18 protein-coding genes and 1 pseudogene are annotated in these 44,647 nt (G+C 42.9%); 13 read left to right on the top strand and 6 right to left on the bottom strand.

Translation table 11 applies throughout. The features are described 5' to 3' along the window. Positions 1–161 precede the first annotated feature (161 nt). Positions 162–3,467 (top strand): plasmid replication protein, CyRepA1 family, encoded by a 3,306-nt coding sequence (locus tag LC608_RS30940; protein ID WP_229557217.1) that lies wholly within the window; start codon positions 162–164, stop codon positions 3,465–3,467. A 125-nt stretch (positions 3,468–3,592) separates the two neighbouring features. Here LC608_RS30940 and LC608_RS30935 read toward each other — a convergent pair whose 3' ends face one another. After that, a complete protein-coding gene (locus tag LC608_RS30935) occupies positions 3,593–4,768 on the bottom strand; it encodes a DUF1822 family protein (RefSeq protein ID WP_229557216.1) in 1,176 nt (391 codons plus the stop codon). A 102-nt stretch (positions 4,769–4,870) separates the two neighbouring features. Next, positions 4,871–6,037 carry a sigma-70 family RNA polymerase sigma factor gene (locus LC608_RS30930; protein ID WP_229557215.1) on the bottom strand — a complete coding sequence of 389 codons (1,167 nt, stop codon included), beginning with the start codon at positions 6,035–6,037 and terminating at the stop codon, positions 4,871–4,873. Positions 6,038–6,432: 395 nt separating this feature from the next. On the opposite strand from LC608_RS30930, the gene LC608_RS30925 reads away from it, so the two are divergent. The 4 genes from LC608_RS30925 (at position 6,433) to LC608_RS30910 (ending at position 12,938) form a co-directional block, all read left to right on the top strand. Next, positions 6,433–6,660 carry a hypothetical protein gene (locus tag LC608_RS30925; RefSeq protein WP_229557214.1) on the top strand — a complete coding sequence of 76 codons (228 nt, stop codon included), beginning with the start codon at positions 6,433–6,435 and terminating at the stop codon, positions 6,658–6,660. 66 nt (positions 6,661–6,726) lie between these two features. After that, positions 6,727–7,128: a hypothetical protein gene (locus tag LC608_RS30920; RefSeq protein WP_229557213.1), complete on the top strand. Its 402-nt coding sequence runs from the start codon at positions 6,727–6,729 to the stop codon at positions 7,126–7,128. 122 nt (positions 7,129–7,250) lie between these two features. Next, positions 7,251–7,598 carry an SPASM domain-containing protein gene (locus LC608_RS30915; protein WP_308189954.1) on the top strand — a complete coding sequence of 116 codons (348 nt, stop codon included), beginning with the start codon at positions 7,251–7,253 and terminating at the stop codon, positions 7,596–7,598. 171 nt (positions 7,599–7,769) lie between these two features. Beyond that, on the top strand, positions 7,770–12,938 hold the full coding sequence (locus LC608_RS30910; RefSeq protein ID WP_229557211.1) for a caspase family protein: 5,169 nt from the start codon (positions 7,770–7,772) through the stop codon (positions 12,936–12,938). On the opposite strand, the gene LC608_RS30905 is transcribed toward LC608_RS30910, so the two are convergent. Continuing rightward, positions 12,895–13,230 carry a hypothetical protein gene (locus LC608_RS30905; RefSeq protein WP_229557210.1) on the bottom strand — a complete coding sequence of 112 codons (336 nt, stop codon included), beginning with the start codon at positions 13,228–13,230 and terminating at the stop codon, positions 12,895–12,897. The genes LC608_RS30910 and LC608_RS30905 overlap by 44 nt on opposite strands. Before the next feature lie 265 nt (positions 13,231–13,495). On the opposite strand from LC608_RS30905, the gene LC608_RS30900 reads away from it, so the two are divergent. After that, positions 13,496–13,843: a transposase family protein gene (locus LC608_RS30900; protein ID WP_229557209.1), complete on the top strand. Its 348-nt coding sequence runs from the start codon at positions 13,496–13,498 to the stop codon at positions 13,841–13,843. Positions 13,844–13,917: 74 nt separating this feature from the next. Here LC608_RS30900 and LC608_RS30895 read toward each other — a convergent pair whose 3' ends face one another. After that, positions 13,918–14,814 carry a transposase gene (locus LC608_RS30895; RefSeq protein ID WP_229557208.1) on the bottom strand — a complete coding sequence of 299 codons (897 nt, stop codon included), beginning with the start codon at positions 14,812–14,814 and terminating at the stop codon, positions 13,918–13,920. Positions 14,815–15,922: 1,108 nt separating this feature from the next. On the opposite strand from LC608_RS30895, the gene LC608_RS30890 reads away from it, so the two are divergent. The 7 genes from LC608_RS30890 to LC608_RS30860 all read left to right on the top strand — a co-directional run bounded on the left by LC608_RS30890 (position 15,923) and on the right by LC608_RS30860 (position 43,397). Beyond that, complete coding sequence (locus LC608_RS30890; RefSeq protein ID WP_229557207.1) at positions 15,923–21,295, top strand: non-ribosomal peptide synthetase; 5,373 nt, start codon at positions 15,923–15,925, stop codon at positions 21,293–21,295. Between the two features lie 196 nt (positions 21,296–21,491). Then, on the top strand, positions 21,492–31,163 hold the full coding sequence (locus tag LC608_RS30885; protein WP_229557205.1) for a non-ribosomal peptide synthetase: 9,672 nt from the start codon (positions 21,492–21,494) through the stop codon (positions 31,161–31,163). Between the two features lie 288 nt (positions 31,164–31,451). Then, positions 31,452–37,139, top strand: a complete 5,688-nt coding sequence (locus LC608_RS30880) for a non-ribosomal peptide synthetase (RefSeq protein ID WP_229557204.1) — start codon at positions 31,452–31,454, stop codon at positions 37,137–37,139. A 103-nt stretch (positions 37,140–37,242) separates the two neighbouring features. Next, entirely contained in the window at positions 37,243–38,559 is a 1,317-nt protein-coding gene (locus LC608_RS30875) for an MFS transporter (protein WP_229557203.1), read from the top strand. 200 nt (positions 38,560–38,759) lie between these two features. Beyond that, positions 38,760–39,440: a hypothetical protein gene (locus LC608_RS30870; RefSeq protein WP_229557202.1), complete on the top strand. Its 681-nt coding sequence runs from the start codon at positions 38,760–38,762 to the stop codon at positions 39,438–39,440. 723 nt (positions 39,441–40,163) lie between these two features. Continuing rightward, the gene (locus tag LC608_RS30865) at positions 40,164–42,503 is read left to right on the top strand and encodes a M20/M25/M40 family metallo-hydrolase (protein WP_229557201.1); all 2,340 of its coding nucleotides are present in this window, start codon (positions 40,164–40,166) and stop codon (positions 42,501–42,503) included. A 117-nt stretch (positions 42,504–42,620) separates the two neighbouring features. Continuing rightward, positions 42,621–43,397, top strand: a complete 777-nt coding sequence (locus LC608_RS30860) for a thioesterase II family protein (RefSeq protein ID WP_229557200.1) — start codon at positions 42,621–42,623, stop codon at positions 43,395–43,397. On the opposite strand, the gene LC608_RS30855 is transcribed toward LC608_RS30860, so the two are convergent. Both LC608_RS30855 and LC608_RS30850 read right to left on the bottom strand, forming a co-directional pair. After that, positions 43,351–43,632, bottom strand: coding sequence for a hypothetical protein (locus LC608_RS30855; RefSeq protein ID WP_229557199.1), 282 nt, complete (start codon positions 43,630–43,632; stop codon positions 43,351–43,353). The genes LC608_RS30860 and LC608_RS30855 overlap by 47 nt on opposite strands. A gap of 525 nt (positions 43,633–44,157) precedes the next feature. Further along, positions 44,158–44,526: pseudogene (locus tag LC608_RS30850) on the bottom strand (transposase); the annotation flags it as partial. Positions 44,527–44,647: the final 121 nt, after the last annotated feature.

The following is a 44,647-nucleotide window of genomic DNA, read 5'->3' as shown; positions in this document are numbered from 1 at the left end:
TGGATGATGACAAGCTCTTAGTTTTGGTTTGAGAAATTGTGAAGGTAGGTCTGGCAAGGGTTGTAGAGCTATTGTTTACAAAACTTTACAACGTGTCCCATTTTGCACGTATCCCGGCTGTACCCCTTAAAGGCGGTATGACCATATACCGCAAAATTTTCATGCGTCAAAATATTGGAGGGGATATGACAGTTTTACCGACCGATTCTCAAACCAAGCACCGACAAGAGTGGCTCAGTAGCGGGGTTGACGAAGAAATCATTGCTCTGAATGTGCGTTTGCTCTCCGGGACGTTACCCTACGAATATCTGCTCTACAGTCCCAAAATCTCCCGTCGCAATGATGGACGATTACGCGATCACGATTTGAAAAAATACCAGCACATCGAACTAGGTGGCTGGTGGTGCAATAGCGTTGACCCCCTCAACAACTACGTCCTGATGATGTGGGGCTGTTTCAAACCCGACTACCCCCGACGTGACCGCCAAAAGATTCACAAATTCATCAAATACGAACACCCATTTAGAGAAGAGACACGCGCTTTCTTTCTCCTAGTGCCGAATCGCATCTGGGTGAAAGTGTCCCTACGTTGTGGCATCCCGATCACAGAAGAGGATTTACAACAGAATGGCGGTTTCTGGCACTGGGTTTGGCAACATAATGTACCAGTCACAATTGTAGAAGGTGTTAAGAAAGCGGGAGCATTACTGACTGCTGGTTATGCAGCGATCGCAATTCCGGGAGTAAACGCTGGATACCGCACCCCCCAAGATGAGTACGGTACTGCCATCGGTAAGCCATCCCTCATCCCCGACTTGAAACATTTCACAACACAGGGCAGACAGGTTAATATTTGCTTTGACCAGGACAACAAGCCTGAGACAGTCCAGCGAGTCAGAACCGCTATCAGTCGCATGGGACGGCTGCTGGTAAATAAGGGTTGTTCACTGCGGGTGATTGATTTACCAATTGGGGCAGAGAAAGGGGTTGATGATTTTATCTATGCCTTGGGTCAGCCAGCATTTGACGCGCTCTACAACACAGCCGTTGCACTGGAGTTGTGGGAGATTAAGCTGTTTACTTTGCTGACTTACCCGCCAGCGATCGCACTCAACCAAAGATTCTTGGGTCAGCTTCTCGTACCCGAAGGGGAAAAGCTCATCATTCTCAAAGCCCCCAAAGGCACTGGTAAAACTGAATGGCTGGCAACGGAGGTGGCGAAAGCACACGACCAAGAGAAACGGGTATTAATCATCACCCATCGCATCCAATTGGGTGAGGCACTGTGTAATCGCTTCGGCGTTAACTATGTTACCGAAGTCCGCACGAATGAAACAGGCACATTATTGGGATACGGGGTGTGTGTGGATTCACTGCATCAGGAAAGTCAGGCGCGATTCAATCCCAATGACTGGTCAAATGATGTGATTATTATTGATGAATGTGACCAAGTTTTCTGGCATTTGCTCAACTCTGGTACTGAAGTGCACAAACGTCGGGTATCTGTTCTCAAAAACCTCAAACAACTGGTACAGAATGTTTTAGGCAGCAGTCAGGGAAAGATTTACCTGTCTAGTGCCGATGTTTCTGACACAGATGTGAAATATGTTTTATCACTAGCTGGAGAATATAGAGTTAATCCGTTCGTCATCGTCAACAATTATCGGGATAGTGCCGGAAACTGTTACAACTACTCTGGCAGTAATCCGAAAAATCTCATCGCTGCACTGGACAAGGCGATTTCTAAAGGGGGGCATCATTTACTCTGCTGCTCTGCTCAGAAATCAAAATCCAAATGGGGAACGCAAGCCTTAGAAGAACGATTCCGCCGCAAATTCCCTCACCTGCGGATTCTGCGAATTGATAGCGAATCTGTTGCTGACCCGTCTCATGCGGCTTTCGGTTGTATCGCTCATCTCAACGAAATTCTCACCCAGTATGATTTAGTTATCGCCTCACCCAGTCTTGAAACTGGGGTATCCATTGACATTCGAGGACATTTTGATGGTGTTTGGGGGATTTTTCAGGGAGTGCAGCCGGTTAACTCCGTGCGTCAGATGTTGGCACGGGTTAGAGAAACTGTTGACCGCCACATCTGGGTCAGAGAGTGGGGGATGTCGGTTGTGGGCAATGGTTCCACAACGATAGGAGGATTGCTCAGAAGTCAACACGTCGCCACGCAAGCGAACATTGCGCTGTTGTCGGCGGCGGATAATGCGGATTTGAGCTATATTGACCAGAACTTTCAGCCGGAGTCATTGCAGACTTGGGGTAAGCGTGGTTCTGTGATTAACGTTGAGATGCGGCGCTATCGAGAATCTGTTCTTGCAGGTTTGGTCGAGGATGGGTACACCGTTATTGATGCTGAGGATGCATCGGATGATGAAAGTGGGGCAGTAATCGAGTCGGTTAAAGCGGCAAGTGAGCAATTGTATGCTGCGGAGTGTCAGGCGATCGCTAACTCTGTTGAACTTTCTGAGGCTGAATTCAAGAAGCTCCTTGACACAAGAGCGAAAACCAAAACCCAACGACACCAGCAGCGCAAGGCTGAATTATCCCGTCGCTACGAAATTGACGTAACCCCTGATTTGGTCGAGAAAGATGGTGATGGGTGGTATCCTCAACTGAGAATGCACTACTATTTGACGCTGGGGCGAGAGTTTCTGACAAACCGTGATGCGAAACGGGCTAAGGCGCAGTTAGAGGCTGGGGAGAATTCGGTTTGGAAACCGGATTTTAACAAGGGGCAGCTATTGCCTGCTGTACTGTTACTCGAAAATCTGAATCTGTTGCAGTTTCTTACACCAGACGTTCAGTTACGTGGCAGCGACGAAAAGATGGTGGAGTTTAAAGCACTGGCATTAAAGTATCGGTATGTTATTAAGAATTACTTGAATGTAACGATTTCAGAAAAACACACACCGATAGCGATCGCACAGAAACTACTTGCCAAGATTGATTTGAAGTTGGACTACATTGGTCGGTTGGGTAAGCGTGAAAATCGGGAGTGTGTCTATCGGTTTGTTGCCCCTGATGATCAGCGTGATTCTATTTTTGGGCAGTGGTTAAATCGGGATGAAGTGTTTCTTAGTGAGTCGGTGTCAGTCAGTAATAATATAAGTACAACTACACCAGTAACTGACACAACATCACTATCCATATCTCACAATACTGAAGTGGTGTCAGGCACTAATAATATAGTCTTTGCAACACCACTCAGTGACACAGCACCACATACCCCAGAAAATATCGCGATTCTTGGATGGAAGGGGCTAAAGCTGAAATTGCAGCAAGGTTTGGACAGCGCTGGTCAGTTCTACCAACAGCTAGTCTCCACAATCGGCAAAGCTATCGGTGTTGCTGATGGGGAGCCTTACTGGAATGGGTATTTGGGGCAGTGGCAGGTTTGGGTTAACTTTGGGAGCGGGTGTAGGTCTGTGGTGTGCGATTGGTTAGTAGCGGTTTAGGTCATTCCTCACAAAGCTCACACCTATTAATCACAGAGATTGGAGAGAAGCATAAAGGACGCTCATGTTGCCCATCTCACAAAACCAACAAAATAATCCCGCAAATATGCAACGCCTAAATTCTTTTAAAACTTGAGTATTTCCCAATCATAGTTGTCGGGAAAAGGTTGTATTTCCCAAACTATGCTTTCTCCTGCTTCTAAGGCAACTTCTACATAAAGTTGTTCTACATCTGTTATAGCTACATCTTCGTTATCGGGAAAAGGCTGTAAATCTTCGGTGAGTAATCGGAGTTTAAAACCGCCAGGGATAGCTGCACCAACGGCGGCGTTACGTAATTCAAAACGCCAAACAGTTCCATCTTGCTCTACTTGTGGTATAATAATGAGATCATAAATTTGACCTGCAATCACCAAACGCCGAGAAAGAATAGTACTTAGTTGTCTATTTTCTTCACCCCGTGCCCCAGCTGCACTCAGTTGTAAATCAAAGCTTTCCCAGCCGACAGCCTCAGCAACTTGAGAAACACCGCTTTGCAACCATTGAATAACTGACCACTGTTCTGGTAAACCTAAGCGTCGTTGATATAAGTTTTGTCGCCAACCGCCATGTTGCATTAATCCCCCCCACAGTTGAAAAGGAATTTCTTGGCGGGGTGTGAGTATTTCCGGGTTTCCCAGACGGGCAATTAAATTTTGTGCTTGTTGTGGCGATAAGCTGGGAATCTCTTCAATGGCGCTACGGGTGGGTTCTTCTGGACACAATTGACGCGCTACAGCTAAAACGCTGATGTCGTTGATCATATCAGCAGCGTCTAGACAATAAGTGCGATCACTGGCATCATAACTGCCTTGAGTTTTAAGTTTTTCATGGTTACAATAACCCCAAACCCTGACATAGCCTTCGTCTGGTTCAACTTGCACAGCTAAATAATAATCCCCTACCCAACTAGCAATATCCACCCATTCTTGGGGTACTCGCAATTCACTCAAATCAATTGCCTCACTAGGTATCAAGATTAATCTTGTTGTCTCAAGGCTGAGTGCAATTCCATTAACCAGTTCCCAGAAACTGGGTAAAGCAGTGGTAGTTGCCCAAACCTTTGTCTGTGGTGTCCAGTCTTCTTGCAACCATAGCAAGATAGCACCCAGGCAAAGTTGATTAATATAAGCTTGATAGCGAGAATTGGCATTAGAAAAAACTTGACTGTCCAAATCCGCTTGTTTTTGGGTAGTTGTAGGGATTTCCAAAACCATATCTGTTGGGTTAGTGAAAGTAAATACAGTGGTATCAGTAGTCATAGGGATTGGGGATTGGGGTTGGGCAGGAGGCAGAAGGCATTGGGCAGGAGGCAGAAGTTTTTTAATTTTTAATTTTTAATTGATTTCTCCCCCACTCCCCAGTCATACACCATAGTAATTTTTCAACCATTCCTCCATTAGTATGTTTATACTCTTGAGTAGGTCTGAAGTAACGGAAATATGCAAGCTATCTTTACTCCAGTTAGCTAAAAAGCGTAATAGGGTTTCTTGGGCTTTTTTTAGCCGCCGTGAGACAGTATATTGCTGTATTTGTAATTGTTTGGCAATTTTGTCTTGAGTTAGTTCTTGAGCATAATAAAGTTGTAAAATTTTTTGTACTTGCGGTTCAAGTTGAGCGATCGCAGTTACTAAAACTTTGTTAATCTCAGTTTGTTGAAAGTTTCTTGTTTGTTCTTCTTCTTGAGCAAGAATTTCATTAATTAAAGATTCTTGTTGTGTTCCAGGAATATTATCAAGCCATTCCCACGAATTATCACCACCTTTAGGGATATTGAGAGAGTCAACGGCAAAATAACGATAGCGGCGTGCAGCTTTAGCAGCAGTTAACAGCCGCTTTTCTAGAGTTTGGGAATTGACTTTTTGACTACTTTGTGTATTATAAGCTTTAGCGATCGCCTCCCAAATCTCATTGTCTGGTTGAGCAATTTGGCGAGAAGTACCTTTTTTTGTTGGTATATATAGAGTTTTGAAGCAGTTCCAAGCAAGGACGTAAGCATTAATATCCTCTGGCAATAAACCTGCATTTTGTAAAGACTCTACCAAAAACTTTTTAGTAATCTTTCGTAATAGTCCCCAATCTGTACAAATATCAATTTCACGATTTTGGCGTAAATTTTCCCGAATAGCACTGCTAAAGATGACACTAGCGTAGTTTTTTAAAATAAAGCCTTGATCTGCATTAAATCCTTTGAGGACTTTATCAACTTGAGCGATCGCAATTTGAAAACAGTCTGATAACTTATATTGAGTACTAGCAAAACTATTAACTGTTTTTTGGGATGCCCAATAACAGGATTCTTGCAAGTAAGCTGTTAGATGCTGTTTAGCTAGTAAATTTGTCTCAGGAATAAGCCAAAATTTATACCAATATAAAGCCCAAAAATATTCCGAACTTTCTTGAGGTGTGCGGTTGAGACAACTTTGGATACTGCGACGCAACCTTGATTCTATCGCCCAACGACTGAAGCGATCAGCCTCAAATTGCACAAAAGTTGAAAAGATTTCAATGATACTTTGCCGAGGATGCATAAAAAATTGGAACCCAACCTATAGGAAGAATGAAAGCGTTAAACAACGTCTACACAAACTTTACTACAAGGGGTGAAGATTATATTTCGACTTCAACGAAATTTTGAGAATTTGGTACATTTCCTGTTATCTGTATCTTTGAGGCTTGTTCTGATTGAAGAATATTTAAGTCTCGTTAACCGAAAAGTTAAGTATTAAACCTCACCTCTGCGGGGTTTTTCTGTTTACACTCAAATTAAATTTTTATCGAAAAATAATTTTGACAAAATCCTCAAAAATTTTCCCCAAGACTGCATAAAAAAATCAAAGCAAACCTATTGACTAAGTGAAAGGTGAAAATTGGAAACTAAGTTTTTTCCACCGTTGTCACACTATCACAATCTCAATTAAAGTCTTTGGCCGAAAGTTTTGGTTGTAGCTACGATGCCCGAATTGTCACAAATGGTTTAGCACTGACAGAGAAGGTGGCAACTGAACTAATTAAGGAATTCGGTGTAACTTTTATCGAAGTTACTCTGGATGACGTAGCAGAATTTCACAATGCTCGGCGAATGCAGAAAAATGGCTTGCCAACTTTCGATACGATCTTCGCTAATGTGAATGCTTTAGAGCTTCTCATGTAACAACCTTGCCTCTTTTGAGCTAGAAATGCTTTCTAAGTAAGCTTTCTAGATAATGAATTGTAAAAGTTGTTTCTTGACAAGCTCTTAGCACATCGAAATGACCTTGATGTACAGTTGAGTATCCGTTGTAATGTTGACCATGAAAATTATGAATCTGTTTCTTTACTACTGCAAAAACTAGCTGACGAAGGCTTACAAAATAAGCTTCGTTTCTATGTAGCACCAATTTATTCATGGGGAAATGATGCTCACACTCGTTCACTCACCAAAGAGGAGTTTGCTGAGTGGGAAATTAATTGGTTCGATGAAATGATTAATCTTGGTTTCCCGATTGGATTTATCCCAGAGGTCAAACCTATTGTCTGTATGGCTGTACACCAAACGCTGAATTGGTGGATGCTGAATGGCACTAAGATATCAGCAAATCCAGTATTCATAAAACTTTTGGGTGTCGGGTGTCGGGTGTAGTGACGAAAAAGTTTATTAATGTTCGCACTTGTTGTTCATTTCCTTGATTTGTTCCCTACACCCGACACCCTACCCCCTACACCCTGCCCTGACTAGGTTTCACGTTTTCTTAGTGCCATTCGGTGGATGCTTATGGGAATATTTTCAATTGTACCGAGGTGTCTTATGTAGCTACTTATGGTACACCTAATGAATATGCCATTGACCACCTATCCGGCAAACAGATGCCTGGTAAACGCGATCGCTTAGGCAATTTTAATGACCGAATTCGTCAAGGAGAGTACCCATGTTCTACCTGTCCCATGCTCCCAGTTTGTGGCGGTGCTTGTCCTAAAAGTTGGTTGGAAGGAATAGCACCTTGTCCTAGCGCAAAACATAACATTGAGCAGCGTTTACTTCTAACTTATGCTTTATCGCGTATTGAGCAAGAGGAATTGAGTTTACAGGAGGTTAGTTTAGTTAATGCTTAATGTTTCTAGTCAACTCTTACAGTAAATAATGCTAAAACAGCATAAAAATCAGTTCAAATATGATAATCATAAATGAGTTGTGAAAAATGTTTTTTAATCGAACCACAGAGACACAGAGAACACAGAGAGACAAGAAAGAGAGATTTCTACAAATGATTTAGGACTGCTATAATGTCACCAATTGGGATTATTAATCGCTCAACTTCAGTAAAACAAACTGCAACTCCTAAGCTGTGGCTAATGTTAGTGGGAGTCAATCAATATCAAGATGACGGATTACCCAGCCTTAGTTATTCAACAGTAGATTGTCAAGGTTTAGCAGAGGCATTAGTAAATGCAGCCGCACAATTTAGTCAAACAGAGGTCAAAATTTACCATGATTTTGCACTCCAACCACCATCTTTAGAAAACATCCGTACTAGCCTTCAGCAAATTACCACTGCGGCTCAACCTATTGATAGTGTTTTATTTTATTTTTCTGGACATGGGATTGTAGAACCAAGCACGCAACAAGCATTTTTGTGTTTGGCAGATACTCAAAAATGCGATCTCCAAAACACAGCTTTAGCTTTACAAGAACTTTTACAATTGTTGGGTAATAGTAAGGCGCAAAATCAGCTTGTTTGGCTAGATGCTTGTCATAGCGGTGGGATGACACTCAGAGGGACGACAAAAGAAACATTTCTGAATGCTACACCAAAAATGGTTGAGATATTACAACAGTGTGCTACTAAAAGTAAAGGTTTTTATGCTTTGCTTTCTTGTGATACTAACCAGCAATCTTGGGAGTTTCCCGAATTGGGACACGGGGTATTTACTTATTATTTAATGAAAGGGTTGCAAGGTGAGGCAGCAGATAGCCAAGGTCTAATTTATGTGGATAATTTGTATCGCTATGTATATCATCAAACTCTCCAATATATAGACAAAAGCAATCAACAATTGCGGCTGATGAATCAGCAGAAAAAAAACAAAGGAGAAACTCAAATTTTTCGAGAATATCCTTTGCAAACTCCGAAGCGAATTGTTGAGGGAGTTGGAGAACTAATTATTGGCAAAGGATTAACCAAGGCAACCCTTGGGGTACGTCGGATAGGAATAGTAGTAGAAGGATTGTCAGTTAGTAAAACAACATTAGATATTAGCAAATTTCTCGGAAGTGCTGGGGGTTTTGCAGTAGAGTATTTGCCAGCAACAAAAGTCTCTGCCGAGCAGATTAAAGAAGCGATCGCTCGTCAGTTACAACAACCAGCCTCAGAAGTGATTCTGCTTTATCTGCGGGGACGAATTGAAGAAACCGAAGCAGGTGAATGGTTATTGCTGGGAGAAAATATTCGGCTCAAACGTTCCTGGTTGAAACAACAGGTACGTCAATGCACTGCTCAACAAATTATCATCCTCGATTGCCCTCTAGCTAATACATCCTTGCAAAATTGGGTAGAAGATTTGCAAATTGATTCCCACCAAGGACAATGTTTAATAGGCTACACCTCGCCTGCTGAGGCACCAGAACGCTTCGCCCAAAAATTTCTCGATACTTTAATGGCAGCAACGCATACAGATGGACTCTCAGCCGCCGGAGCGATCGCTCAACTACAATTATTCTTGGCAGGTAGCGGTGTTCCTCTTTACATCTGGCTATCAGGCAAACAAGGCATTATAGAAATTCTCCGCGCAAAAACTTACAAAGACACCCAAGAATCAACCACAGGATTGGATTTGAGAGTATGCCCTTACATGGGATTAAGTGCTTTTTCAGAAGAAGATAGCCAGTATTTTTACGGTAGAGAAGCTTTAACTCAGCAATTAATTCACCAACTACGCGATCACTCTTTTCTAGCCGTCATCGGTGCTTCAGGAAGCGGCAAATCTTCAATTGTGCAAGCTGGTGTTATTCCTCAACTGCGATCGGGTAAACAAATACCCAGTAGCGAACAATGGTGGATTAAAAGCATTCGTCCCGGAGCAAATCCGTTAGAAGCTTTAGCGCGGCAGCTTGGGGGAGTAGGGGCAGGGGAGCAGGGGGAAAATTATTCTTCATCTCCCCATCTCTTGTTAGAGGGAATATTTCACCAAGGGGTAGAGGGATTTGTTTACTGGATACGCAACCAGCCCTACCCAGTTGTGGCTTTAGTGGTAGATCAGTTTGAGGAACTCTTTACCCTTGCTCCAACTCCAGACAGAGAGCTATTTTTAGAATTATTGCTGGGAGCGGTGCAATATGCTGGCGATCGCTTCAAATTAATTATTACTTTACGCGCAGACTTTATTTCTTCCTGTTTAGAAGTACCAGCACTAGCTAAAGCTTTGCAGGATTTTAGCGTGTTAGTTCCACCGAAGCTCAGTTTGGATGATTATCGGCGGGTGATTCTTAACCCGGCTCAACAAGTCGGGTTAAAAGTAGAACCAGAATTGGTGGAAGTATTGTTGCGGGAGCTAAATCACTCACCAGGAGATTTGCCGTTACTGGAATTTGTTTTAGAGCAATTATGGCAACATCGAGTTGCTGGTGAGTTGACTTTACAGGTTTATCAAGAGCAATTAGGCGGAATTAAAGGAGCATTAGAGCGATCGTCTCAAGCTGTTTACGAAAGTTTAGATCCTCAAATGCAAGAGTGTGCTAAATGGATTTTTTTATCTTTAACACAACTAGGTGAGGGTACAGAAGATACTCGCAGACGGATACATAAATCAGAGTTGATAGTCAAAAAATATCCAGCTGCATTGGTAGAAAAAACCCTCAACGCTTTAACCTCTGCCAAGTTAGTGGTGATGAATCTAGAAGAAGAAGAAGTAACACAAGGGCAAGGTAGACAAGGCGAACCAGAAAACATTTCTCCCCGTGCTCCCCTAATCCTCAGTTCCTCTTCTCCCATAACAGTAGAAGTTGCCCATGAAATCCTCATCCGTCATTGGTCAACTTTGCGTTGGTGGTTAGAAGAAAACCGCGATCGCTTGCGAAAACAAAGGCAAATTGAGCAGGCTTCCCAATTGTGGCTGCAACGTACTCAGCAAACTGATTTTTTGTTGCAAGGAGTGCGACTAGCTGAGGCAGAAGATATCTATATCAAATATACCTACGAACTTTCTGCTGATGTGCAACGGTTTATTGAAGCTTGTTTAGCACAAAGAAAACAACAGCAGCTACAAGAGAAAACAAGACTCAAGCAAGCTCAAAGGGCTGTAGTTGCACTCAGTGTTTTGGGGTTAGCGGCTATCTGTTTCGGCTCTTTAGCCTATTGGAAATCCCAAGCAGCCCAATTGCGAGAAATTGAAGCATTAAATGCCTCATCTCAAGCTAATCTTTTATCACATCAGCAGTTAGAAGCGCTGATTGCCAGTGTCAAAGCAGGTAAACAGCTAAAAAACACTCTCGGCGCACCAACTGAGGTACAAACTCAGACTTTGGGTGTTTTACAACAAGTAATTTCTGGAACTCAAGAACGCAACCGTTTGGAAGCCCATAGCGCTGAAGTTGTGAGCGTCAGTTTTAGTCCTGACGGGCAAACAATTGTATCGGCTAGTAACGACAAAACAGCCATACTTTGGGGACATGATGGCACAAAGTTACGAACATTAACAGGGCATACTGCTAAAGTGCGGAGTGTCAGTTTCAGCCCAGATGGTCAAACGATTGCAACTGCTAGTTTTGATCGTACCGTCAAGCTGTGGAGAACTAAAGACGGTAGCTTAATTAGAACACTAAACGTAAACGGTCATACTGCGGAAGTTCTGAGTGTATCTTGGTCTGGCAACGGTGAGCTACTCGCCACTGGTAGCGCCGATCGCACTGCTAAAATTTGGAAAGTTAGCGATGGTCATTTGCTCATAACTTTGAATGGATGTAAGGATTTTGTTAATAGTGTAAGTTTTAGCCCTGACGGTAAAATTTTGGCGATCGCTAGTGCAGATAAAACTGTTAAACTTTGGAGCGTTAGCGATGGAATATTGCGGCAAACCCTGCAAGGGCATAGTGCTGGGGTTTCTAGTGTCGCTTTTAGCCCCGATGGTCAAACTTTAGCTTCAGCCAGTGAAGATAAAACCGTGAGACTCTGGCAAAAAGACGGCAGTTTACAGAGAATTATTGCAGCCCACAATGCAGAGGTTCTCAGCGTCAACTTCAGTCATGATGGTCAAACTGTAGCTTCCACCAGCGCTGATAGCACAATCAAACTTTGGAATTCTAAGGACGGCTCTTTAGTTCAAACTTTATTAGGACATAGTATTGCAGTCTACAACGTCAGTTTTAGCCCAGATGACCAAACCTTAGTTTCGGCTGGCGCTGATAAAACTGTGAGACTGTGGCAGCGAGATAATCTTCTATTCAAAACTCTCACAGCACATCAAGGTAAACTTTATAATGTCAGTTTTAGCCCCGATGGGCAAACTTTAGCCACCGCCGGACAAGATACTACTATCAAACTTTGGCGGCGTGATGGAACTTTGCGCCAAACCTTGGAAGGTTATAGTACTTCAATTTATGGACACAGTTCTGATATCTACGGTTTAGCCTTCAGTCCTGACGGCGAGACATTAGCCTCAGCGAGTCTTGACCATTACATTAAACTTTGGCGGACTCGTGACGGCTATATGATTAAAACCCTCCAAGGTCATCGCCGCGAAGTTAATAGTGTAAGTTTTAGCCCTGATAATAAAATTTTGGCAAGCGCTAGTGCTGATACGACCATTAAACTTTGGAATATTCAGGCAAAAACTTTAATTAAAACTCTCCAAGGACATAAGGCTGAAGTTTTGAGCGTTCGTTTCAGCCCTGATGGTCAAGTACTAGCTTCAGCTGCTAGAGATAATACAGTTAGGCTTTGGAGAGTTAAAGATGGCAACTTACTGTACACTCTCCCAGAACATACTAATGCTGTCAACGCCATTAGTTTTAGTCCTGATGGTCAAGTACTCGCCTCGGCTAGTGATGATAAAACTATCAAACTCTGGCAAGTCAGCAATGGAGTTTTACTACAAACTCTTACAGGACATAGGAATGGTGTCTATAGCATCAGTTTTAGTCCTGATGGCAAGATGATAGCCTCAGCTAGCGGTGATGGAAGCATCAAACTTTGGAACCGTGATGGTAGAGAACTCAAAACTCTTCCAGGTCATATTGATACAGTATTAAGCCTAAGTTTTAGCCCAGATGGTAAATTTTTGGCTTCTGCCAGTTTTGATGGTACAGCTAAACTTTGGCATCTTCTTAGCACAGAACTGCAAACCCAAGATTTAGACAATCTCCTGATTCGCAGTTGTAACTTGCTAAACGATTACCTCAAAACTAACCCTAAGATTAGCGAGCAACGGGGTTCGCTATGTTCAGATTTACGGAGCTAGAATTGAGCGTATTTTGTAAACCTATATCCCGGTTGTGGAACGATGATTCTTCCTCTTTGCGACTAGGTTTGGGCCCCGGGGTGTTTGATGGCGCGGTACTACCTGTTTGCCCTGGTGATTCGCTATAACTCCCTGGGTTCCTGAGTTGATTATTAATTCCGGTTTGTAGCAAACCTGGTTGTAAATTATCAACTTTGGGTGTGATGGATTGTATGGGATTTGCCAAAGTAGGTAAGGCAGTGAATAATATCGTTGGTAACGCGATCGCTAAACTCAAAATTTGCTTTTGCATATCAAGCCTCTTTCCTTTTAAATTCTACTTAAAGCTGAACTACTAGAGAGCCTATCCCTTTGTAGATAATTAGCTACAAACGCAAGCAACAGTATTCCAGATTTAGTTAGGGTTTAAAGCCCTTCAGTGACTCAATAGATCCAGTTTAGTTTTTTTATGCAGTTTTCTGAGTAGTGTTTCCAGACTTATGTCTATTTTCTCAAAAATCTATTTTAATATTTTAGCCTTGCCACGCCAGTAGTTATCGCTGTTGGAGCACCACACTTTGAGATTACAAATTGCCGTTGATTTAAATACAGGTGCAGTTATTTGCACCGCACATAGTCAGGGTAAACGCCATGATTTTCGTTTATTTAAACACAGTAAAGTGCGCTTTCATCCTCAAACTTTAGGGTTAGCTGACCTTGGCTATCAAGGAATTACCAAACTTCATCCCAAAAGCAAAATCCCGAAAAAGAAACCTCTTGGTGGGCAGTTGAGCCTTGATGACAAGGATTTCAATCGTCAGTTAGCTCAAGAACGAGTCATCAGTGAGGTAATCGACCACCGGGCGATCGCAAATAACAAGAAAGTAAAACCCATTGACATCAAAGAGTTAGAGCTTGTCATGTAACAACCTTGCCTCTTTTAAGCTAGAAATGCTTTCTCAGTAAGCTTTCTATATGTCTGTCTGCAATTTGGTTTTTCTTAAGCAACCATCAAGTAGAAGTTCCATAATCCTGCTGCGGTCAGCATTAAGCGGTCATCAAAGTTTTTAATCCGATTGCGATAAATCACACTGACGGCATTGTAGCGCTTCACACCAGCAAAGGCATTTTCGCAAACTACACGGGATTGACTCAATTGGCGATTCTCTGCTTTTTGAATATCAGTTAACTCGCCCCCTTTGGGCTTTTTGTGAGGAAGATAGAGATTATCATATTGCTTTTGTACTCCTTGAAAGCCAGAGTCTACTTCAATCGGAATTTCATCAGGTACACTGCCTGCAATATCATCTTCGTCATGAAAACGTTTGTCATGTAGTTTGCCTTCTCGTGCCTTGCTTAACACTAAAACCCGTTTGCTTTCATCAACCGCCACCAAGTGTTTACGTGTATGACGTTTCTTTTTACCGGAGTAGTTCTGTTTTTGTTGTTCAGGATCTTGAGGACGGGCAATTGGGCGCTCTGTGCCATCAATCATTACCCTTTGGACTCCGGGAAACCGTGACAAAAATACTTCAATGCTTTGAAGATGGCGTTCCGGTAGTGCCATTTTCTGTCCCAAAGCCGCTTCTAATATTGGTTGCAATCGATGCATCCACTCATGTGCCTGGGAGCGATGCATATCAAATAGCAGTCCCGCCACATCGAAGGTCGGGTAACACTTAAAGTAGAACAGGATGAAAAACAATTTGTCTTGAGTTGTCAGCAAGCGGGCTTTGCGTCCTCCACCCAAGGCACGTTGACGAGGCTTGGTCTGTTGATTCTCAAAATATGTGCTGCTAAAGGTGGGCAATAGGGCATCAAACGCTTTCCGGTTCAATCCAGTTAATGCACGCAACAGTCGATCTTGCTTCAGCGCACCTTCAATATTCAGCATCATCCTTTCCTACCACTGCTGTCTATTCTCTCTTATTTACCGACAAGTCTCCTTATAAATTTTTCTGCCGACTTACTTAAGCTAATGAAATCAAAATGAAATTGCTGAATAAAACTGTTTTTGATTTTAAAATGAACTTTTGTAAAAACTTATAGCTGCTTGCATAAATTCTTGGAATGAGCCGTATAAATAACTAGAAGTTAACAATCTCAGTAACTCACAAAGTTTTTTGTAACCCTTGCTACATGGACATTTCAAGAAAATATTTAGACACTAAACAGTGACTGATTAATCAGCGTTTCAGGCAATACCGTTAGTTAACACATAGCGGTAAGCGCTAGCCATGCTTCAGGCTTATCACCTTTAAACAAACGCTGCTTCCCCCATTTTACGATGCCTGAAACCCTTATTATCGCGTCAGTTTCTGAAAGTTTGTGAGCTAGTTTATCTATTTTCTAGAAAATTAAACAAGGAGGTGAGCGAAAACTCTCTGTATTTGTCCGAAATCCCACTGATAAGTACTGTAGAGAATTAACAAAGAATCTAAAAGGATAAGTGCAAGTGAAACAAGGTGAAATAAAAAATGTCTGAAATAATTTTTGGAGTAACCAAGAGCAAAAAATCTTCCTCGTATTCTTGTTATTTCACATTTGTGGAGCCAAAAAAATTTTATATCCATTGGAGCAACAATTAAAGTTTTGCTAGCTTGAGACTGAAGTAAATTTTATGTTGCAGCAAATGCAGTATATCAACAAAAATCTATCATTATCAAAGAATAATCTTGCTTTACCAGTGAATTTAGACCGAGAAAAACAAGTAGTCAAATACTTGTCTAAATAGCTAATATTTAGTGTTTTAAACCATGATACGAGCAAAAGTTAACTGCGTATTCACTTATATCTAAGGGGTAAAATAGTGGACATAAATCATTTTTTTTACAAGGAAACAATCCTTCTTACTGGTGCATCAGAAGTAGTTGATCAAGCTTTATTAGCTGCTGATTCAACCTTGAAAATGATTGATTTATATAAGCTTCCTTAAGAGTGAGGCAATAACCCTCATATTGTATTGGTTAAGAAAACTTATAACCTATTTTTAATACTTAAATAACATGACTAAATACTTAAATAGTTTTCCATTCTCAACCTTTGTAGAATTACTAAACTATAGAGCATTATACCAGCCCAATAAAATTGGATTTCAATTTTTGCACGACGGCAAAACAGTAACAGCTACCCTAACTTATCAAGAACTACATAAACAAGCAAAAGCGATCGCTTCACAATTAAAGTCTACTGGAGTTGTTGAAGGAGAATGTGCCTTACTCTTATATCCGCCTGGTTTAGAATTTATTTCGGCATTTTTTGCTTGCTTATATGCGGGGGTTGTTGCAGTTCCAGCCTATCCGCCACATTTAAATAGACCTACCCCTCGACTGCAAGCCATAATAGCAAATACCCAAACACGAATAGCCCTTACTACCGAGCAAATACTAGCAAATGGCCCTCGCCTGTTTGAACACACCCCACAATTGCAAGCTCTACAATATATTGCCACCGACTGTCTGACAGATTCTCTGGCAGACAACTGGGAAGAAATAGGAATAGCTAGCAATGCCATAGCTTTTCTGCAATATACTTCAGGCTCTACTTCTACACCCAAAGGTGTCATGGTTAGCCATGAAAATCTCCTACATAACCAAAGACTGATCCAATTAGGTTTCGGACATACAGAAGAAACTACTGTTGTTGGCTGGCTGCCTTTATTCCATGACATGGGTTTAATCGGCAATATGCTTCAGCCTTTATACTTAGGTAGACCATGTATCCTGATGCCGCCAGTAGCTTTTCTGCAAAATCCCTTTCATTGGCTGCAAGCAATTTCTCAATACAAAGCAACTACTAGTGGGGGGCCAAATTTTGCTTATGATTTATGCGTTCGCAGAATTACTCCCGAACAAAAAGCAACTCTTGACTTAAGCAGTTGGGAAGTAGCCTTTAACGGAGCCGAACCTATTAGAGCCGAAACAATTGAGAGATTTACAGAAACATTTGCCTCTTGCGGCTTTAAACGAGAAGTTTTTTACCCTTGTTACGGGATGGCCGAAACAACATTGATTGTTTCTGGTGGAAATAAGAAAGCGCCACCAATCTTGCAAGCTGTCGAGAAAGCAGCCCTAGAGCAGAATCAAGTTATCCCCACTAATTTAACCGATGCTACAGCCCAAAAGTTAGTTAGTTGTGGACAGCCTTTAGGAGATTTGCACGTTGTCATTGCTAATCCTAAAACATTAACTAAATGTTCACCTTCAGAAGTGGGTGAGATTTGGGTTGCTGGTTCTAGCGTTACTCAAGGTTACTGGAGAAAAAGCCAACAGACACAAAGTACTTTCCAAGCTTATTTGCAACATACTCATGAAGGGCCTTTTTTACGTACCGGCGACTTAGGATTTTTCCATGCTGGGGAACTGTTTATTACTGGTCGCCTCAAAGACTTAATTATCATTCGAGGTCGCAATCATTACCCTCAAGATATTGAATTGACCGTCGAAAAAAGCCATCCGGCGCTTCAACCCACCTGTAGTGCGGCATTTTCAGTCGATGTCGCAGATGAAGAAAAGCTGGCGGTGGTTGTGGAACTTAAGCGGAGTCACCTGCGAAGTTTTGATGTTGAAGAAGTAGCAAGAGCAATTCGTCAGGCAGTAGCAGAAAATAGCGAACTGCAAGTGTATGGTATATTGCTGCTCAAACCGGGAAGCATTTTAAAGACTTCCAGTGGCAAGATTCAACGCCAAGCTTGTCGTACTAGTTTTCTCAATGGCAGCTTGGATGTTGTTGGTAGCAGCATTTTGGAAAAATCGGATGTTGTAACTGAAAAAGATAGTCTGACTTGCGAAGCACTTCAAGCCATTGCACCCGAAGAACAAAAACCGCTTTTAGAAGCTTATTTGCTTGTAAAGGTAGCAAAGATGCTTTGTATTAATCATTCACAGTTACACCCACAGCAACCCTTGACTACCTTGGGTCTGGATTCGTTAAATGCAGTCGAACTAAAGAATAATATTGAAGGCAACTTCGGGGTAGAATTGTCCGCGACAAGCTTGCTTGAAGGTTGTAGTATCGCTCAATTAGTGGACGAAATCCAAACGCAACTGACATTACCTAGTGCTACCTTAAAAATTACTCCCACCCCAGCAAAAACAAGGAGTAAAGAACATCCTCTTTCTTACGGTCAGCGATCGCTGTGGTTTATGCACAAGCTGGCACCAGAAAGTACAGCATACAATATTGTCAATGCCGTGCGGTTGCGAGGAGAACTCAATATTTCCGCTTTGCAGAGTTCAATTCAAAAATTGGTCGAACGCCATCCGGCTTTACGGACTAACTTTATTACTGTTGAAGGGGAACCAGTTGGGCAAATTAATGATGAATCAAAAGTATTCATTGTTACAGAGGAAATTTCTACTTGGAGCGAAGCCTCGCTGAACGCCCATCTCATTGCCGAAGCACGTCCCTTCAATCTCGAACAAGACCCCCTGATGCGGGTAAAGCTATTTGCGCGATCGCCACAAGAACATATTCTGCTATTGACTGTACACCACATCATTGCCGACTTTTGGTCGTTAGCCGTATTTGTACAAGAATTGGGAATACTGTATCAAGCCGAAATTGCAGGTACTCCTGCCATCCTCACACCGCTGACTTTAGAATACAGCGATTATTCCATGTGGCAAGCAGAAGTACTTGCCAGCCCGGAAGGTGAGAGGCTTTGGAAATATTGGCAGCAGCAACTGGCGGACTTACCAGTATTAAATTTACCCACCGACCGTCCGCGACCATCGGTTCAAACTTATCGCGGTGCGTTGGTTTCTTTAGACTTGAACGAGCAACTGACTGAAAAACTTAAGCTTCTAAGCCGTAGTCAGGGAGCCACACTTTACATGACTTTGCTGGCGGCGTATCAAATCCTGCTTTACCGGTTGTCAGGTCAAGAAGATATTTTGGTAGGTTCTCCAACGGCAGGTAGAAATGAAGCCGAGTTAGCAGGTTTGTTTGGCTACTTTGCTAACCCTGTAGTTTTACGGGCAAATCTTTCTGGGAATCCAACTTTTGAAACGTTTTTAAGTCAAGTGCGTCGGACAGCGCTCAATGCCTTTGCACATCAAGATTATCCTTTGACACTGTTAGTCGAGCGGTTGCAACCAACACGGGATGCCAGTCGAACGCCACTGTTCCAAACAATGTTTGTTCTGCAAAAAGCTTATATGCTGCACGAGCAAGGTTTAACAGTATTTGCCTTAGGGGACGGCGCCAAGATGAACCTGGGTGGACTGTCTATGGAATCTTTAGCGTTAGAACAACGGTCAGCACAGTTTGATTTGACACTGGCGATGGCGGAAGTTGGTGACAAGTTGGCAGCATCATTTGAGTACAACACCAATTTATTTGATACCGCAACAATTAACCGCATGGCGGGTCATTTCCTTTGCTTACTCGAAAGTATTGTTAGCAATCCCCAACAGTCGATCTCAGCTTTGCCGTTGTTAACAAGCGCCGAACGGAATCAACTGTTGGTCTGGAACGCGACTAAGACTAATTACCCCAATGTTTGTCTGCACCAACTATTTACACAACAAGTTGAAGCGACCCCCGATGCGATCGCAGTGGTTTGTCAAAACCAACAGTTAACTTACCGCGAACTCAACCACCGCGCCAATCAGCTAGCACATTACTTGCAAGTTTTGGGAGTCAAACCCGAAGTTCGAGTCGGTATTTATATTGAACGGTCTCTAGAAATGGTAATTGGAGTGTTGGGCATTCTGAAAGCGGGTGGTGCTTACGTACCGTTTGACCCGATGTATCCTCAAGAACGCATTGCTTGGATTTTGGAAGATGCAGGAATTAATATATTGCTGACTCAGCATTCCCTAGTTGCTAACTTAGCCAAATCCCCTGATTATGTGGTTTGCCTTGATACCGATTCTCAAATTGACCAATACAGCACGGAGAATCCACTAGCCTCAGTTAGCTCTGCTAATCTGGCATATATCATCTATACTTCTGGCTCAACCGGAAAACCCAAAGGAGTAATGATTCCCCACCTAGGTATTATCAATCGCCTGGTTTGGGGTATTACTAACTACCAAATCACCCCAACCGACAAAATATTGCAAAAAACCTCCTTTAGTTTTGACGTTGCAGTGTGGGAATTATTTACACCGTTGCTGGCTGGAGGTTGTTTGGTAATGGCAAAACCGGGCGGACATCAAGACCCCAGTTACCTGGTGCGGACGATCGCACAGCAGCAAATTACAATTGTGGATTTTGTACCAGCAATGCTGCAATTAATTCTCGAAGAACCGGGCTTAGAGGCTTGCAAGGCACTGCGGCACGTCACTTGCGGTGGCGAAGCATTAACGAAGGCTGTTTGCGATCGCTTCTTTACCCGTCTCAATCAAGTGGAACTTCACAACTGTTACGGTCCCACCGAAGTCTCGATTGATGCCACATCTTGGGTATGCCAACCGGGCTCGTCAGTTATATCCATCGGTCGGGCAATCGACAACGTTGAAGTTTACATTCTAGATGCTGATTTACAACCTGTGCCTATTGGTGTTGCGGGTGAGTTGTGTATTGGTGGTGCAGGTTTGGCACGCGGCTACCTTAACTGTCCGGAATTGACAGATACTAAGTTTATTTCTCATCCATTTAGCGAAGCTGAAGCACGTCTATACAAAACAGGAGACTTAGCCCGTTATCTGTGTGATGGTAATATTGAATTCCTTGGTCGCCTGGACAACCAAGTTAAGCTGCGGGGCTTCCGTCTGGAGCTAGGTGAAATTGAAGCAGTTTTGCGCTGTCACCCAGACGTGAAAGATGTAGTTGTATTGTTACAAGGCGCTACAGATAGCGATGCTGCTCGCAAGCAGTTGGTTGCGTACCTTGTGCCCAAAAGTGAAACGAATCTCGACGAACAACTACATATCTATTTATCTCGCCATTTACCCGAATACATGATTCCTAGTGCTTTCGTCACGATTCCAGAAATGCCAAGGATGCCAAATGGCAAGTTAGACTACCGCGCTTTAAGCAAGTTGGAAATTTCTCGTTGGGAATCAACTGCAACTTATATTTCTCCCAGTAACGCTGTGGAAGAAGTCTTAGTTGGAATCTGGAGTGAAGTTTTGCAAATGCCAGTTGAGGGCGTTGGCATTCACGATAATTTCTTTAAGTTGGGCGGACATTCTTTACTGGCGATTCAAGTTATCTCTAGAATCCAAGATATTTTCCGAATCGAGTTGCCTCTACACAGTCTGTTTGAAGCGACTACAGTTGCACATCTGTCAAATATCTTGATTGCTCGCGAAACTAAACCAGGACAAGTGGAAAAGATTGCTCAGGTGATGAAGCATATTACATCTATGTCAGATGAGGTTATGAAAGAAACGCTTAAGTACAAGAAAAATAAAACTTACGCGGAGTAAGAAAAACAAAGAACATTGTTAAGTAGGTCGGCGTTAAAAATCGTAGTGATGACAAGGAAGTAGGCAGATTGGGTAAGGCTTTGAACTTAGTTCAGATTCTGTTAGATAGTTCTCTTTATTCCTCGACCTACTTAATGGATTTGCATAAAACGAATGAATCGTACTTAGTAGATTTTAATGGATTTGCATCAAACAAATGAATCGTAATAACAATAACATCAGACTTAACGCACAACAGCAAGAACTTCTTGCCTACTTGCTAGCGGAAGCGGGAATTGAATCAGAACAAGCAGCAAAAATTTCTCCAAGACAAAATCAAGATCCAGTACCACTATCGTTTTCACAGGCGCGGATGTGGTTTCTCGACCAACTACAGCCAGGAAGCGCCTACAACATCCCAGCAGTGGTAAGGATTGAAGGGCAGGTAAATGTGACGGCGCTGCATCAAAGTCTGAATGAAATTGTGCGACGTCATGAAATCTTGCGAACCACATTTACTACAATTAACGAGCAACCAGTGCAGGTGGTTCATACGGACCTGATTTTAACTTTGCCTTTGATAGATTTGGATTCACATGAACAGGCTTTACAATTTGTGTGTGCCGAATCTCAACAGCTTTTTGATTTAGCTCAAGGTCCGCTACTAAGTGCTAAACTTCTGCGACTAACGACTCAAGAGCATATACTGGTGCTGACAATGCACCATATTGTCTCAGATGGTTGGTCGCTGGGTGTCCTGGTGCAGGAATTGGCGTTACTATATGAGGGTTTTTCAACGGGTACTGCATCGCTGCCTCAACTTCCCATCCAATACGCAGACTACGCGCTTTGGCAACGGCAGAGGTTGCAAGGCGAAATGCTGGAAACTCAACTCAGTTACTGGAAACAGCAGCTTGCAGGTAGCTTGCCGGTGTTGCAGTTACCTACCGACAGACCTCGACCGCCAGTTCAAACTTTTGCTGGAGCAAAGCAAGCGTTAGAATTGCCGAAATTATTATCAGATGCGATCGCTAATTTTAGCCAACAAGCAGGTATAACTCCATTTATCACCCTGCTAGCAGCTTTTAAAAGCTTACTCTATCGTTATACGGGGCAAGAGGACATTATTGTTGGTTCGCCTGTCGCTAACCGCAACCGCACGGAAACTGAAAATTTAATTGGCTTCTTTATCAATACCCTGGTATTGCGAACAGACCTTGGAAATAATCCTACCTTTATGGAACTGCTGGCAAGGGAACGTGATGTAGTTCTGGGTGGCTACGACCACCAAGAGATGCCGTTTGAAAAGTTGGTAGAAATGCTACCGAATCGGGATATGAGCCACACGCCGCTTTTTCAGGTGATGTTTATACTCCAAAATGCTCCTATGCCGACGCTGGAATTTTCTGGTTTAAAGTTGAGTCCATTAAAAATTGATAATCAGACAGCGAAGTTTGATCTAACACTTGATTTAGAGGAAACACCAAACGGGATTTGTGGTTGCTTTGAATATAATACTGATTTGTTTGATGCCAGTACCATTGAGCAGATGGCGAGACATTTTCAGGTTTTGTTAGAAGGTATTATTGCCAACCCAAAACAACGGTTGTCAGACTTGCCGTTATTAACACCAGCCGAAGAAAATCAAATACTAGTGCAGTGGAATCGCACGACTAACAAGTATCCTCAGGATAAATGCCTGCATCAATTATTTGAAACGCAAGTGGAGCGCACACCCGACGAGGTGGCTGTGGTGTTTGGCGACGCACAACTTACTTATCGCGAGTTAAATCAACGCGCCAACCAGCTAGCGCATCATTTGCGACAATTAGGGGTGCAACCAGAAGTGAGGGTGGGTATTTGCGTTGAGCGCAGCCTCGATTTGGTGGTGGGAATTTTTGGCATTCTTAAAGCTGGTGGTGCGTATATTCCCCTCGATCCAAAGTATCCTCAAGAACGTTTAGCGTTGATGCTGTCAGATGCTCAAGCGCATGTGTTGCTCACCCACAGTCAAATCAACCAATTGCCGGGAAATTCGACGCCAGTCTATTTAGATACTGACTGCGAAGCAATTGACAAACAAAGCAGCGAAAACCCTAACCACACAGTTTTACCCGAACATAACGCTTACGTTCTTTACACCTCCGGTTCCACAGGTAGACCAAAAGCGGTTGTGATTGAACATCGCAGTACAGTAGCCTTTTTAAGTTGGGCAACAAATTTGTTTACCTTCTCGGATTTAGCGGGAGTTCTGGCTGCAACTTCGATTTGCTTTGATTTGTCAGTTTTTGAGTTATTTGCACCTTTAAGTTGTGGTGGTAAGGTAATTTTAGTGGAAAATGCGCTTTCCTTACCTAGTTTATCTGCAACCCAACAAGTCACTTTGGTTAATACAGTGCCTTCAGCGATCGCTGAATTGCTCCGAGTTAACGGTATACCCGTTTCGGTACGCACCATCAACTTGGCAGGAGAACCGCTTGCGAAAAAACTCGTACAGCAACTGTATCAAAACACTAGTATTCAACAGGTATTTAACCTTTACGGGCCTTCAGAAGACACGACTTACTCGACTTTCAGTTTGGTTCAACCCGAAGATAATATCGTGTCTATTGGTCGTCCGATTGCCAATACGCAAGTTTATGTTTTAGATCGTTACCTCAAACCGTTACCAATTGGCGTGCCTGGTGAATTGTATCTCGCTGGAGACGGTTTAGCTCGTGGCTATCTCAACCGCCCGGAATTAACCGCCGAGAAATTTATTCCCAACCCATTTAACAATCGATCGCATTCACGCCTTTATAAAACAGGCGACTTAGTACGCTATTTGCCCAACGGGAACCTTGAGTATTTGGGAAGACTCGACAATCAAGTAAAAATACGGGGATTTCGTATTGAATTAGGTGAAATTGAGGCTGTTTTGCGCCAATACCCAGGCGTGCAGGATGTTGTCGTTGTTGCCCGCGAAGACCAACCGGGTCAAAAACGTTTGGTTGCCTATTTGGTAGCATCATTAACTGTGAATGCGCTGCGGTCTTTCTTGACAGAGAAACTGCCAGAATTTATGATCCCCGCAGCCTTTGTAATGTTAGATACTTTACCACTAACCCCCAATGGCAAAGTAGACAGGCGATCGCTACCCGCACCATTGGGGTTGAGACAGGAAGCAGAAGTCGAATATATAGCTCCTGGAACGGTGGTTGAAGCACAACTGGCAAGTATCTGGTCAGATATTTTGGGATTAGAGCAAGTAGGTATAAACGATAACTTTTTTGCCTTGGGAGGACACTCGTTGCTGGCAACACAAGTGGTTTCGCGAGTTCGGGACATCTTTAAGGTTGAATTACCCTTGCGTAACTTGTTTACAGCGCCAACAGTTGCTAGCCTTGCCGCACAAATTGAGACAATTAGCTCCTCAGCATCTAGCATACAGCCGATAGAGTTAGCATCCCGCAATCAAATCCCCCTTTCTTTTGCCCAAACAAGGCTGTGGTTCTTAGATCAATTCGATACTAAAAGCGCTGCGTACAACATTACCGAAGCCCTGCGAATGACTGGTGCGCTGAAGGTAGAGGTATTGCATCAAAGTTTAAACGAAGTGGTGCGGCGGCATGAAGTGCTGCGAACCACTTTTGTCACGGTGGAGGGACAGCCAACTCAGGTAATTTACCCCAGTTTGATACTACCTTTACCAATTAGGGATTTAAGTCAATTACCTGAAACTGAACGACAGGAAGAAATTCAGCAGTTAATAATTACAGATGCCAAGCAACCCTTCGACTTGACGCAAGCACCACCGATTCGAGCGCAACTCTTGCGTTTAGCGGACACTGAACATCTATTGCTGTTAAATCTCCATCATATTATCGCTGATGGGTGGTCAATGGGTGTACTCGTTCGAGAAGTGGGGGCGCTTTACCAAGCCTTATCTACAGGTACTTCGCCTTTACCGGAGTTGTCGGTACAGTATGCAGATTTTGCAGTCTGGCAGCGTCAATGGCTGCAAGGAGAAGTACTGGAGGAACAGTTAAGCTATTGGAAACAGCAACTGGCTGGTAGTTCGGTTTTAAATTTGCCAACTGACTATCCGCGTCCGGTAGTACAGACATTTAACGGCAAAAAGGAGGCGCTAGAACTTCCCAAAATTTTGCTTGACGAACTGAAGGTGTTGGCGCAGCGCGAAAATGTGACGCTGTTTATGACGCTGCTGGCAGCTTTTCAAGTACTGTTACATCGCTACAGCCAACAAGATGATATTACTGTCGGTTCTCCCATTGCCAACCGCAACCGTCGGGAATTGGAACCCTTGATTGGGATGTTTGTCAATACCCTCGTGCTGCGTACAGATTTGGGTGGCAATCCCAGTTTTAGCGAACTGCTGCAACGAGTGCGCGAAGTGGCAATGTCCGCTTACGCCCATCAAGATTTGCCTTTTGAGAAACTGGTCGAGGTGCTATCGGAACGCGATACTAGCCGTAACCCACTGTTTCAAGTAATGTTCGTTTTGCAAAATGCCTCAACTGCGGCGCTGGAACTGCCAGGGTTAAAGTTGGAATTAATGCCAGTAGAAAACGAAACGGCAATGTTTGATTTAACGCTGAATTTGGAAGAAACAGCAAGCGGCATTACTGGTTACTTTGAGTACAACACTGATTTATTTGATGCAGCAACAATTCAGCGGATGGTGGGGCACTTCCAAACTTTGCTCTTTGGGATCGCCGCCAATCCGATGCAGCAAATTGGGAATTTGCCGCTGTTAACTGCCATTGAATTAGAGCAATTATTGGTAGGGCAAATAGAACCCGACGAAGAAGCGGTTTTAGCAACTGTTCACGAAATGTTTGAGCAACAGGTAGCCCGAACTCCAAATGCTCTAGCACTCACTTTAGAAAATCAATCCCTCAGTTACGCGGAGTTAAACCGCCGCGCCAATCAAGTAGCGCACTACCTCCAAAAACAAGGTGTTGCCCCAGAAACCTTGGTGGGGATTTGTATGAAACGTTCCCTCGATTTGTTGGTGGGATTACTAGGCATTTTAAAGGCGGGTGGGGCTTATGTACCCTTAGACCCTGCCTACCCAAGCGATCGCCTGGCGTTGATGTTAGAGGATGGAGTCTCAGTGTTGCTGACCCAGGAACGGTTGTTGTTGGCTTTGCCCGATACCTCTGCCAAAGTTGTTTGTTTAGATGCAGATTGGCAAACCATTGCTGAATGCAGCACCTTGAACCCAAATCATCAGGTGACAGCAGACAATCTTGCTTATATTATCTATACTTCCGGTTCTACTGGGCGTCCCAAAGGTGTAGCGATTGAGCATAGGTCTTTAGCACGATATACTCGAACCGCCGCTCAAGCGTATCAAATTGAAGCAAGCGATCGCATTTTGCAATTTGCTTCTATCAGCTTTGACGCTAGCGCCGAAGAAATTTATCCTTGTTTGACACGGGGGGCAACTCTAGTTTTACGAACCGATGCCATGTTGGGTTCGGTGCCAGAATTTTTACAAACTTGCCACAGGTGGGGTATCACTGTTCTCAACCTACCCACAGCCTACTGGCACGAAATCACAGCTAATTTAGAACCACCAACTATCAACTTACTGGCAACAGTTAGATTGGTAATTATTGGTGGCGAACAAGCACTGCCAGAGCGGTTGACAAAATGGCAAAATAGCTTGTCTAAAAGCATTTCGCTGATTAATACTTATGGTCCGACAGAATCGACTATCGTCGCCACAATGGCTGACATTAGTAATTCTACCATTACTATTGGACGGGCAATTCCCCATGTCCAAACATACATCCTGGATAAGTGGTTGCAACCCGTTCCGATTGGTGTCCAAGGAGAACTTTATATCGGTGGTGCCGGTTTAGCACGGGAATACCTCAACCAACCGGAGTTAACAGCCCAAAAATTTATCCTAAATCCCTTCAGCGATTTTTGTAACAATCCAAAATCGAGCCGCCTCTACAAAACTGGCGACTTAGCCCGCTACAATCGCGATGGCAATATTGAATTTCTCGGTCGCATCGACAGGCAAGTCAAAATCCGTGGTTTCCGCATCGAGATTGACGAAATTGAAACCATCTTCACTAGGCATCCTGCTGTACTCGAAGCGGCAATCATTGTTGTAGAAGATACGGGCGATAAACGCTTGGTAGCTTATGTTGCACTAAAACAACCGGCAGAACAACGCGAACTGCGCGACTTCCTCAAACAACATTTGCCAACCTACATGCTGCCTGCTGCGTTTGTATTACTTGCAGCTTTACCACATACGCCCAATGGCAAAATTGACCGCCGCGCCCTACCCGCCATAGATACTCTCCAAATCGAGAGAGAAGCAATTACAGCACCTCGAACTATTACCGAGCAAATTTTGGCAGGAATTTGGGCAGATGTTTTACAAACCGAGGTCGGTATCCACGACAATTTCTTTGAATTAGGGGGACATTCGCTGCTAGCCACCCAAGTTATATCGCGCTTACGCAAAGCATTTGAAATTGAGTTACCTCTACGCAACCTGTTTGAAGCGCCTACCATTGCAAGCTTGGCAGAAAGTATCGAACAAATGCGGCGCTCGGAGCAAGGTTTCCACGATTTGCCTTTGGTGCCAGTTTCGCGCCACCAAGATTTACCTCTATCTTTTGCACAAAAGCGATTGTGGCTTTTAGAACAGTTGCAACCCGGTAATGCTGCTTATCACATCCCTGCTGCCATTCAGATCCAAGGACAGCTAAATATCCCAGCCCTGGCAGCAAGCTTTAACGAAATTATCCGCCGTCACGAAGCATTGCGAACCGTTTTTATAGCCGAGGCTGGAAATCCAGTTCAGGTAGTTATTCCCAGCTTAAACCTCGAACTACCAATAATCGATCTTAGCAGTCTGCCAGAACAACGGGAAGCCGAGGTACTGCAACTGGCAAACGAAGCCGCCCAACAACCCTTTAATTTAGAACAAGCCCCACTATTACGAATCAGTTTGTTACAACTGGGCGAAGCCGAATATATCCTGCTGCTGACAATGCACCATATTATCTCCGATGGTTGGTCGATTGGTGTCTTCATCCGGGAAATGGCGGAACTATATGTAGCTTTTGCTGCTGGTAAGCCTTTAACTCTTGCCTCACCACCGATTCAGTATGCTGACTTTGCTAGTTGGCAACAACAATGGCTGCAAGGAGAAGTACTAGAAGCGCACGCTAGCTACTGGAAGCAGAAACTTGGCGGTAATCTTCCTATCTTAGAGTTACAAAGCGATCGCCCCCGACCGAAGGTGCAAAATTTCCAAGGTGCAAGGGAATCGCTAATATTACCTAAAGACTTGCACTTATCACTCAAAACTTTAAGTCAAAAGCAAGAAGTCTCTTTGTTTATTACGCTGCTAGCAGTATTCAAAATCTTGCTTTACCGTTTATCTGGGCAAGAGGATATTATTGTCGGTTCTCCTGTCGCCAACCGCAACCGAGCAGAAATTGAAGGACTAATCGGCTGTTTTGTCAATACCCTTGTGCTTCGCAGCGACTTGGCTGGAAATCCCAGTTTTAGCGAGTTCTTAACGCGGGTGCGTTCGGTTGTTTTGGAAGCTCAAGACCACCAAGATATGCCGTTTGAGAAGTTGGTGGAAGAACTGCAATTAGTGCGGGATTTGAGCCGCAATCCTTTGTTTGATGTGATGCTCAACTTTGTTAATACCCCGGAAACTGCCTTGGAACTTCCCGGTTTGAGCCTTAATTTACTCGACCAAATTGAACTTGAGTCAAAATTTTTGATGACGCTGTATGTGGAAGAAGAAAACGGCTTCCTCAAACTGCAATTAGTTTACCAAAGTGCGGTATTTTCTAGCGATCGCATGGCGTGTTTCTTGAAGCAATACCAGTATTTGCTAGAACAGGTTGTTGCCGATGTCAACCAACCGATCGATTCCTATTCATTAGTGACACCAGACTTGCAAATACTGCCAGACCCTAGTGCAGTTTTAGCCGAACCGCAACCGAAGTTAGTGACAAATATGTTTGCAGATTGGGCAAAACGCACACCCCAACAAGTTGCGATTTGTCAAGGCGAACATTTCTGGACTTATAGCCAACTTGCCGAAACTGCCCTTACTATCGCCAAGTTTCTCCATAGGACGCAACCAGGAGAGGCGATCGCAGTTTGCGGTTCACGCAGCTTTGGGCTAATCGCCAGCATAATAGGTATTCTTCAAAGTGGGGGAGTGCTGCTAACTCTTGACAGCAACCTTTCTAGCTACCGCCAGCAAATCATGCTGCAAGCAGCTAATGTCAAGCACGTATTGTATGTGGGTGCACGACGTCAAGAAGATGATTGGATGCGGGAATCGATAGCAATTACTGATGTGGCTGCGGATACAGGATTGCTGCTGGTTGATAGTTATCCCAATTTAGAAGCGGTAGAACTTCCCGAAATCGCTCCCGATGCTCCTGCTTATATTTTCTTTACTTCCGGGACAACAGGTATCCCCAAAGGAGTGCTGGGATCTCACAAAGGGCTAGGACATTTTCTCCAATGGCAGCAGCAAACGTTTGCGATCGCTCCCCAAGACCGAAGTGCCCAATTAACAGGTTTATCTTTTGATGTTGTCCTCCGAGATATCTTCTTACCCTTAACTAGTGGCGCTACCCTTTGCTTGCTCGAAGATAGCTTCGATATCCAACCAGATAAAATTATCGCCTGGTTGTTAAGCGAAAGAATTTCGCTGTTGCATACAGTCCCCGCCCTGGCACAATCTTGGTTGGTGAATATACCCTTCGGAAATTTACATTCGCTGCGTTGGGTATTCTTTGCCGGAGAACCACTTACGGAAACCCTAGTAAATCGCTGGCGCAAAGCTTTCTCCGGCTCTGGTATTGTTAACCTCTACGGACCCACCGAAACAACCTTAGCTAAGTGTTATTACATAGTACCCGAAGCGATCGCACCTGGCGTGCAACCCGTTGGCTGGACGCTACCACAAACCCAAGCCTTGGTTTTAGGGCACAATAAGCAACTATGCGGCATCGGCGAGCCAGGTGAAATAGTCTTGCGTACACCATTTTGCAGTTTGGGTTATATCAACGCGGAACTAGAACAGCAAACACGATTTGTCCCTAATTATTTCCGCAAAGATGCCCAAGACTTGCTTTACTATACAGGCGATCGGGGTCGTTATTTATTAGATGGTTCGTTAGAAATTCTCGGACGCCTCGATCGTCAAGTCAAAATTCGCGGAGTGCGAATCGAATTGGGTGAGATTGAGTCCGTATTCAGCCAACATCCTGCTGTAGTAGAAACAGTAGTCACTTGTCGGGAGGATATACCGGGTCAAAAACGGTTAGTTGCTTATGTTGTTCTCAAAACAGGAGAAACCCTGACCATCGGTAAGTTACGAAACTTTGTCAAGCAGCAACTACCCGAATATATGCTGCCTTCAGTATTGATATTGCTTGATGCCCTGCCGCTAACAGCAAACGGTAAAATCAATCGTCAAGCGCTTCCTATTCCCGACACAAATAGACCGGAATTAGAAGCAGCCTTTGTCGCACCGCGAAATCCTGTTGAAAAAGAAATCGCCGCCATTTGGGCAGAAGTCCTCGGATTAGAACAAGTAGGCATTGACGACAACTTCTTTGAATTAGGCGGACATTCCTTACTTGCAACCCAAGTTATCTCTAGAATGCGTAAAGTATTAAATGTGGATTTGCCTTTACGCACTCTATTTGAAACACCTACAGTTGCGGGTATCGCTGCTGCTACCCAAGCTCAACAACAGCAATCCCCCGACACCATCAACAAAATTACTTCAATAGATACAGAACAACTGCTAACAGATATCGACCAACTCTCTGAAAAAGAAGTCGATGCATTACTCAGTCAAATGTTAGCGGAGTAAAGTATCGATCGCAACTCAAATAGGATTGCTACTAGTAGTCCATATCCAACCGTTTTGAGGGATGTAGAGACGCGATACCCAAGTGTCTCTCCAAGGTTTTAAACACCTAACTCACCCGTAAAAATTAAAGGTAAAATGCAAAAAAAAGTAGATTTTATGAGCTTTTCAGCCATTTTAGATAATAACTTTATTTACCCCATTGTGTATTAGCATCAGTCCTAATCATAAATCTTCGATCGAACTTGATACAACTTCCCATCTCCTATTTAAAAACCAGGAAAATCGAAAATGACAGATAAAGAGCAACCAACCACGAATGCTTCCTCCGAAGAAAAACGTGCCTTGCTAGCGCGACTCCTACAAAAAAAAGCTAGCAAGCCAAAATTCTTTCCCCTATCTTTTGCACAGCAGCGACTTTGGTTTCTTGATCAATTACAGCCTGGTAGCTCTTTATACAATATATTTGTTGCTGTTCGCCTTCAGGGGCAATTAAATGTGGCGGCACTCGAACACAGTCTTAACGAAATTGTCCGCCGTCACGAAGCTCTACGTACAACTTTTGCGGTTGTAGATGGACAAGCGATGCAAGTTATCGCCCCCAGCTTGACCCTGCAATTGCCAATAATTAACTTAACGAATATCGACGGCGAACAGGAAACCGAGGCTTTGCGACTGGCTGTTGAAGAATCACAACAAGCTTTTGATTTGGTGCAAGGACCTTTGATTAGAGCCAAATTGTTAGAGTTAACTAGCGATCGCATCCTATTACTGACAATACATCACATTGTTTCTGATGGTTGGTCTAGAGGAATCTTAATCCAAGAAATAGCAGCACTATACGAAGCCTTCGACGCAGGAAAACCTTCACCCTTACCCGAACTACCAATTCAGTATCCAGATTTTGCTCACTGGCAAACGCAGTGGTTGCTTGGAGAAGTACTGGAAACCCAAATTTCCTACTGGAAACAACAATTAGCAGATGCCGCATCTGTACTTGAACTACCTTGTTCGCGCCCTCGACCGGCAATTCAAAGTTTCCGAGGTGCTTCCCAATCATTCGTGTTGTCAAAGTCTGTTTCCGAAAGATTGAAAACCCTCAGTCAGCAAGCAGGGGGAACTCTATTTATGACCCTGCTTACAGCTTTCAAGACTCTACTCTATCGCTATACAAATCAAGAAGATATCCTGGTTGGCACTCCCATTGCTAACCGCAACCGAGTGGAAATTGAAGAATTAATTGGTTTCTTCGCTAATACCTTGGTAATGCGAACTCAAATGGCGGGTAATCCAAGTTTTCTGGAATTGTTCAACCGAGTGCGGGAAGTCGCTTTAGGAGCATACGCCCACCAAGATTTACCGTTTGAGAAACTGGTAGAAGAACTGCAACCGGAACGCGACCTCAGTCACAACCCGCTGTTTCAGGTCATGTTTGTGTTGCAAAATGCCTCAATGCCAGTTCTGGAACTGCCCAACCTAAAAATTAGTTCTATAGATACCGATAGCGACACTGCCAAGTTTGATTTATGGCTATCTTTAGCAGAGGGATCGGAAGGACTATTTGGCACTTTGGAATACAGCACCGATTTGTTTGATGATGCCACAATTGAGCGAATGTTGGGACATTTTCAAACGTTGCTGCAAGCGATTGTTGCCAATCCTCACGAACGTATTTCCAACTTACAGTTACTAACACCAGCAGAACAACGCCAATTAGCTGATTGGAACAACACCGCAATAGACTATCCACAAAATTCTCTACACGAACTATTTGCAGCACAAGTTGAGCTTACCCCTGAGGCGATTGCAGTTGTTTGTGAAGATGAGCAACTAACCTACCAAGAACTCAATTGTAAAGCCAATCAATTAGCCCGCCATTTGCAGAAACTGGGCATAAAAGAAGAAACATTAGTTGGCATCTGCATGGAACGCTCGTTGGAGATGGTTGTCGGGCTTTTAGGTATTCTCAAAGCTGGTGGGGCTTATGTTCCCTTTGACCCTTCTTATCCCCAAGAACGCCTTGCTTTTATGTTTGAGGATTCCCATATCCCAGTCCTTTTAACCCAAAAGCGACTGGTTAATATCCTTCCCCGCCACAAAGCCCAAGTGGTTTTCCTCGACTCTGATTGGGAACAAATTGCTCAAAATAGCCAAATTAACTCGGACAGTTACGTGGAAAACCATAACTTGGCTTATGTAATTTATACATCTGGTTCCACTGGTCAGCCAAAAGGCGCAATGAACACTCATGGCGGTATTTGCAACCGCTTGTTGTGGATGCAAGATGCCTATCAGTTAACCGAGGCAGATCGAATTTTACAAAAAACCCCCTTTAGCTTCGACGTGTCAGTTTGGGAGTTTTTCTGGCCTTTAATTGCAGGCGCACGATTAGTTTTAGCTAGACCAGAAGGTCATAAAGATAGCGCTTATTTGGTAGAACTAATTGCCGAGCAACAGATTACCACAGTTCACTTTGTTCCCTCAATGCTGCAAATTTTCCTTGAGGAACAAAACCTGAAAAAATGCTACAGCTTGAAAAAAGTAATTTGTAGTGGGGAAGCACTGCCCTTCAAGTTGCAAGAGCGCTTTTTTAAGCGTTTGAGTGCCGAATTACACAACCTTTACGGTCCAACGGAAGCGGCGGTAGATGTCACTTATTGGAAATGCATACCACAACAAGGACAAATAGTCCCCATTGGTCGCCCTATTGCCAACACCCAGATTCATATCTTGGATAAAAATTTACAACCAGTACCCGTTGGTATACCAGGCGAATTGCATATTGGCGGTATCGGTTTAGCACGGGGTTATCTCAATCGTCCTGAATTAACAGCTGAAAAGTTCATTTCCAACCCTTACAGTAACGACCCCCAAGCGCGTCTTTACAAAACTGGAGATTTAGCTCGTTACTTAAACAATGGCAACATTGAATACTTAAATCGTATCGACAACCAAGTTAAATTACGCGGACTTCGCATCGAATTGAGCGAAATCGAAGCGGTGCTGTGGCAGCATCCATCGGTGCAAGAAACTGCCGTTATCCTTCGGGAAGATATACCAAATGACAAACGCCTAGTCGCATATGTTGTGCAAAAAACAGATGCAGGTTCTCAAGAGCAACTTATTGAGTTTCAAAACGAACACATTTCCCAATGGCAGACCGTCTACAACGAAAGCTACAGTCAATCCTCCACCCTCCAAGACCCAACATTTAATGTCATCACTTGGAACAGCAGCTATACAGGCTTGGAAATTCCAGAAGCGCAAATGTACGAGTGGGTTAACTCGACTGTTGACCGAATTCGGGCTTTACAACCGCAGCGAGTGCTGGAAATTGGTTGCGGCACAGGTCTATTACTGTTTAGAATTGCACCACACTGCACTGAATATTTCGGTACAGATTTTTCCCAAGAAGTACTGCACTACATTCAAAAACACCTGCAACTGCCTCAAGTCAAATTGGCACATCGTACCGCCGATAATTTTGCAGAAATTCCAACCGATATTGATACAGTTATCCTGAACTCGGTGATTCAGTACTTCCCTAACATTGACTATCTCCTCCAGGTTTTAGAAGGTGCTGTGAACACAGTTAAACCAGGCGGTACGATTTTTGTGGGGGATGTTCGCAGCTTGCCATTGCTGGAAACTTACCATACCTCCGTTCAACTGTATCAAACTCCTGAGTCTCTGACACAGAAAGAGTTGCAACAACAAATCAAACAGCGCATCGCTGCGGAAGAAGAACTTGCGATCGACCCTGAATTCTTCTTCGCACTGCAACAGCACATTCCTCAGATTCGCCACGTCGAAATTCTGCTAAAACGCGGTCACCACCACAACGAATTAACGAAGTTTCGTTACGACGTAATTTTGCATGTGGGTTCAACCCCACTCGCAGACGAGGAGGGGTCATCCCAAATCAATCTGACTTGGTTGGACTGGCAGCAACAAAACTTAAGTTTGGCAGATATCCGTCAGTTGCTAGTCGAGGAACCAGAAATTCTGGGATTGCGACAAGTAGCCAACGCACGTCTTTTAGCAGACGTGAAAACACAAGAATTGTTGGCTTCTCCTCTATGGGAAGCAGGAGTGCGTTGCCCTGGGCAACCATCTTCGTTGGTATCGCACTTCTCGGCTGAATTAACAGCAATAGACCCAGAAGACATTTGGAGCTTGAGTGATGATTTACCCTACAATGCTGATATTACCTGGTCAAATACGAATGCCTGCTTTGATGTAGTTTTCAGACACAAGGAAAAAGCTGATAGTTCTCGATTTGTAGCTCTTTATGGGCAGACAATTGACTTAAAAGCTTGGCACTGCTATGCGAACAACCCTTTGCAAGGCAAATTTACCCGGAAATTTGTACCGCAACTTCGCAGTTACTTACAGGCTAAACTGCCCGATTATATGGTGCCTTCAACGTTTATGCTGTTAGAGGCTTTACCCCTAACACCCAACGGTAAATTAGACCGTCGCGCTTTGCCAGCACCCGATATGCGGTTAGAATTAGATACCAATTTTGTTGCACCTCGTAACTCGACAGAAGCCGAATTAGCCAAAATTTGGGCTGAAGTTTTGGGGATTGAGAAAGTTGGCATTCATAACAACTTTTTTGAATTGGGAGGACATTCACTCCTAGCAATCCAACTAATTTCTCGCATCTGCAAAGCTTTACAAGTAGAAATTCCCCTGCGTACTTTGTTTGAAACACCAACAGTAGCAGGAATGTGCCAAGCCGTAGCTATTCAACAAGCAGATAGTACCTCGACAATTACAGCTAATTCTCTAGATTTAACTGCGGACACTATCTTAGATTCAACAATTAACTTTACAGTGCCTGCTAGTAATTTCACTGAAACACAAAATATTTTACTAACCGGAGCCACCGGCTTTTTAGGAGCTTTCTTGCTCTACGAATTACTCCAGCAAACTTCCGCCGACATTTATTGTTTGGTACGAAACAATACAGAAGATGGTAAGCGGAGAATTCAAAGAAACCTGCAATCTTATCTACTTTGGGACGAAACCTTTAGTTCCAGAATCGTCCCACTCTCAGGAGATTTGTCACAACCACTTTTAGGTCTTTCACCCACGCAGTTTCAACAGATAGCAGACAAAATTGATGTTATCTATCACAACGGCGCGATAGTAAACTTTATTTATCCTTACTCGGCGCTCAAAGCAGCTAATGTTCTAGGGACTCAAGAAATTTTGAGGTTGGCATCTCAAATCAAAGTTAAACCTGTACATTTTATTTCCACTTTGTCTATATTTCCACTTAGTGAGGGCGTTGAAAGTCAGAAAATTTTAGAACAAGACAGCTTGGATAATGCAGGTTTAACCACTGGCTACACTCAAAGTAAATGGGTAGCAGAAAAATTAATCTTGTCTGCACGTTCCAGGGGTCTACCAGTAAGCGTTTACCGGCCTGGAAGAATTTCTGGACAAAGTCAAACAGGAGTCTGTCAAAGCGATGACTTTTTATGGCGAATGATCAAAGGTTGCATTCAAATGGGCTGCGCTCCTGAGATGGACATGACAGTAGACATGACACCAGTCGATTATGTCAGCAAAGCCATCGTTCATATATCCAAACAAAAAGAATTACTCTCCAAAGCTTTTCATTTGTTTAACCCCCATCCCATGCAATTAAATCAATTAATTGAATGGATGAAATCTTTTGGCTACCAACTTCAGCAAATGCCCTATCCGCAGTGGAGAGCGCAATTGTTGGAAATCGCCGGAAACTCGGCGGAAAATGCCGCCTATGCCCTTGTGCCTTTGTTTTCGGAAAATATCTCACAAGAGGAAATGCCCGAACAAACAAAACGCCCGCACTTTGACAGCCAAAACACCTCCACCGGACTTGCAGGAACTGATATTACCTGTAACCCTGTAGACGCAGAATTACTGAATACTTACTTCACGTATTTCATTCGCAGCGGTTTCCTCAATGTACAGCTAGCTAAATAAGTAGGTAAGCGTAAATAAATGAAAGTTTGCAGTCAGGGCTTGGGCGTTTAAAACCTTTGCCCTGATGGCACGCCATCTCCCCTACTCCCCACTCTTCTTTTTTATGTCAAAAACAGCACGCGGAACGCATATTTTCGGCATTATCTGGTTTGGACAGCTTGTGTCTCTGTTTGGCTCTGGGTTAACCGGGTTTGCTTTGGGTATCTGGGTATACCAGCAAACAGGCTCAGTTACTAAATTTGCATTGATTTCTTTATTTACTACACTGCCGGGAATTGTCATTTCTCCCATAGCAGGTGCATTGGTAGATCGTTGGGATCGTCGCTGGACGATGATACTCAACGATGCTGGGGCAGGCTTAAGTACGTTAATAGTGGCAGTGCTACTTTTTTCAGGTAAATTGCAAGTTTGGCATATTTACTTAGCAATGGCGGCTATCTCCACATTCAACGCTTTTCAATGGCCAGCTTATACTGCCGCAACAACATTAATTGTTCCCAAGCAACACCTCGGTCGCGCTAGCGGTATGGTACAAGTTGCCGATGCAGCCTCCCAAATACTCTCACCTGCACTGGCTGGTATTTTAGTTGCCGTTTTCAAGATTCATGCCGTACTCCTAATTGATGTCTGTACTTTCGGTTTCTCCTTGCTGACGCTACTGTTTGTGCGGTTTCCCAAACCCGAAACGACACCTGAAGGGAAAATGGGGCAGGGTTCGTTGCTACAGGAAGCCATTTATGGTTGGACTTATATCACTTCTCGACCTGGGTTGTGGGGATTATTAATTTTCTTTGCTACCAGCAATTTCTTTACAGGTATTGTGAGTGTATTGGTGACGCCTCTCGTGCTGGCTTTTGCACCTGTCGCCGTCCTGGGTACAGTATTGACCGTTGGTGGGATGGGAATGCTAGCAGGTAGTATTGTCATGAGCGTTTGGGGTGGTGGTAAACGTCGCATTTACAGTGTACTCAGCTTCACACTTCTGGGCGGAGTGTGCATTGTGTTTGCTGGAGTGCGACCATCGGTTGTAGTTTTCTTTTTTACTGCCTTTTTCTACTTTTTTGGCGAACCGTTAATTAATGGTTCAAGCCAAGCAATTTGGCAAAGCAAAATCCCAGCTGATATTCAAGGACGAGTTTTCGCCGTGCGACGAGCGATCGCAATGATATCACTACCACTTGCTTACGTAGTTGCAGGTCCATTAGCTGACCTTTTTGAGCTACTACTTGCCGAAGGTGGCTTGTTAGCCAGTAGTATCGGCAAAATTATCGGTGTAGGGCGTGGATACGGCATTGCCTTATTATTTGTTCTAATTGGCACGCTTACCGTCGTGACAGCAATTGCTGGCTACTTATATCCACACCTACGATTGGTAGAAGATGAGCTACCAGATGCAATTGTTGTGGCAGTTGATGCGTAAGGGCGGTTAGCAATTAGCTATTAGCTATTAGCCCGACGCCAAAAGCTAACTGCCACGCACTGAAGCCATTTGAGAATTCCAGTTTTTAGCCGTTCTCAGTATAGATACGAATCGACTTTCAGGAATTAATGCTCCTGAAATTGAATTAACTTTCAGACCCTGAATTAATTTTCACTTGATATTCAATCTAAAGGTAAATAATGAAAAATAACAGCCTTACTCAGTTGGGAGGAACTTGTTCTATCTTCGTAGGAATTTCCTATATTATCATTGGCATCACCTACGCACTAGACCCAAGCCAAAGAGTTGCTACCATCCAAGAATTTTGGCGATCGCTTGCCAACAATAGTATTCCAAATGTAGTTTTGCATTGGGAACTTGCCTTAAGTGGAGTCTTTGCTCTTGCTGTAATACCAGCAATTTCATCTCTCGTTATTTCTGCAAACGAAGGTTGGGTTTGTTGGACAAGTAGTTTAGCTTACTTTGGTTTTGGGGTGAGCGCATTAGAAAATTTTCGTTCCATCACTCTGATCCCAATTTGGGCAAAAGCCTATGTCAATAATGACGCTGCTTATCAAACAGCAATTATTGCCACAAGCAAGCTTACAAGCTATGACCCAGATGCTTGGCTCACATCAGGAGGTGTCGGTTTATGGATATTAGTTGTTAGTTTGCTTGCTTTTCGCAAAAGTATATTTTCTAAAACCTTAGCATTGGTGGGAATTGCTGTCGCTATCCTACATTGGCTAGTGGTAATAGGAACTTTCTTCGACCTTTATTTCCTAGTTTTATTCTCGGCAATTTTAGGTGGTTTAATTTTAATACCAATTTGGTACATCAGCATGGGAATAATTCTGAAACGAACAACCTTTTCAAACTAGTGCAATAAGGGAGTAGGTGTAGCGACCTGCAATACTAATCGCTCAAACCTGCAATCAAGACATTTACAGACCAGGATTAAATGCAACTATAATTTTGGTTCAGCCAGGATTAACTGCAACGTTCCCCTTGATTATTTGCAACTGAGCCTGCAATCATCGGTTTGAGCCAGGATTATCTGCAACTATAAAAGTAAAAGAAACGAACGGTTTCTTAACTGCTTCACCAGTAAGGCTTAGAGTTACTTTTACCGTTGGTTTTTAAGTAAAAAAACTTGGGTTTTGAATTCAAAGTTAATTTATCAAATTATCAAATGAGTTTTTTGACAAACTCCTGTTAAGGAGAGAAAACCCAGTCTTAGTAAATTGTTGAGTTTATTTGCAAATAATCCTGGTCGAAACGGATGATTGCAGGCTGGTTGCATTTAATCCTGGCTGAATACAGCGATGATTGCAGGTCGGGGGATTTATAATTGCAGGTCACTACATTTAGGCAGTAGGCAGAAATAAAGAAACTTTATTTCATGAGTTTTTGAAGCTTTTTTAACTGGACAGTTATTTCAGCCAAGCTGCACTAGGTAATTAAGTAAGTCGGCACAAATAAACCTAAATGTAATAAGAGTTTAGAGGCAGTTACGAGAAATCAATTTTGAGAGCAAAAAATTATGTTTAATTTTGCCCACTTACTTCCATCAACTCATCAGTACCAATTTGCTAAAATTGATTATGAAAAATATTGCCTTTGTCACTTTTTTGTTCATCCTATGTCTGGTATTTCTCGGAATTTACCAATTAGATCCTCCTGCTGCTGTAAGCGTCAGCGCACCGTTGGTCGAATTCTCTTCGAGTCGTGCGATTAAACACCTTGAGGTGATTGCCAAAAAACCTCATCCTATAGGTTCAGCAGCAAGTGCAGAAGTGCGTAACTACATCGTTCAACAGTTAACTACGCTAGGAGTTAAACCCGAAGTACAAACAACTTCGGTAATTAATGAAAAATGGGGTACTCCTTTTGTAGCGGGTAACGTTGCTAACGTTATTGCTAAACTTGAAGGAACGGATCGCACTAAAGCTGTTTTATTTGCGGCTCACTATGATTCAATTGCCCAAGGTGTTGGTGCTAGTGACAACGGTACTGCCGTTGTCGCAATGCTAGAAAATATTAGGGCGTTAAAAGCTGGTTCTCCTTTAAAAAATGATGTAATTTTTCTCTTTACTGATGGCGAAGAATCTGGACTTTTAGGAGCGAAGGCTTTTGTCGATCAACATCCGTTTGCAAAAGATGTGGAAGTTGCTTTCAACTTTGAAGCACGCGGCAATAGTGGCTCATCAGTAATGTTTGAAACTAGCGATCAAAATGGATGGGTAATTCAAGAATTTGCCAAAGCAGCAGTTCATCCGATCGGTAATTCCATCTTTTATACTATTTATAAAATTTTGCCTAATGATACGGATTTAAGTATATTCAAAAAAGCTGGTTGGTCGGCACTAAATTTTGCTTATTTAAAAGGATTTAATTACTACCATACTTTTGTAGATAACCTAAAAAATGTAGATGAGCGCAGCCTGCAACATCAAGGTGAATATATTTTAGCCTTGAGCCGTCACTTTGGAAATTTAAATCTAGAAAATACCAAGGACAGTGATGCTATCTATTTTGATATTTTAGGTTTAACTCTTATTCATTACCCCGAAGCTTGGGTTCCTCCTCTGACAATTTTTGTGACTGCTTTCTTTGTCATGGTGATAATGCTTGGTTTGAAAAGAAGACAGTTGACGATCGGGGGAATTATTTTAGGTTTTTTTGCTTTCTTATTTACTATTTTTATCGCATCAGCAACAGTGACATTGGCTTGGTGGGTTATCACCACGGTTCACAGTGGTTATCAAGTATTTGCTCAAGGTGATACTTATAATAGCAATTTTTATTTAGTTGGTTTTGTAGCTCTCACGATTGCTATTACCTCCAGTTTATACACTTTGTTTTCTAAAAAAATCAGCATATCAAATCTAGCAGTTGCAGCTTTGCTTGGCTGGCTGATATTAATGATAATAACTAGTTTATTTTTACCAGGAACCAGTTATTTCTTTACATTCCCACTATTATTTACTCTTGTAGGCTGGGGGTTAATATTCGCTATCGAACCTATTACCAGACTACCAAAAACAGTATCCGATGATAGCAAAAAGCGAATAAACATGGGAGTAAGAGTTACTATTCTCTCTGTATGTGCCATTCCCGGAATTATTCTACTAACTCCCACAATCTATATTATATTTCTTGCCCTTACCTTGAGTATGTCTGGAGCGATCGCAGTTTTAGTAGGGCTGCAATTGGGATTACTCATTCCCTACATCACTCTTTTTAGGAATGGTAACAAGTTTTTGTTATCTAGATTTGCACTACTAATAAGTTTGGGTTTTATCTTTGCAGGTAGTTTGACAGCAGATTTTACCGCCAAATACCCAAAACCTAATAGTATTTTATATGGTTTGAATGCCGACACAGGGAAAGCAATTTGGGCAAGTCTCGATCAAAAACCAGATGAGTGGACTTCTCAGTTTCTTTCTCAAAATCCCCAAAAAGTGACTTTAACTGAATATTTACCGACGGTATCGTGGCAATTTCTTCAAAATTCTGCTTCTGTAGTCTCACTGTCCCCACCAGATATCCAACTACTCAAAGATAATGTAGAAAATAGCACTAGAACAGTACATTTGCAAATTACTTCCCCTAGAAAAGCGCGTATTTTGCGTGTATATGCGGATACAAAAACAGAAATTTTAGAAGCTGCGGTCAATGGAAAGAAAATAGATATTAACCATACACATAACAATACTCAAAATGCTTGGGGGTTGGATTATTTTGCCATTCCTCCAGAAGGTATAGAGTTAACTTTATCAATCAAGCGATCGCAACCTTTAAAGCTTAAAGCTGTAGACCAATCAGAAGGTCTTCCAAAAATACCAGGTAAATTTACATCAAGACCTAATTATATGATGCCTACGGCATTTGGTGGTGGGGTTAGTAACTCAACCTTAGTAAGCAAATCTTTCACATTTTGAGTTAATAATTTTAGATTTTTCTATGGATCAAAGCTCCCGCTTCGCACTTGTCATCAATCCAAAATCCTGTCTGGCTACCGACTCTAATTACTTTTACTTAGTTACTATACTAATCTTATGACCGCAACACTTATTCATAATTCCTGGTTTTTATCTTATAAACCAAAATCGCAAACTCAACTGCGTTTATTTTGTTTCCCCTACGCAGGTGGCGGAGCAGCAAATTTTTCCCGATGGTCAGACTATTTACCAGAAATAGAAGTTTGTCCGGTTCAACTTCCAGGTCGAGAAAATCGATTTCACGAACAATCATTCATCCAACTTTCACCTTTGGTAGAGACCCTGGCACAAGTCATATATCCTTATCTAGACATACCATTTGCCTTTTTCGGACACAGTATGGGTGCGCTAATTGCGTTTGAACTTGCCCAGCAACTTCGCAGCAATTACAGTTTATCTCCAGATCACTTGTTTGTTTCTGGTAGAGGTGCGCCTCAAATACCCGATCGAGAACCGCCCATCAGCCAATTGCCTGAATCTGAGTTCATCGAAGAATTACGCTGTTTTAACGGAACGCCAGAATCAGTTTTGCAAAATATGGAATTGATGCAGCTAATGCTGCCAATTCTTCGAGCCGATTTTGCACTTTGTGAGACATATGTTTACTCAAACCACAAGCCTCTAGATTGCCCAATTTCTGCATTTGGGGGTACTGAGGATAGTCAAGTGAGTCATAAAGCGCTGATGGCATGGCAAGAGATGACAAATAGCCGATTTGCACTTTCGTCTTTCCCTGGAAATCATTTCTTTATAAATAGCGCTCGAAACTTTGTTTTGCAAGCTATTGTTAAAGATTTAACGAAAGTGCGTAATTTCGCCTCTTCAACGAAATAAGCACGGGCATTACAGCGTTTTCGGATAAATAGGTTGTGTTGCGAAAACTGCTTGAGGACACCAGTTTTTGCAATACAACTAAAAAAAACGGGATACCAAACCCCTGAGATGCTAGATTTTTAGCGATCGCATCCAGCCTCATCATTTCCTTACGGGCAGAAATGATACTTCCGGCATCTTCCATATCACCCTTTTTGTAAGCTAGTTCTAGGTTGGCAATTAATCGTTGGTACACGTGGAGAGCTTCCTGCGTAACCGGAATTTCACTACGTGCTAATGCAATACTGCTCGGTTAAGGGAAAATAGATAGTGGAATAAATCATAATTTGTTCGCGTGTAATTTACGAGAACAAAAACAGCTAAAAACGCTGCTTGTACCTGAAGGAACTCTCGAAAAATTTAATTGTCAATTGCTGAGAATATTTTAAACCTGTTGAACTATAAATTAAGGATGAACAGTTTACTGTATCGCCCAAATAATGGATGTATTCAACTTGCTTTCCTAAAAATTTGAAAGGCTAGTAATTGTCGAAGAGTGCCATTATTTCTATGACATCGTTTTTTACTCTGAAACTTTGAGCGAGTTTTCTTGACGGCTCTGGGATTACTTCTGTGCTGTGGTGGTGGAATTTTTAATTCTTTTATTTCCAAAGTTAACCAACTAAAAAATACATTAATATCTGGGAATATTTTTACTGCAATCTGGAACAAAGGGATAGCACGTCTAATCACTCTAAGAGATTATTTATAAAGTAAATCTTTAGGCTACAAGGCGACGCAACATAATCCGAGTCATGACAGCATATATAGCAGCTTCACTCATTTCAGGTAAACGCTCATAATCCTTGCTGAGACGATGATATTGGTTAAACCACCCGAATGTTCTTTCAACTACCCAGCGTTTCGGTAAAACCTGAAATTCTGGCTCAGTACGCCGTATGACTTCAACATGAGCTTGGATCATCAACCAAACACAAAGAGCAAATTTATCACCGTCATAACCGGAATCAACCCATAAAACTTCAACTTTTTCGAGTAATTCAGGACGCTCCTCTAACAATTCCATCAAAGCATAGGCAGCAACTAATCGTTCTGGGACATTTGCTTCACTTACAACCACTTTCAATACTGCTCGGTTAAGGAGAAATAGAGGGTAAAACAAAGAAAATAGTGTTCGCGAATTGTTTACGCGAACAAGATGATTGGACTTACTTTTTCTCTTTGAGGCTATCGTACAAGTCCACCCAATT

Source organism: Nostoc sp. XA010, from assembly GCF_020829625.1.
GTDB lineage: Bacteria > Cyanobacteriota > Cyanobacteriia > Cyanobacteriales > Nostocaceae > Nostoc.
This window is presented reverse-complemented; position numbering and strand designations above follow the sequence as displayed.

Bases quoted from the DNA above. Each gene is read 5' to 3' on its own strand.
- LC608_RS30940 (WP_229557217.1), top strand. From the start codon at position 162: ATGCGTCAAAATATTGGAGGGGATATGACAGTTTTACCGACCGATTCT.
- LC608_RS30935 (WP_229557216.1), bottom strand. From the start codon at position 4,768: ATGACTACTGATACCACTGTATTTACTTTCACTAACCCAACAGATATG.
- LC608_RS30930 (WP_229557215.1), bottom strand. From the start codon at position 6,037: ATGCATCCTCGGCAAAGTATCATTGAAATCTTTTCAACTTTTGTGCAA.
- LC608_RS30910 (WP_229557211.1), top strand. From the start codon at position 7,770: ATGTCACCAATTGGGATTATTAATCGCTCAACTTCAGTAAAACAAACT.
- LC608_RS30905 (WP_229557210.1), bottom strand. From the start codon at position 13,230: ATGCAAAAGCAAATTTTGAGTTTAGCGATCGCGTTACCAACGATATTA.
- LC608_RS30895 (WP_229557208.1), bottom strand. From the start codon at position 14,814: ATGATGCTGAATATTGAAGGTGCGCTGAAGCAAGATCGACTGTTGCGT.
- LC608_RS30890 (WP_229557207.1), top strand. From the start codon at position 15,923: ATGACTAAATACTTAAATAGTTTTCCATTCTCAACCTTTGTAGAATTA.
- LC608_RS30885 (WP_229557205.1), top strand. From the start codon at position 21,492: ATGAATCGTAATAACAATAACATCAGACTTAACGCACAACAGCAAGAA.
- LC608_RS30880 (WP_229557204.1), top strand. From the start codon at position 31,452: ATGACAGATAAAGAGCAACCAACCACGAATGCTTCCTCCGAAGAAAAA.
- LC608_RS30875 (WP_229557203.1), top strand. From the start codon at position 37,243: ATGTCAAAAACAGCACGCGGAACGCATATTTTCGGCATTATCTGGTTT.
- LC608_RS30870 (WP_229557202.1), top strand. From the start codon at position 38,760: ATGAAAAATAACAGCCTTACTCAGTTGGGAGGAACTTGTTCTATCTTC.
- LC608_RS30865 (WP_229557201.1), top strand. From the start codon at position 40,164: ATGAAAAATATTGCCTTTGTCACTTTTTTGTTCATCCTATGTCTGGTA.
- LC608_RS30860 (WP_229557200.1), top strand. From the start codon at position 42,621: ATGACCGCAACACTTATTCATAATTCCTGGTTTTTATCTTATAAACCA.